The following is a 57,671-nucleotide window of genomic DNA, read 5'->3' as shown; positions in this document are numbered from 1 at the left end:
CGCCAGGGTGTTGCCAGTGCCTTGTTGCACGCCGTGCTTATTCAGGCGCGTGACACTGATCATGAAAAAATAGAGCTGGAAGTGCAGGCGAACAATCTGCCGGCCCGAGCGTTTTACGCCCACCACGGCTTTTCGCCAAGACGCACCTTCGCCCTGCGCTGGCTCAAACATCTGATGCCGATCCCCGCCATCATCAATCTGCGTCGTACGGTATCGCCAAGTCATGAGTAGCCCCGAAATGAATCGATCCGTTGCCTTGGAGTCCCTGGTGGAAGGTCCCGGCTGGGTAGGCATCATGTCGCAGTGGGTGATGTGGAAGGTCTTCCACCTGAGTGAGTTCCTCGATCCCGAAGGACCGCCGCACTGGTTGTGGCGGCGCGGCCGACAGAAGCCCGCGGGATTGAAGGCCATCTCCGGGATCGGCTACAAGCGCTCCTCCGACCATGCGCGAGTGCTGTGCAAGCGCTGGGGGATTCCCTATGTAGCACTGGAGGACGGATTTTTGCGCTCTTCGTCGCTGGGAGTTGAGGGTGATACACCGATGTCGATGGTGGTCGACCCCATCGGTATTCATTACCTCGCCGATCGGCCGTCGCTGCTGGAAAACATGCTGCAGACGCCGCATGACCTGACCGGTGCAGAACTGGCCACCGCAGCAGCGTTGATTGCCCTGATGCGCAGCAGCGGCATCGGCAAATACAACAACGCGCCGGACTTGAGCGATGACGACGCGCTGGGCCGCGAAAAGCCATTGGTCCTGGTGGTGGACCAGACCTATGGCGATTTTTCGATTCCCGGTGGCGGACTGTGCGAAGCCGATTTCATCCGCATGCTCGATGCTGCGCTGGCGGAAAATCCCGAGGCGGATGTGCGGGTGCGGATTCACCCGGACTGCGTCAACGGCCATAAAAAAAGCTGCCTGTTCGATGCCGCCGTTCAGCGCGGTATCCCGCTGGAAAGCCGCCATGTTTCGTGGGCGTCCCTCGCTCGCCGGGCGCAGCGTGTCTATGTCGGCACCAGTCAGGCCGGGCTTGAGGCACTGATTCAGGGCATCCCGGTGACCTGCTTCGGCTTGCCGTTCTATGCCGGCTGGGGTTTGACCGATGACCGTCTGCCCATCCCCCGCCGCCAGGCGCGCCCCACCCTGGAACAACTCGTGGCGGCCGCTTACATCCGTTATTGCCGTTACGTCGACCCGCTGACGGACCAGCGCTGCGACGTCATGACCGTGGCCCGCCAACTGGCGCGACAAAAGCACCAGGACAGTCTGTTCGCCGGTAACGTGACCGTCGTCGGAGTGCCTCGACGTCAACGGGCGACGATCCGCGCTTTGCTCAACAGTCGCTGGGGGCGATTGACGTTCGCTGGCGACAGCACCGACTTGATCCAGGCCGCGACCCGTGAAACGGACAGGCTAGTGGTTTGGCACACCAGCGAAATCCACGACCTGCAACGCCGTGCCGAAGCCCTGGGTATACCGCTATGGCGTATTCGTCCGGGCGTACTGCAAACCGCCGACGGCGAAGAACGGACCCTGTCCCAGATACGCGGCATGCCCTGCAGCCCGGAACAGGCACGACAACACATCGCCCGCCCGACCACCGCCCTGCTCGACCGATACACACGTGTTCGACAGGTAGGCCGCTACATCAAAGGGATGATCTAGAGGTCGATCTTTGGACCGCCTTCTCTGTAGGAGCCGGCTTGCCGGCGAAGGCGGTCTTGAATACTGCACAGCCTCAAGGCTCACTGCGCTCGCCGCGCTTACAACCGCTCGAGCTCTTGCGCGACGATGGCGACGGTGTCGGCGATTTGTTCCGAGGTGTGCAGGCACGACACAAAAAAGCGCACACGGGCGGCCTTTTCCGGTACTGCCGGATGCAGGATCGGCTGGGCGTTGATCCCCCGCTTCGCCAGGGCACCGGATAATCGCGTGGCCTTGAGCGAGCTGCCGGTGATCACCGGAATCACCGCAAGCCCCGTGCTGGTACCGGTATCCAGCCCGGCCTCGCGGGCCAGGGCGAGAAACTGTTTGCCCCGCGCCTGCAAGGTCGCCACACGTTCGGCGTCATGGGCCATGCAACGCACGGCGGCCAGCGCCGCCGCCGCCACCGAAGCCGGCATGCCTACGCTGTAGAGAAACCCCGGCGCCATGAACTTCAGGTGTTCGACCAGTGCCGACTCGCCGGCAATGTACCCACCGCAGCTGGCCAGGGTCTTGCTCAGGGTACCCATCCAGATGTCCACGTCGGAGCCTTTCAGACCGAAATGTTCGCGAATGCCTTTGCCGTTGACCCCCATGACGCCCAGCGAATGGGCTTCGTCGACCATCAGGAACACACGGTGCTTGTTCTTTAATTCGACGAAACGCGGCAGGTCCGGGTAATCGCCGTCCATGCTGTAGATGCCTTCGAGCACCACCAGAACCCGCTCGAAATGCTGACGCTGATCGCCGAGCAAGCGGTCGAGCGCTTCCCAGTCGTTGTGGGCAAAACTGAGGCGGCGCGCACCCGATAACTGGATGCCTTGCAGCACGCTGTTGTGGATCAATTCGTCGTGGATCACCAGATCCCGCGGGCCGAACAGGTAGCCAATGGTAGTGACGTTAGTGGCATGACCGCTGACAAAAGTAACCGCGTCATCCACCTCGTACAGCCTGGCCAGCTCAGCCTCCAGCTCACGATGGATCGGTCGATCGCCGGACACCAGGCGACTGGCCGACACCGAGGTGCCGTAGTGATCGATGGCTGCCTTGGCCGCCTCGGCGACTACCGGATGGCCGGAGTAGCCCAGATAGTTGTAGCTGGCGAAGTTGACGAAGCGCTGGCCCTGGATCGTCGTTTCGGCGCCAGCCAGACTTTCGTGCAGCTTGAAAAATGGATTGGCCAGGCCAAAGCGCGCCGCGCCGTCGTGCATGATTCGCAGTTGCTGGTAACCAGGATGCAGATCGAAGCGGTAAAACTGCTCCGGCACTGTGCGGGCGCTGCGGTTCACGTCCGCCAGCGAGACCGGCGGCGTGTCATCGCCGGTCTGCCGCTGGCGTCGCTCCAGGGCTTGCTGGATCAGCTTGTCTTTCATTGAAGCGCCAAGCCCTGGTGAACGATTAGAGGTCATAGTCAGTGGTCAATTGATCAAACGGGAAAATTGGGTATCGGGACTGCTCGCGCCAGAACCGACTTGCGTCAATTCTACTTCGGACAGCTCGACGCCATGGCGCGCCAGAGAGTCAGCGGTCCGCGCCTGCAAACTGTCCTCGGCATCCTGGCTGCCACGCAGCAACTCAAGAATACGTATGGTCAGCTTGGCAATGCTCGAGGTTTCGCTCAGCTCCATGACCGGCAGGCGAATACCGAAACGTTCCTCGACCGCGACCACCAGCTCCACGCTCATCAGCGAATCGAGCCCCAGCTCCTGAAGCGGGCGACTGCTGTCGAGCTTGCTGGCAGGGATGCGCAGGATCTCGCTGATTTCCTGCTTGAGCATTTCAGCAAACAGCTCGGTGAGCTCCTCGTCGTTCATTTCCAGAAGCAGGCGCTGGATATCATCGACATTGCTCTCCTCCTCCTGCTCACCACTGTGCAGGCGCGCCAGCTCAATGAACTTCGGCGATCCGGCTGCCGGCAGGAATCGCGACAGCGCTTTCCAGTCGAGCTCCAGCACACCGAGCCCGGAGCGTTTTTGCAGCAGCAGGTTTTCCAGGGTGTCGAGGGCCGCTTGCGACTGCAGGGCCGCACCGCCCATGCGACTTTGCAGGGCATCCTTGATGTCCTGGTTTCGAGCGAGGAAACCGGCATCGTCAATGGCGCCCCACAGCACCGCAGTGGCCGGCAAGCCTTGCAACAGGCGGTGACGGGCCAGCGCTTCGAGCCAGTGGTTGGCCGCTACATAGTTGGCCTGCCCCGGGTTGCCGAACAGAGTGGTCGCCGAAGAAAACAGCACGAACAAGTCCAGCGGCAGATGCGCGGTCAGTTCATGCAGCAATTGCGCGCCCTTGGCTTTGGGTTCGAGCACCCGTTGCAACTGGGCTTGCGTAAGGTTGCGAATCAAACCGTCATCGAACACCGTGGCCGCATGCACAACGCCCCGCAGCGGTGCCGTTGAAGCTTCAAGGCTCGACAGCACGCTGCGCAATTGCGCGATATCGGTAATGTCGCAAGCCAGCGCCTGAACCGCGATGCCCTGCTCACGCCAGGCCGCCAACGCCGGTTGCGCCTCCTCGGTCGCCGCGCCCCGACGACCCAGCAACGCCAGGTGACGAGCCCCCTTGTCCACCAGCCATTGCGCGGTACGCAGGCCAAAGCCACTGAGCCCGCCGGTGACCAGATAGGTGCCGTCGACCGACAGTTGCAAGGTTTGCGCCTGCGCCACCGGAGCGCTGAACACCTGCTGGATTGGCGTGCGGTAGGTCACGACGATCTTGCCGATCTGTCGCGCCTGCTGCATGTAGCGGAACGACTCGACGACATCGTTGGCGTCGAACTCACGATACGGCAGCGGGCTGAGGATGCCATCGCGGAACAACTGCATCATGTCGCCAAACAGGCGACGGGTCAGTGCCGGGCGCTCGCTCATCAACTGGTCGGCATCGATGCCGAAGTAGCTGATGTTGTTGCGGAACGGCCGCAGACCGATTTTGGTGTTCTGGTAGAAATCGCGCTTGCCCAGTTCAAGGAATCGCCCGAACGGCTTGAGCACTTGCAGGTTGCGGTTGATCGCCTCGCCTGCCAACGAATTGAGCACCACGTCGACGCCACGGCCAGCGGTAATGGCGAGGATCTCGTCGGCAAACGCCAGTGATCGCGAATCGAACACATGCTCGACGCCGAGCAAGCGCAGGAAATCGCGTTTTTCGTCGCTGCCGGCGGTGGCGTAGATCTCGGCCCCGCACCATTTGGCGATCTGGATCGCGGCGATCCCGACGCCACCGGCAGCGCCGTGAATCAGGATTTTCTCGCCCGGTTCCAGGCGCGCCAGGTAATGCAGCGCGTAGTACACGGTGAAGAAGGTGCTAGGGATGGTCGCGGCCGCTTCGAAGGACATGCCCTCAGGGATCCGCGCCACCGCGTTGGCATTGGTCACCAGGCGGTTGGCGAAGCTCGACGGGCCGAAGCCTACCACCCGGTCACCCGGCTGGAAGTCACCTTCTACCTGCAGGCCCTTGCCACGCACGACACCGGCAAACTCGAAGCCCAGGGTCGGGCCGGAAAAACCGTTTTCGATGGCTTCATCCGACAGCAAACCCAACGCATACATGACGTCGCGGAAGTTGAGGCCGGTGGCCTGGACTTCGATGTCCAGCTCATCGCCCGCCGGCACCAACGCGTCGTGGGCTTCCCAACGCAGGTTGCGCAACTGGCCCGGCAGTTCGAAGCCAAGGCTGACCTGGGTCGGAGCCTGTTGACCGGCTGTGCGGTCCAGTTGATCCGGGCGCACCCGCAAACGGGCAACGTATCGATCACCCTCCGCGCTGATCGCCAGTTCGGTTTCTTCATCGGCATTGAGCAGCGCCGGCAGCAACGCTTCGACACCCGCCCCTTCAGCCAGGTCCAACAGACGAACGCGGCAGCCCACGGCCTCGTTGGCCAGCGTGCGGCCAAAACCCCACAACGCCGCATCGGCCAGGGTCGACACATTACCGGGCACTTGCGACGACACAGGCAGCAGGTGCACCGCCGCCCCGCGCGTCAACAACCAGCAGTCAGGGCTCACGCCCGCCTGTTCGCAAGCCTGGGTCAATCCTGCGGCGAGCATGCAACGCTCAGCCTGGCCATCCAGCCCTTGGGTGCCGAATAAACCACTGAGCAGTAACAGGTGCCGCGGTGCTGGCCCGGCGCTCAATTGCAGGGCCATGTCCTGTGCCGAAGCCGGCGCCAGCCAGTCAACGCTTTGCCCCTGATCGCGCAGGGCCAGGGTCAGTTGTTGTGCGAAAGCGTTTTCCGCGCCTTGCTGATCAGCCACCAGCAACCAGTGTTGAACGGGCAATGGTTGCGGATCGAATGCCACCACGCCTTCGGTCGTGCCCATCAGCACATAACTGCCGCTGGACATGGCTGGCATAAACTCCAGTACATCGTCGACGCTCAAGCCGTGACGACGCAGTTCCTGCTGCCAGAATCCCGGACGCTGTTGCACCGACAGGCTCCGTTGCCCTTCGCCGGTCAGCCACCATGAAGGTTGCGCGCCGAACACGAAGTCCGCCCAGCGCGCCGGGTGCTGTGCCAGCAGCATCAACTGCCCACCGGCCGACATGCGCACAGCCGCGTGGCCCAGGCTCTTGCTGATCGATTCCAGCGGCGCCAGGTCCGCGGCGACCAAGACCAGGTCAAAGCCGCTGGCAGGCACGGTCGGCAGCTGTTCGGCATCCGCCAGGCTGAGCAATTGCAGGTCCGGGAACTCGCCTTGCAGCAGGCTTGCCGGGTCCAGGTCGTCAGCGCTGTATTGGTAATCGACACGGTCGAAGTCCAGCTGTGCGCACAGTTGCGCAGCGAAGGGTGCACCACCGAAACCGAGCTCGAGAATTCGCAAGCGTTGCCCCGCCGGCAGCACGGCCAGACGTTGCTCGATGTGCTGTCTGATGCCGTCCAGCAAGGCGTGATAACCGCTGGCACCCAGGACCTGACGGGACAATTGGGCTGGCGAGGTTTCGCGCGGCAGCAACGTTTCAATCTGCTGGGCACCGCTGAGCAGGTCCAACAGGTGGATACCGATTCGCCCCACCGAGTGAATAATCTGGAAATGCTCGGGATAGCTGCGGAACAGTTCCTGCCAGATGTCCTGGGCGCTCGGACGCTCACCCTGATCGGCCACCTGCCAGGTGCCACCGCTGGCCATCAGGCTACCGTCGTCCACTGCCTGTTCCAGCAGGTGATCCAGATACCCCGAGTACCCCTGCGCCTGGGTTTGCCATGTCGCCCGCTGGGCAAGGCTCAGCTGACCACCCAGGGACTCGATGGCTTCCAGCACAAAGCTGCCACACAGGCTGTCCAGCAGCGGTTCGACTTCCTGGCTGTAGCGCTGCTGTGTCGGCTCATCAGCCACCGATGCCAGGCTCTGAACCAAGGTGTGATGCAAGGCCGGGGGTTTGAACGGCAACCCACGGGCGGCATTGGGATAAGGTTTGGCGATGCCGGCGAAATCCGCCAGCTTCAGGTCGCCACTGCGATCCTTGTGCAATTTGACCGCACGGAAACGCGCGTCCTTGATGCACACCACGGCGCGCCCTTGGGCGTCGTACAGGGTGAAGTCGGCCAACAGGGAATGTTCCGACCGGCGCACCAGGCGCACTTTCGCCAGGCAGGGTGGCAGGCTTGCGGCGGCAAAATTGATCCGACCCAGTTTTACCGGGATAAACGCCAGGCCATTACGCGCCTTGGGGTCTGCGCTCAGCAACTGCGTGATCAGCTGGAACGCACTGTCCAGCAACGCCGGATGCAGGTGCAAGGTTGCCAGTTCGGACGCAATCACCTGGGGAGCGCTGAGCTGCGCCAGCACCTGGTCACCGTCGATCCAGCCGGCTTCGATGGCCTGATAGGCCGGGCCGTAGTTAAGGCCAACCGCACAGGTCAGTTGCAAATGTTGCGCGCGATTGAAATCCGGGGCGCGAGTGGGCAGTGCCGGTGCCTGTTCGTTCAGCAGGACACCACGCGCCTCGCCCGGCAAACGGGCAACCACGTGTCGCGCCCACGGTTCTTCCTGGGCCGTGCTGCGCGACACAATGGAGACGGTGCCATCGCTGCTGTCGATCTGCACACGCACGCGCTTGCTCGACTCGGCATGCAGCACCAACGGATTGTGGATTTCCAGTTCTTCGATGTCGACGTACTGACCCGGCTGGTAGCACTGCGCCGCCGCCAGGACCAGTTCAGTGAAACCGGCCCCCGGGAACAGCACCGCATCGCCGACCTTGTGGTCATCCAGCGACGCAAACAGTTGTGTATCGAGACGGTTTTCCCAGGTCAGCTCATGCCCCGGAACGGCATGACCGAGCAGCGGATGCTGCCGCTCAAGGTAAAGCGCCCGGCTCGACTCCGGCGTGTCGCCATGCCAGTGCCGCTCGCGCTGCCATGCGTAGTTGGGCAAGCGCACGAACTGCCCGGTGCTCGGGAACAGGCACGACAGATCAGTCTCGACGCCACTGATCAGCACCTTGGCCACCGCACGGGTGACCCGCTGTGGGGCGTCGTCATTGCGCATCAGTGTGGTAATCGCCACGCCCTCTTGACCCTGTGCGGCCAAGGCATCGCTGACATAGCTGCGCAGGACCGGATGCGGACCGACCTCGACAAAGACGTTGTAGCCCTGTTCGCACAGGGTTTCGCTGGCGGACTGGAACAACACCGGGAAACGGATGTTCTGCCACCAGTATTCGGCGTCCAGACGTTTTCCATCCAGCAAGCCACCGGTGACTGTGGAATACAAAGGGATCTGGCCGCTGCGTGGAACGATGTCGCGCAACGCCTCGACCACCTGTTCGCCGATCATGTTCATCGCCGGCGAGTGGAAGGCGTAGTCCAGGGCAAGGCGACGAACAAATACCTGACGTTCGCTCAGCACCTGCTCAAGACGCTCCAGGCCACTGACAGAACCGGCCACGGTCGCGCCCTTGAAGCTGTTTTCGCCAGCCAGGACCACATCGTCAAGGCCCAACTCCTGGAGCAGATTCGCGGTGTCGCTGCCCGACAAGCCAACGGCGGACATTTGTCCATAACCGGCCGTGAGCCCCTGCAAGCGACTGCGGTGGTAGATCACCCGGGTCGCGTCAACCAGGGTCAAGGCACCGCACGCCCAGGCGGCGGCGACTTCGCCAACGCTATGGCCCATCACGACCTGCGGCACCACTCCCTGGCTGGCCAGCATGCGGGTGACACCGACTTGCAGCGCGAACAGGGCCGGCTGGGCTATTTCGGTCAAATGATACCGGTCCTGCCCGTTTTCACCCGCCAGTTCGGCAATCAGCGAGTAGCCGGACAATGGCTGGAACACCGCATCGATTTCAGCGACGGCGGCATGGAACACCGGGTCCGCGAGCAACCCTTTGCCCATCCCTTGCCATTGCGACCCATTGCCGGAGAAAACAAACACCGGCCCCTTGGCCTGATCCAGCGCCCGACCGCTTTCCACCACGGAGCTCAGGGCCGAGACGGCCGGGTCCAGGGCGAAATCCAGCAGCGCCTGGGCGCTGTGCTGGAGGTCGCTGTCGACCACCACCACACGTTGCGGATGCAGGTCACGACGCATCATCACCTGATACGCAACGTCATACAGGCTGGAAGCCGGGTTGTCGTTGAGGTGATGCGCGATGCTTTGCGCCATCGCCGCCAGCCCACCGCCGTCTTTGGCCGTGACCATCAATGGCACCGCCGCAGGCGTGGTCACGACCGCGCACGGCGCAGCGTCCGGTGTGTGGCTTTGCAGGATGACGTGGGCGTTGGCGCCGCCAAACCCGAACGAATTGACCCCGACCACCAGCGTGCCATTGGGCTTGAGCGCATGGTTGCGGGTGGCCACATTGAGGTTCAGGTCGGCGAAAGGAATGCGCGGATTGAGGTTCTTGATACCGATAGTGGCCGGCACCTGGCGTTCGGTAACGCAGTACAGCGCTTTCATCAAGCCGGCCACCCCGGAGGCAGCCTCCAGGTGACCGATGTTGCTTTTGACCGAGCCGATCAGCAACGGCTTGTCAGCCCCGCGAACCTGGCCCAACGCCAGGCCGATGGCCCGGCTTTCAATGGGATCGCCCACCGGCGTGCCTGTGCCGTGGGCTTCCAGGTAATCGATGTCGGCCGGCGAAATGCCGGCGCTGGCGTAGGCCTGAGTCATCAACGCTGCCTGGGCATCGGCACTTGGCACGGTAAGCCCGGACTTGCGTCCATCGGTATTGACCGCGCTGCCCGCCACGACCGCCAGGATCTGGTTGCCGTCCGCTACCGCCTTGTCGTAATCCTTGAGATAGAACAGCCCGGCGCCTTCGGATCGCACATAACCGTCACCGGCTTCGTCGAAGACGTTACAGCGCCCTTTGCGCGACAGCATCGATGCCTTCGAGAAGATCAGAAAGCCGAACGGGTGCAGGTGCAGGCTGATACCGCCGGCCAGTGCCTGGTCGATATCTCCGCTTTGTATGGCCTGGCAAGCCTGGTGGAACGCGACCAATGACGATGAACAGGCGGTATCGACCGCCATGCTCGGACCGTGCAGGTCATAAAAGTACGACAGACGATTGGCCGCGATGCTGAACGTGTTACCCGTGGCTGTCGAGGCATCGACCAGTGACAGGTCATGGGCTAGGCGATAGGCATAGTCGGTGCTGGCAATGCCCAGGTACACGCCGCAATTGCTGCCGCGCACACTCGATGGCTTGACCCCGGCGTTCTCGAACACTTCCCAGCCCAGCTCCAGTAACAGACGCTGTTGGGGGTCCATGATCGCCGCTTCACGGGGGGAAATACTGAAGAAGCCTGCATCGAAGGTGGAAATATCACCCAACGTGCCAGCCGCCAGCGTGTAGGTCGTACCGGGGTTGGCCTTGTCGGGATGAAAAAACGCTTCATGGGACCAGCGGGACGGGTCGACCTGGGTGATGAAATCATGCCCTTCCAGCAGGTTCTGCCAGAAAGTTGCGGAAGTGGAGCCAGGAAAACGGAACGAAGCCCCAATAATTGCAACTTTCTTACGCATGACATCTCCACCTTTTTATATTCTCAGCGCAACCGCCATCACCTCGTGCGATAGCTGCGTCGAGCGCTTTCGTGCGCTCAACAAAACGTTGAGAGGCTTGCTGAATTCTGTTGGGTAGTAACTCTGTATTTATTGTTAGGAGCACTTTTTACCCGGCATCGGCCTAATCGTTTCAGGCCCGGCGCGGGGCGCAAAATCATACGCTGAGCGCCCCGTTAGGGAAACCCTTACAAAGCGTTACATTGCGACCCGTCGTCGTAATGTTGAACATTGTTTCCCGACTGCCGTCCGACGAAAAAAAATAAATTCAACAAACGGGCACCGCGGCCGACAACCCGTCAAAGCCTTGCGGATTGAACAAGTCATGCGTAACAACCAGCCCATTACACAACGTGAACGGACCTTCCCGGCTCAGCAACGGTTGATTTCCACCACCGATGCCAAGGGCGTGATTACTTACTGCAACGACGATTTCGTCGAAATCAGCGGGTTTTCCCGGGAAGAACTCATCCGTGCGCCGCATAACCTGGTGCGTCACCCCGACGTTCCGGCTGCGGTCTTCGCGCATATGTGGGCCACACTCAAGCAAGGCTTGCCATGGATGGGCATTGTCAAGAACCGCTGCAAGACCGGTGACCACTATTGGGTCAATGCCTATGTCACGCCGGTCTTCGATGGCAATCAGGTGATCGGTTACGAGTCGGTGCGGGTCAAGCCCACCGCCGAACAGATCCGCCGTGCCGAGGCGCTATACCAACGCATCAACCAGGGCAAGTCGGCCATTCCCTCCTCGGATAAATGGCTGCCGGTTCTCCAGGACTGGCTGCCGTTCATTCTGGTCAGCCAACTGAGCTTCATGATCGGCGCGACACTGAACTCCCAATGGGGCTTCGCTCTGGCTGCCGGCCTCTCGGTGCCGCTGGGCCTGATGGGGCTGAGCTGGCAACAGCGCGGCCTCAAGCGTTTGTTGCGCCTGGCCGAGCAGACCACCTCTGACCCGCTGATCGCGCAGATGTATACCGACAGTCGCGGCGCCCAGGCGCGCCTGGAGATGTCGATCCTCAGCCAGGAAGCACGCCTGAAAACCTGCCTGACCCGCCTGCAGGACACCGCTGAGCACCTGACCGATCAGGCCAAACAATCCGACGCCCTGGCCCACAAGAGCTCCAGCGGCCTGGAACGCCAACGCGTCGAAACCGAGCAGGTGGCGACCGCCGTCAACCAGATGGCCGCCACCACCCAGGAAGTCGCCAGCCATGTGCAGCGCACCGCCGATGCCACTCAGGAAGCCAATCGCCTGACCAGTCGTGGTCGTGACATCGCCGGGGAAACCCGCGAAGCCATCCAGCGCCTGTCGGTGGTGGTGGGTGAAACCGGTCAGACCGTGACTCAACTGGCCAAGGACAGCAACGAAATCGGTGGCGTGGTCGATGTGATCAAAGGCATCGCCGACCAGACCAACCTGCTGGCACTGAACGCGGCCATCGAAGCGGCCCGTGCCGGCGAGATGGGGCGCGGTTTTGCGGTAGTGGCCGACGAAGTCCGCCAACTGGCGCAACGCACCAGCGAATCCACCGGGCAGATTCATGCGCTGATCGCCAAGCTGCAACAAACCGCCGGCACCGCCGTGCAAACCATGGAAGCCGGGCATCGTCAGGCCGAAGAAGGTGTGGCACGGGTGCTGGAAGCGGATCAGGCGCTGGTGGGGATCAGCGAAGCGGTGGCCAACATCACCGACATGACCACCCAGATCGCGGCTGCGACCGAAGAGCAGAGCGCCGTGGCAGAGGAGATCAGCCGCAACATCAGCAATATTTCGGAACTGGCGGACCAGACCTCGGAACAGGCGCAGAATTCGGCGCTGTTGAGCGAGGAACTGACGAAGACGGCCAATACCCAATATTCGCTGGTGGAGCGGTTTAACCGCTAGGCCTTGATACCGCCATCGCTGGCAAGCCAGCTCCTACAGAGACCGCAATCCCTTGTAGGAGCTGGCTTGCCAGCGATGAGGCCCTGACTGCTGGCGAAAACTTTACTGAATAAACACCGCGACTTCCCCCGCCACTGACCAAAACACGATACTGCCTGGAAGGCCGCCTTCACTGGCAAGCCAGCTCCTACAGAAACGCTGCAACCTTCTGCGCCGCAGCCGCCAAATGCTGCACATGACTAAACCCGGAAACCTTCAACGGTTTCAAATCATGATCCCCCGCCACCAGCCAGAACACCTCAATACTCGGCGATAACGCATAACCCTCGACCGCCTCGCGATTACCCAGTGCATCCCTTTCACCCTGCACGATCAACGTGCGGGTTTTCAAAGAAGCCAAATGCTCCACCCGCGGCTTCTCCGGCTTGCCCACGGCATAAAACGGATAACCCAGGCACACCAGCGCATCCGCCCCCAATTCATCCGCCAGCAAACTGGCCATCCGCCCGCCCATGGACTTGCCACCAATGGCCAGCGGCCCAGTGACATGGCGTCGCACCACGGCATACACCTCACGCCAGCACTCCAGCAGTTTCGGAGCCGGGTTCGGCGGGCGTTTACTGCCGTCGATACGTCGCTGCACCATGTAGGGAAACTCGAAGCGCAATACGTTCACGCCTTGCGCGGCGAGGCGTGCAGCCATGTCGGTCATCCAGTCGCTGTCCATCGGTGCGCCGGCGCCATGGGCAAGAACCAGCGTTGCCGAAGCCTTGCCGGCAGCGGCATTCCACAGCCATCCATGATCCCGCACGCACTGCGCCCATTGATCCCCGTCAATACTGGCCTTGTGCTCTTTGTCCATGCTTGCCTCGCTTTTAGTCTGCCTATAACTCCAGGCGAAGGACGCGCCGCTTGCGCTCACTTCGGCTGAACCGTGGATGGGGAACCATGAACACTTCTATCAGTACCGCCTACAACTACAAGGTGGTCCGCCAATTCGCCATTATGACGGTGGTGTGGGGCATCGTCGGCATGGGGCTCGGGGTTTTTCTCGCGGCCCAGTTGGTCTGGCCCGAACTCAACTTCAATTTGCCATGGACCAGCTTTGGCCGCTTGCGCCCGCTGCACACCAACGCGGTGATCTTCGCCTTTGGCGGCTGCGCGTTGTTCGCCAGCTCGTTCTATTCGGTACAACGCACCTGCCAGACACAATTGTTCGCGCCGAAAATCGCCGCGTTCTGCTTCTGGGGCTGGCAACTGGTGATTCTGCTGGCGGCCATCAGCCTGCCGCTGGGTTACACCAGCTCCAAGGAATACGCCGAACTGGAATGGCCGATCGACATCCTGATCACCATCGTCTGGGTCGCCTACGCCATCGTGTTCTTCGGCACGATCATGCAGCGCAAGACCAAGCACATTTATGTGGGTAACTGGTTCTTCGGCGCGTTCATCGTCACCGTGGCGATCCTGCACATCGTCAACAACATGGAACTGCCCGTCAGCTTCACCAAGTCCTACTCGCTCTACTCCGGCGCCACCGACGCGATGGTGCAGTGGTGGTACGGGCACAACGCCGTGGGCTTTTTCCTCACCGCCGGTTTCCTCGGGATGATGTACTACTTCGTGCCGAAACAGGCCGAGCGTCCGGTGTATTCCTATCGCCTGTCGATTGTGCACTTCTGGGCCTTGATCACCCTGTACATCTGGGCAGGCCCCCATCACTTGCACTACACCGCACTGCCGGACTGGGCGCAGTCGCTGGGCATGGTGATGTCGCTGGTTCTGCTGGCACCGAGCTGGGGCGGAATGATCAACGGCATGATGACCCTGTCGGGCGCGTGGCATAAGTTGCGCAGCGACCCGATCCTGCGTTTCCTCGTGGTGTCGCTGGCGTTCTACGGCATGTCGACCTTCGAAGGGCCGATGATGGCGATCAAGACGGTCAACGCCCTCTCCCACTACACCGACTGGACCATCGGCCACGTACACGCCGGCGCGCTCGGCTGGGTGGCGATGATTTCCATCGGCGCGCTGTACCACATGATCCCGAAAGTCTTCGGCCGCGAGCAGATGCACAGCATCGGCCTGATCAACGCGCACTTCTGGCTCGCCACCATCGGCACCGTTCTGTACATCGCCTCGATGTGGGTCAACGGCATCGCCCAGGGCCTGATGTGGCGTGCAGTGAACGAGGACGGCACGCTGACCTACTCCTTCGTCGAGACATTGGTGGCCAGCCACCCTGGCTTCGTCGTGCGGTTGGTGGGCGGCGCGATCTTCCTCAGCGGCATGTTCCTGATGGCCTACAACACCTGGCGCACCGTGCGGGCCTCGCAGCCTGCCGACGTCGCCGCTGCCGCGCAGATGGCCTGAGGAGTCCGCCATGAAACACGAAACTATCGAAAAAAACGTCGGCCTGTTACTGCTGCTGATGATCCTGGCCGTGAGCATTGGCGGCCTGACACAGATCGTCCCGCTGTTCTTTCAGGACGTCACCAATAAGCCGGTGGAAGGCATGAAGCCCTACACCGCATTGCAACTGGAAGGCCGCGACATCTATATCCGCGAAGGCTGCGTTGGTTGTCACTCGCAGATGATCCGGCCGTTTCGCGCCGAGACCGAGCGCTACGGCCACTACTCGGTAGCCGGCGAAAGCGTCTGGGATCACCCGTTCCTGTGGGGCTCGAAACGTACCGGCCCGGACCTGGCCCGCGTTGGCGCGCGTTACTCCGACGACTGGCACCGCGCCCACTTGTACAACCCGCGCAACGTCGTGCCCGAGTCGAAGATGCCAGCCTACCCGTGGCTGGTGTCAAACCCGGTCGACAGCAGTCACACCGAAACCAAGATCAAGGCCATGCGTACTTTGGGCGTGCCGTACACCGACGAAGACATCGCCGGCGCCACCGCGTCGCTCAAGGGCAAGAGCGAAATGGACGCACTGGTCGCCTATCTGCAAGTGCTCGGCACTGCCATCAAGAGCAAGAGGTGAGCCATGGTCGTTGAATTGAGCACTGGAATGATTCGCGGCCTCGGCACTGTCGTGGTGTTCGTGGCCTTCATCGGCCTGACCCTGTGGGTGTTCAACGGCAAGCGCGCCCCGGATTTCGCCGAAGCGCGCCTGCTGCCCTTCGCCGATGAGCCGCAAGCCGACATCAATGAAGAATCTGCAACAAGGAGTACTCGGTCATGACCACCTTCTGGAGTACGTGGATCTGCGTACTGACCATCGGCAGCCTGATCGGCCTGACCTGGCTGCTGCTCAGCACCCGCAAGGGCGAAACCAAGGGCAGTGTCGACCAGACCATGGGCCATAGCTTCGACGGCATCGAGGAGTACGACAACCCGTTGCCGCAATGGTGGTTCATGTTGTTCGTGGGCACGCTGGTGTTTGCCGTCGGTTATCTGATCCTTTATCCGGGCCTGGGCAACTGGAAAGGCATCCTGCCCGGCTATGAAAATGGCTGGACCGGCGTGCACGAGTGGGAAAAGGAAATGGACAAGGCTGACGCCAAGTTCGGGCCGATCTTCGCCAAATTTTCTGCGATGCCCCTGGAAGAAGTCGCGAAAGACCCGCAAGCGTTGAAAATGGGTGGACGCCTGTTCGCCTCCAACTGTTCGGTGTGCCACGGCTCGGATGCCAAAGGTGCGTTCGGCTTCCCCAACCTGACTGACAACGACTGGCGCTGGGGCGGTCATCCGGAAACCATCAAGGCCACCATTCTGGGCGGGCGGATGGCCGCCATGCCGGCCTGGGGTGAGATCCTCGGTGAAGGTGGCGTGAAGAACGTTGCAGCCTACGTTCGCCATGACCTGGCCGGCCTGCCGCTGCCCGCCGGCAGTACGGCCGACCTGCAAGCAGGCCAGCAAGCGTTCAACACTACGTGCGTGGCGTGTCATGGAGCCAAGGGCCAGGGTACGGAAGCGATGGGCGCGCCGAACCTGACGCACCCGGCCGGTTTCATCTACGGCACCAGCCTGACGCAGCTTGAGCAAACGATTCGCCATGGCCGCCAAGGCCATATGCCGGCGCAGAATGAAATGCTCGGCAACGACAAAGTGCAGTTGCTGGCTGCGTATGTGTACAGCTTGTCTCACGCTCCGCGTTCCGAGCATTTGCTGGCCGAGGACACAGGCGAGTAAATCCGGACCGCTCTACTGCCGCATTCATCCGGATGCGGCAGCCTCCCCTCCCTTTGCGACGCATTGTCGCACCCTCATTGCTTCTTCCTTTCGGTTCACCGGATTCGGGTCTAAGCTTGCTCCGATGCGGACCGGCAAGCACCGGTTCCAGGTCGACCTTAACCGATGTGTTCGCCGTTTCTGCCCGATGACAGGCTGCAAAGGCCGGGAATACCGGCTGTCGCGCCAATTGCCTTCGGTCACCCGGTCGTTGCGTTTGAACACACCCCGTTACATGTGACCTGAACCCCTCGCCTTTTTCCTCCGCGAAGACATTTTGCCCGTGGGCAATTTTGTCCTTACGCGGTGCATGGAAAGGCCGCAGAATCAGCATTTGAAAGCATTGACCCACGTCATGGCGCGTTGCAATGACCCCCTGCTTTCTCCATACTTGCGGCCGATTTTTAATCCTAATAAAACACCCAAACCGTGGAACCTTAGAATGAGCACAGCAATCAGTCCGACTGCTTATAACTATAAGGTAGTCCGCCAGTTCGCCATCATGACGGTGGTCTGGGGGATCCTTGGCATGGGGCTCGGTGTCTTCATCGCCTCGCAACTGGTCTGGCCGGAGTTGAATTTCGGTCTGCCGTGGACGAGCTTTGGACGCCTGCGCCCGTTGCACACCAACCTGGTGATTTTCGCCTTCGGTGGATGTGCACTGTTTGCCACTTCTTATTACGTCGTGCAGCGAACCTGCCAAACGCGACTGATTTCCGACAGCCTCGCGGCCTTCACCTTCTGGGGATGGCAAGCGGTGATCGTCGGTGCTGGTATCTCCTTGCCGCTTGGTTACACCACCAGCAAGGAATACGCCGAACTGGAATGGCCCCTGGCTATCCTGCTGGCCATTGTCTGGGTTACCTACGCTTTGGTGTTCTTCGGCACCATCGTCAAGCGCAAGACCAAGCACATCTATGTCGGTAACTGGTTCTACGGTGCCTTCATCCTCGTGACTGCGATGCTGCACATCGTCAACCACATGTCGCTGCCGGTCAGCCTGTTCAAGTCCTACTCGGCCTACGCCGGTGCGACTGACGCGATGATCCAGTGGTGGTACGGCCACAACGCCGTAGGTTTCTTCCTGACCACGGGCTTCCTGGGGATGATGTACTACTTCGTGCCGAAACAGGCCGAGCGTCCAATCTATTCCTATCGCCTGTCGATCGTGCACTTCTGGGCGCTGATCACCCTGTACATCTGGGCCGGTCCGCACCACCTGCACTACACCGCCTTGCCGGACTGGGCACAATCGCTGGGCATGGCGATGTCGATCATCCTGCTGGCTCCGAGCTGGGGCGGCATGATCAACGGCATGATGACCCTGTCGGGCGCCTGGCATAAGCTGCGCACCGACCCGATCCTGCGCTTCCTGGTGGTATCCCTGGCGTTCTACGGCATGTCGACCTTCGAAGGTCCGATGATGGCGATCAAGACCGTGAACTCCCTGTCGCACTACACCGACTGGACCATCGGCCACGTACACGCCGGCGCCTTGGGCTGGGTGGCGATGATTTCCATCGGTGCGGTCTACCACATGATCCCGAAACTGTTCGGTCGCGCGCAAATGCACAGCACCGGCCTGATCAACACTCACTTCTGGCTCGCGACCATCGGTACCGTGCTCTACATCGCTTCGATGTGGGTCAACGGCATTACCCAGGGCCTGATGTGGCGTGCAATCAACGATGACGGCACCCTCACCTACTCGTTCGTAGAAGCGCTGCAAGCCAGCCACCCGGGCTTCATCGTCCGCGCCTTGGGCGGTGCATTCTTCGCCACCGGCATGCTGTTCATGGCCTACAACGTATTCCGTACCGTACGCGCCTCGAACCCGGCTGAAGCCAAAGCCGCCGAACAGATTGCCGTAGTTGGAGCTCACTGATGAAGCATGAAGCAGTCGAGAAGAATATTGGCCTGCTGGCCTTCTTCATGGTCATCGCCGTCAGCATCGGCGGCCTGACCCAGATCGTTCCGCTGTTTTTCCAGGATGTCACCAACAAGCCGGTCGAAGGCATGAAGCCTCGCACCGCCCTTGAACTGGAAGGCCGGGACGTTTACATCGCCAACGGTTGTGTCGGCTGCCACTCGCAGATGATCCGTCCGTTCCGTGCTGAAACCGAACGCTACGGTCACTACTCGGTCGCCGGTGAAAGCGTCTGGGACCACCCGTTCCTGTGGGGTTCCAAGCGTACCGGTCCGGACCTGGCCCGTGTCGGCGGTCGTTACTCCGATGACTGGCAGCGTGCGCACTTGTACAACCCGCGCAACGTAGTGCCTGAGTCGAAAATGCCGGCCTACCCGTTCCTCGTGGAAAACAAGCTCGACGGCAAAGACACCGCCAAGAAAATGGAAGTCTTGCGCACGCTCGGCGTTCCTTACACCGACGAAGACATCGCCGGTGCCAAGGATGCTGTGAAGGGCAAAACCGAAATGGACGCGCTGGTGGCCTATCTGCAAGGCCTGGGCACCATCATCAAAAGCAAACGGTGATCTAAATGGATATCGGGATGATTCGTGGCCTGGGCACCGTCGTTGTGATGGTCGCCTTCATCGGTCTGGCGTTGTGGGTATTCAGCCCCAAGCGCAAGTCGGAGTTCGAAGACGCGACCTTGCTGCCTTTCGCGGATGATCCCGAAGCCATCAAGCACGTCGAGCAAGCTTCTAGGAGTAACAAAGAATGACTAAATTCTGGAGTCTGTACGTCACAGTCCTCAGTCTCGGTACGATCTTTTCCCTGACCTGGCTGCTGCTGTCGACCCGCAAGGGCCAGCGCACCGAGCAGACGGATCAGACGGTTGGGCACTCCTTCGACGGGATCGAGGAGTACGACAACCCGCTGCCGAAATGGTGGTTCATGCTGTTCGTGGGCACCATCATCTTCGCTTTGGGCTACCTGGCGCTGTATCCGGGCTTGGGCAACTGGAAGGGCCTGCTTCCGGGTTACAACTACCTGGATAACGAAAAGCAGACTGCGTTCGCCAACGGCCAGACCGGCTGGACTGGCGTTCATGAGTGGGAAAAGGAAATGGCCAAATCGGACGCCAAGTTCGGTCCGATCTTCGCCAAATTCGCGGCCATGCCAATCGAAGAAGTGGCCAAGGACCCGCAAGCCTTGAAGATGGGTGGCCGTCTGTTCGCCTCCAACTGCTCGGTCTGCCACGGTTCCGACGCCAAGGGCGCCTATGGCTTCCCTAACCTGACCGACGCCGACTGGCGTTGGGGCGGCGAGCCGGAAACCATCAAGACCACCATCATGGGTGGCCGTCACGCGGTCATGCCGGCGTGGGCTGAAGTGATCGGCGAGCAAGGCGTTGCCGACGTGGCCGCGTTTGTCCTGACCAACCTCGACGGCCGCAAGCTGCCGGAAGGCGCCAAGGCCGATCCGGTTGCCGGCCAGAAGCTGTTCGCCGCCAACTGCGTGGCATGTCACGGCCCGCAAGGCAAAGGCACTCCGGCCATGGGCGCACCTGACCTGACTCACCCGGGCGCGTTCATCTACGGTTCGAGCTTCGCTCAACTGCAGCAGACCATCCGTTACGGCCGTCAGGGCCAGATGCCTGCGCAAGAAGCCATGCAGGGTAACGACAAGGTTCACCTGTTGGCCGCTTACGTCTACAGCCTGTCTCACGGCGAGAAGGCTCCGGCGGAAGATGCCCAGTAAGGCAAACGCTTGAGGCAACACAAGACGGCCCTGCCAATGTGAATTGGCGGGGCCGTTTTTGTTTCACACGAGTCGCCCCCTGTAGGAGCTGCCGAAGGCTGCGATCTTTTGATTTTTTAAACAAGAATTGCCGCGAGATTTTCAGCTAACAAGAACGAAAGATCGCAGCCTTCGGCAGCTCCTACAGGGAAACCAGAGTTACGCAATGAAACAGGATTGAACCTGACACATCGAAAACTCGTCCATAATTCCCAAGTCAATTGATTCAAGTCATTACACCATCAGTTGATTTTGCCAAACGTGACCAAAGGTCGCACCCGCGAGCTAGAGCGACAGGCGTATCATTGCGCCATTGCGACACCCCTTTTTGACCGCGGTTGGCACGTACTGGCCGGGGCAATTTTTCCACTGCCGTGGGATGCAACTGATGAGCAACCAGATTCCGGTACACGACGTCACTCCACCCGCCAAGAACGCGAACAACAGCGTCGACCTCTACGCCTCACGGGAAAAAATCTACACCCGCGCCTTCACCGGCCTGTTCCGCAACCTGCGGATGACCGGCGGTGCCGTGCTGTTCCTGCTGTATTTCGGTACCGTCTGGTTGAACTGGGGTGGTCATCAAGCCGTCTGGTGGAACCTGCCGGAGCGCAAGTTCTTCATCTTCGGAGCGACCTTCTGGCCCCAGGACTTCATCCTGCTGTCCGGGATGCTGATCATCGCCGCCTTCGGCCTGTTCTTCATCACCGTATACGCCGGGCGCGTCTGGTGCGGCTATACCTGCCCGCAAAGCGTGTGGACCTGGATTTTCATGTGGTGCGAAAAAGTCACCGAAGGCGACCGCAACCAGCGCATCAAGCTCGACAAGGCGCCCATGAGCGCCAACAAGTTGCTGCGCAAGTTCAGCAAACACACGATGTGGCTGTTGATTGGCTTCGTGACCGGCATGACCTTCGTCGGCTATTTCTCGCCGATACGCGAACTGGTCATCGATTTCTTCACCGGCCAGGCCGATGGCTGGTCCTATTTCTGGGTCGGTTTTTTCACCCTCGCCACCTACGGCAACGCCGGCTGGCTGCGCGAGCAGGTGTGCATTTACATGTGTCCGTACGCACGTTTCCAGAGCGTGATGTTCGACAAGGACACCCTGATCGTTTCCTACGACCCGCGCCGTGGCGAAAGCCGTGGCCCGCGCAAGAAAGGTATCGACTACAAGGCTCAGGGACTGGGTGATTGCATCGACTGCACCATGTGCGTACAGGTCTGCCCGACCGGTATCGATATCCGCGACGGGCTGCAAATCGAGTGCATCGGTTGCGCCGCCTGCATCGATGCCTGCGACGCGATCATGGACAAGATGGAGTACCCGCGCGGCCTCATCAGCTACACCACCGAACACAACCTGTCCGGGCAGAAAACCCATAAGCTGCGTCCACGCCTGATCGGCTACGCCGTGGTGTTGCTGGCGATGATCAGTTTGCTGGTGACCGCCTTCTTCATGCGTTCGCTGGTAGGTTTCGACGTCAGCAAGGACCGCGTGCTGTACCGCGAGAACGCCGAAGGCCGGATCGAAAACGTCTACAGCCTGAAGATCATGAACAAGGACCAGCGTGACCACACCTACATCCTCGAAGCCTCTGGCCTGCCGGATCTCAAGATGCAGGGTCGACGCGAGATCAAGGTCGCGGCCGGCGATATCGTCAGCCAGCCTGCCGAACTGTCCGTCGCACCGGAAAAACTGCCGTCGAGCACCAACGAGGTGAAATTCATCCTCAAGGATGCCGATGACGACAGCGTCCATATTGAAGCCAAGAGCCGATTCATCGGCCCACAAAATCGTTAAGAGAACTGATCATGCCCGCAGCAAACGCCGCAAGTCCCTGGTACAAGCACCTCTGGCCGTGGATCATCATCGGGATCCTGGCCTGCTCGGTGACCCTGACCTTGTCCATGGTGACCATTGCAGTGAAGAACCCGGACAACCTGGTCAACGACAACTATTACGAAGCCGGCAAAGGCATCAACCGCTCCCTGGACCGCGAACTGCTGGCCCAGACGCTGCTCATGCGTGCCAGCGTCCACCTGGATGACGTGACCGGCGAAGTCGACCTGCGCCTGAGCGGCAACAGCCAGCCCAAGACCCTGGAGCTCAACCTGATCTCGCCGACGCAACCGGAAAAGGATCGCAAGATCACCCTGACCCGCAGCGAAACCGAACAGGGTCGCTACATCGGTCAGTTGAGCGACAAGATCGAAGGCCGTCGCTTTGTCGAATTGCTCGGCACTCAGGACGACCATATCTGGCGCATGTTCGAAGAAGAACTCGTCAGCCATGACAAGGACTTGCTGCTCGGTGACGAGCCGCTGCAAGGTGCCGAAGACCTGAAGAAGTAAAGCCGCGCTTCGCGCATCGCCGGCAAGCCGGCTCCTACAGAATCACGCGAACTCTGTAGGAGCCGGCTTGCCGGCGATGAGGCCCTCCTGAACGATGTAGACTCCACTTCATGACCTCCCCACTCCACTGCTACCACTGCGCCCTGCCCGTCCCGGCCGGCAGCCGCTTCACCGCCGTCGTGTTCGGGCAGGCCCGCGAATTCTGCTGCCCGGGATGCCAGGCCGTGGCCGAAGCCATTGTCGCCGGCGGCCTGGAAAGCTATTACCAGCACCGCAGTGAAGCCTCGGCCAACCCCGAGGCCTTGCCGGTGCAACTGGTGGACGAACTGGCGCTGTACGACCGTGCCGACGTGCAACAGCCCTTTGTCCGCCATGAAGGCGAACTGGCTGAAACCACATTGCTGATGGAAGGCATCAGTTGCGCCGCCTGCGGCTGGCTGATCGAGAAGCACTTGCGCACCTTGCCGGCTGTCGCCGAAGCACGCTTGAACCTGTCCAACCATCGTCTGCATGTACGCTGGACCGACGCGCAACTGCCCCTGAGCCAGATCCTCAGCGAGCTGCGTCACATCGGTTACGCCGCCCACCCCTATCAAGCCGACCGCGCCAGTGAACAACTGGCCAGCGAAAACCGCCTGGCCCTGCGCCAACTCGGGGTGGCCGGGCTGTTGTGGTTCCAGGCGATGATGGCGACCATGGCCACCTGGCCGGAATTCAACATCGACCTCAGCCCCGAACTGCACACGATCCTGCGCTGGGTGGCGCTGTTCCTCACCACGCCGATCGTGTTCTACAGCTGCGCGCCGTTCTTCAAGGGCGCCATGCGGGACTTGCGCACCCGTCACCTGACCATGGACGTTTCGGTGTCGCTGGCCATCGGCAGCGCGTACATCGCCGGGATCTGGACCTCGATCACCGGTGTCGGTGAACTGTACTTCGACGCCGTGGGCATGTTTGCGCTGTTCCTGCTGGCCGGGCGTTATCTGGAACGACGCGCCCGCGAACGCACTGCCGCTGCTACGGCTCAGCTGGTGAATTTGCTGCCCGCCTCGTGCCTGAGGTTAAGCACCGACGGCCAGAGCGAGCGCATTCTGCTCAGCGAACTGCGCGTGGGTGATCAGGTGCTGGTGCATCCGGGCGCCATTCTCCCGGCCGACGGCAAAATCATCGACGGCCAATCCAGCGTCGACGAGTCACTGCTGACCGGCGAGTATCTCCCGCAACCTCGTACCCTGGGCGATACGGTCACCGCCGGCACCCTGAACGTCGAAGGCGCACTGACGGTCGAGGTCCAGGCGCTCGGCCAGGACACTCGGCTCTCGGCTATCGTCCGCTTGCTGGATCGCGCCCAGGCGGAAAAACCGCGACTGGCGGAAATCGCCGATCGCGCCGCGCAATGGTTCCTGTTGTTATCGCTGATTGCCGCCGCGGCCATTGGTCTGCTGTGGTGGGAGCTGGATGCTTCGCGGGCGTTCTGGATCGTGCTGGCCATGCTGGTGGCGACATGCCCCTGTGCGCTGTCGCTGGCCACGCCGACCGCCCTCACCGCAGCGACCGGAACCCTGCACAAACTCGGTTTGTTGCTGACTCGCGGCCATGTGCTCGAAGGCTTGAACCAGATCGACACGGTAATATTCGACAAGACCGGCACCCTCACCGAAGGACGCCTGGCATTGCGCGCCATCCGGCCGCTCGGCGCACTCGACAGCGATCAATGCCTGAGCCTCGCAGCCGCGCTGGAGAACCGCTCCGAACACCCGATTGCCCGAGCGTTTGGTCGCGCACCGCTGGCCGCCGAAGAAGTCCACAGCACGCCGGGGCTCGGCCTCGAAGGTCTGGTTGGCGGTCAACGCCTGCGCATTGGTCATCCGGGCTTCGTCTGCGCACTCAGCAGCGCTGAACAACCCTTGATGCCGGACGAAGCCGGTCAATGGCTGCTGCTCGGCGACAACCACGGACCGCTGGCCTGGTTCGTACTCGATGACCGCTTGCGCGCCGACGCCCCTGCCCTGCTGGCGGCCTGCAAAGCACGAGGCTGGCGCACACTGTTGCTGTCTGGCGACAGCTCGCCAATGGTCGCCAGTGTCGCGGCAGAGCTCGGCATCGACGAAGCCCGGGGCGGACTGCGCCCGGACGACAAGCTGCAAGTCCTGCAACAGCTGCACAAGGAAGGCCGCAAGGTGCTGATGCTCGGCGACGGGGTCAACGATGTACCGGTGTTGGCCGCCGCCGACATCAGCGTCGCCATGGGTTCGGCGACCGACCTTGCAAAAACCAGTGCCGACGCCGTGTTGCTGTCCAACCGCCTCGATGCATTGGTACAAGCCTTCAGCCTGGCGCGTCGCACCCATCGGGTCATCATCGAGAACCTTCTTTGGGCCGCGTTGTACAATGGCCTCATGTTGCCGTTCGCGGCCCTCGGCTGGATCACGCCAGTGTGGGCGGCGGTCGGCATGTCCATCAGTTCGTTGACCGTGGTATTGAACGCCCTGCGCCTGACTCGCCTGCCGAGTGTGCCGGTTATCCATGCCACGCCAGAAACCCGCCCGTTGCCGGCCTGAGCCGCACGGGCATGGAGTCCAGATGCTAGCTCTCTACGTGATGATCCCGGCCGCGCTGCTGATCGTGGCCATCGCCGTCTACATCTTCTTCTGGGCGGTCGACAGCGGCCAGTACGACGACCTCGACGGCCCGGCACACAGCATTCTGTTCGACGATCAGGACCCGAAGCACACCGCTGCCGTCGATGAAGCCAGCGGCCATACGACCAAACCGGACGACAAGGCACCGCCCCATGCTTGAACTGGCGCCACTGCTGGTGTCGGCGGTGATCCTCGGATTGCTCGGCGGCGGGCATTGCCTGGGGATGTGCGGCGGACTGATGGGCGCCCTGACCCTGGCGATTCCCAAAGAACAGCGCAGTCGGCGCTTTCGCCTGCTGCTGGCCTACAACCTGGGACGAATTCTGAGCTACGCCACTGCCGGACTGTTGATCGGCCTCGCAGGCTGGGCGGTGGCGAACAGTCCGGCGGCGATGTTCATGCGCGTTCTGGCCGGCCTGCTGTTGATCGCCATGGGCCTGTATCTGGCCGGATGGTGGAGCGGGCTGACCCGTATCGAAAGCCTTGGTCGCGGGCTTTGGCGGCACATTCAACCCGTGGCCAACAAGTTGCTGCCAGTCTCAAGCATTCCCCGCGCACTGTTGCTGGGTGCACTCTGGGGCTGGCTGCCGTGCGGCCTGGTTTACAGCACCCTGCTGTGGTCGGCCAGCCAGGGCAACGCACTGGACAGCGCATTGTTGATGCTCGCGTTCGGGCTCGGTACGTGGCCGGTGCTGTTGGCCACCGGGCTGGCTGCCGAGCGGGTGACGGCGCTGTTGCGCAAACGCAGCGTGCGCATGGCCGGTGGGTTGCTGGTGATGCTATTCGGCATCTGGACATTGCCGGGGCCGCATCAGCACTGGTTGATGGGGCATTAGATCGGTGGCGCGCCTTTCGCGAGCAGGCTCGCGCCCACAATTGAAATGCATTCCCCTGTGAGCGCGAGCCTGCTCGCGATGAGGCCGCATAGCTCCCGCCACTCTTGACCCTTGATGCAAATCAAGATACCCCCACCCGCCCTCGCATAAAGTGCCCGACACTGCCAGCCTATCCGGGGGAATGCCCGCATGATGCTCGACGCCATTCGTTGGGACACCGATCTGATCCGCCGTTATGACCTGGCGGGACCGCGCTATACCTCTTATCCGACAGCCGTTCAATTCCACAGCCAGGTCGGCACGTTCGACCTGTTCCATGCCTTGCGCGACAGCCGCAAGGCCCTGCGTCCATTGTCGTTGTATGTGCATGTGCCGTTTTGCGCGAACATTTGCTACTACTGCGGCTGCAACAAGGTCATCACCAAGGACCGCGGGCGAGCACTGCCTTATTTGCAACGGCTGGAACATGAAATCCAGCTGATCGCCTGCCACCTCGACCCCACGCAAAAAGTCGAGCAACTGCATTTCGGTGGCGGCACGCCGACCTTTCTCAGCCACGACGAACTGCGCCAGTTGATGGCGCACCTGCGCAAACACTTCAACCTGCTGGACGATGACTCCGGCGACTATGGCATCGAAATCGACCCACGCGAGGCCGACTGGTCGACCATGGGCCTGTTGCGCGAACTGGGTTTCAATCGAGTCAGCATCGGCGTGCAAGACCTTGATCCGGCCGTGCAACGTGCGGTCAATCGCCTGCAAAGCCTGGAAGAAACCCGTGCGGTGATCGACGCTGCCCGCACTTTGCAGTTTCGTTCGATCAACATTGACTTGATCTACGGCCTGCCGAGACAGACGCCGGACAACTTTGCCCGCACCGTCGAGGAAGTCATCAGCCTGCAACCGGACCGCTTGTCGGTGTTCAACTATGCGCACCTGCCGGAACGCTTCATGCCGCAACGGCGGATCAACAGCAACGAGCTGCCGACACCGAGTCAGAAACTGGAAATGCTGCAACGCACCATCGATCAACTGACCGCCGCCGGATACCGCTACATCGGCATGGACCACTTTGCCCTGCCCGACGATGAACTGGCGATTGCTCAGGAAGACTCGACCCTGCAACGCAATTTCCAGGGCTATACCACCCACGGGCATTGCGACCTGATCGGCCTCGGGGTATCGGCGATCAGCCAGATCGGCGACCTGTACTGCCAGAACAGCAGTGACTTGAACCAATATCAGAACGCCCTTGCATCTTCGCAACTGGCCACCACTCGCGGCCTGCTGTGCAATGCCGACGACCGCTTGCGGCGCGCAGTGATTCAGCAACTGATCTGCCACTTCAGCCTGGAATTTTCCGACATCGAGCAGGCATTCAACATCGATTTCCAGGGTTACTTCGGCGAACTCTGGCCCCAGCTACAGGACATGGCCAAGGACGGGCTGATCGAGCTGGATCGCGACAGGATCACCATCCTGCCCGCCGGCCGGCTGCTGGCGCGATCGGTGTGCATGGTGTTCGACGCGTACCTGGAACAACACAGCCGCCAGCGCTTTTCTCGCGTGATCTAATTGTGCGAGCAAGCGCCACAGGCTGGCCTGAATATCCTATGGTGGGTTACCCTTACGTCTTATGTGTGATTTCCCACAAGGATTGAAGAAATGTCCGAGCCAGTAAAACTGCGCGCTCACAATCAGGCTCACTGCAAGGATTGCAGCCTGGCCCCTCTTTGCCTGCCACTTTCGTTGAATCTGGAAGACATGGATGCGCTGGACGAAATCGTCAAACGTGGCCGACCACTGAAGAAAGGCGAGTTTCTGTTTCGCCAGGGCGATGCCTTCGATTCTGTCTACGCCGTCCGTTCCGGTGCGCTCAAGACCTTCAGCCTGAGCGACACCGGCGAAGAACAAATGACGGGGTTTCACCTGCCCAGCGAACTGGTCGGACTGTCGGGCATGGACACCGAAAAACATCCGGTATCGGCGCAGGCGCTGGAAACCACCTCGGTGTGTGAAATCCCGTTCGAGCGCCTCGACGAACTGGCCCTGCAACTGCCGCAGTTACGTCGCCAGTTGATGCGCGTGATGAGCCGCGAAATCCGCGATGATCAGCAGATGATGTTGCTGCTGTCGAAAAAAACCGCCGACGAGCGCATTGCCACGTTCCTGGTCAATCTTTCGGCCCGCTTCCGCGCCCGGGGTTTTTCCGCCAATCAGTTCCGCCTGAGCATGTCGCGCAACGAAATCGGCAACTACCTGGGCCTGGCCGTGGAGACAGTGTCCCGCGTCTTCACCCGCTTCCAGCAGAACGAACTGATCGCGGCCGAAGGCAAGGAAATCCGTATCCTTGACCCGATCCAGCTGTGCGCGCTGGCCGGTGGTTCGCTGGAAAGCTGATACAAACCATCGCGGCTGAGCGAAACGGTTCAGCCGCCGTTATACTGCGTCGTTTGCAGCCTGCCAGGACACCCCGACGATGGTCTTCGACTTCTTCGACATCAAATCCCTCATCCGCCCTGTCATCGACTTCCCGAAACCGGGCGTGATCTTTCGCGACATCACGCCGCTTTTCCAGTCGCCGACGGCCCTGCGCCTGGTGATGGACAGCTTCGCCCATCGCTACGTCGAGGCCGACTTCACCCACATCGGCGCCATGGATGCCCGTGGCTTCCTGATCGGTTCGGTATTGGCCTATCAGTTGAACAAGCCGCTGGTGCTGTTCCGCAAACAAGGCAAGCTACCTGCCGACGTGTTGGCTGAGGGCTACGCGACCGAGTACGGCGAAGCCTTCCTTGAAGTGCACGCCGACAGCCTGTGCGAGGGCGATTCGGTGGTGATGTTCGATGACCTGATCGCCACCGGCGGCACGCTGATTGCCGCGGCGAACCTGATCCGCCGCATGGGCGCGCGGGTGCATGAAGCGGCGGCGATCATCGATCTGCCGGAACTGGGTGGTTCGCAGCGTCTGGAAGACATGGGCATTCCGACGTTCTGCCTGACGCAGTTTGCCCTTACCGACAAGTAAGCGGCGCCTGTACTGACGCCTCGCCGGCAAGCCGGCTCCTACAGTCGAGCGCGTCCTGTAGGAGCTGGCTTGCCAGCGATGGCGTCGGTCGCCGCACTGCAAAAACTCAAAGCCCCATCTGCTTGCTGATGATCTCGTTCATCACTTCCCGCGTCCCGCCCCCGATGGACAGAATCCGGTTATCGCGATACAGCCGCTCCACCAGGCTTTCACGCATGTAACCCAAACCGCCCAGAATCTGCACCGCATCGTTGACGATCCGGTCCGCCGTGTCCGTCGCGAAATTCTTGGCCATGGAAATTTCCTTGATCACACTCTGGCCTGCCGCCATTTTCGCCGCCTGCCGGTAGGTGAACTCCCGGGACACCTCCAGCGCCGTGGCCATTTCAGCAAGGCGATGTTTGATCACTTGAAACTTGCCGATTGGCTTGCCGAAGGCTTCCCGCTCTCTGGCCCATGTCAGGCTCTGTTCCAGGGCGAGTTGCGCGGTCATGTTGGCCATCAGCGCCAAGGCCAGCCTTTCACTCTGGAAGTTGCCCATAATGCAGGCAAATCCCATGTTCTCGGCACCGATCAGGTTTGCTGCGGGGACTCGGCAATCGTCGAAAAACAGTTCGGCCGTGTCCGACGCCCACCAGCCCATTTTCTTCAACGACCGCCCCACGGCGAAACCGGGCGTGCCCTTCTCGATCATTAACAGGCTGATGCCGGAAAAGCCCGTCTCACCGGTTCGCACCGCGACGGTATAGAAATCCGCACGGACGCCGCTGGTAATAAAGGTTTTACTGCCACTGACCCGATAGAAATCGCCGTCACGCACGGCACGGGTTTGCAAGTTGGCGACATCGGAACCGCCACCGGGCTCGGTGATGGCCAGGGCGCTGATTTTCTCGCCAGCCAGCACCTGTGGTACCACACGCTCACGAACGTCAGGCCTGGCCCATTTGAGAATCGGCGGCAAACCGATATCGAGCGAACCGAGCCCGGCCACCAGGCCTCCAGAGCCACATCGCATCAACTCTTCGCTGGCGGCGATTTTGGCGAACAGGTCCCCTTCGTGACTGCCACCCAACGTTTCCGGGTAGCCCATGCCGAGAATCCCTGCTGCGCCAGCCTTGAGGTAAAGTTCCCGGGGAAAGCCTTCAGCCTCTTCCCACTGATCAATATCCGGAAGAATCTCGCGTTCGACGAAACGCCTGACGCTGTCGCGGACCCGTTGGTGGCTGGGATCGAAGTATTCCTGAAAGGCAGGCATCGGCGAACTCCACTGAAGGCTTCAGCAAAGTTAACCGAGCGCTTGCTTGGTTTTCAAGCAATGAATCCGAGAATCAAAAGATCGCAGGCTGCGATCTTTTGCTTTAGTCAGAGAGTAATCGGCTTACGCCCTGCAAACGAATGCGCCAACGTCCCACCATCTACCAGCTCCAGCTCGCCACCCAGCGGCACGCCATGGGCGATGCGCGAAGCGATCAGACCTTTGCTGCTGAGCAATTGGGCGATGTAGTGCGCTGTGGCTTCACCTTCTACGGTCGGGTTGGTGGCGAGAATGACTTCAGCAAAGGTGCCAGCCTCTTCAATCCGCGTCATCAACTGCGGAATACCGATAGCCTCCGGCCCCAGCCCATCGAGCGGCGACAAATGCCCCTTGAGCACGAAATAACGACCACGGAAACCGGTCTGCTCGACCGCATAGACATCCATCGGCCCTTCCACCACGCAGAGCAAGGTATCGTCTCGCCGGGTGTCGGCGCATTGCGGGCATAGGTCATCTTCGGTCAACGTGCGGCACAAACGGCAATGACCCACCCCTTCCATGGCCTGCTTCAAAGCCAGTGCCAGTCGCGAGCCACCGCTGCGATCACGTTCAAGCAACTGCAACGCCATGCGCTGGGCAGTTTTCTGACCCACACCTGGCAGGATTCGCAGGGCGTCGATCAGTTGGCGAATCAAAGGGCTGAAGCTCATGGTGGAAAAGTCCGACATAACAACGAGACGCGGTTTATACCCGCGCCTCGAATACGCGTCAAATCAGTCTTGAGCGACGCGCACCACCAGCTTGCCAAAGTTGCGCCCCTCCAGCAGGCCGATAAATGCACCGGGAGCGTTCTCCAGGCCATCGACCACATCTTCGCGGAACTTCACCTTGCCTTCACGCACCCAAGGCGCCATCGCGCTGATGAACTCGGGCTGACGGTCACCGTAATCGTCAAACACGATAAAGCCCTGGATTCGCACTCGTTTGGTCAACAGCGTGCGCTGCAACAGTGGCAGGCGATCCGGTCCGCTCGGCGCCTCATGAGCATTGTAGGAAGCGATCAATCCACACAGCGGAATTCGCGCCTTGGGGTTGAGCAACGGAACGACGGCATCGAATACCTTACCGCCGACGTTTTCGTAGTAGACATCGATGCCCTCGGGGCACGCCCGGGCCAGTTCATCGGCGAAGTCCGGACTCTTGTGGTCGATGCAGGCATCGAAGCCCAACTCCTCAACCACATAGCGGCACTTGTCCACACCACCCGCCACGCCGACTACCCGCAAGCCTTTGATCTTCGCCACCTGGCCGACCACCGAACCCACGGCACCGGACGCTGCCGCAACCACCAGCGTCTCACCGGACTTGGGCTGCCCGATGTCCATCAGGCCCATGTAGGCGGTCATGCCCGGCATGCCCAGCACACCCAGGGCCAATGACGGGCTCGGCAATCCGTTCGGAACGGGAATGATGCTGCGACCGTCATTGATGCTATGGCTCTGCCAACCTGTGGCGCCCACCACCCAATCGCCTTCCTGAAACTTGGGATTGAGTGAGCGCTCGACCCGGCTCACAGCACCACCGGTCATCACCCCGCCGATTTCCACCGGTGCGGCGTAAGACGGGGCATCACTCATGCGACCACGCATGTAAGGATCCAGCGACAGATAAACCGTCTTGAGCAATACCTCGCCATCGGCCAGATCCGGCAGAGCCACCCGCTCCAGACGAAAATTCTCCGGCGTCGGCGCGCCTACCGGACGCGAGGCGAGGACAATGCGTTGGTTGAGGGTCATGGGGTCGGACATAGTGGCGTCTCCTTTGATCGATGAGTGACTACAGGGGAGCAGACCTTTGTGGCGGTATGGCGTTCGATGTTTCTTCTGGGACCGAGTCGACTCCATCGCGAGCAGGCTCGCTCCTACAAGGGACCAGCACCAAATTCTCTGTGAGAGCGAGCCTGCTCGCGATAGTTATCTCACAGACACCGCAAACCAAACGCCAGAAACAAAAATGCCAGGCGCAATGCCTGGCATTTTTTTGTAGCCCATCCGACGCGCTTTAGCGAATCAGAACGGCAGTTTCATGCCCGGTGGCAGTTGCATGCCGGCGGTCATGCTGCCCATTTTGTCCTGGCTGTTGGCTTCGATCTTGCGCACGGCGTCGTTGACGGCGGAGGCGATGACCGCTTCCAGCATTTCCTTGTCGTCTTCGCTCATGCCTTCAACCAGGCTCGGGTCGATGGTCACGCTCTTGACGTCGTGACGACCGGTCATGACCACCGTGACCATATCGCCACCGGCCTTACCGATGACTTCGGCGTTGGCCAGTTCTTCCTGCATCTTGGCCATTTTTTCCTGCATCTGCTGCGCCTGCTTCATCAGGCCGGCCATGCCACCTTTCATCATGGGAATCACCTCAAAAGTACTTGGATCAAAACAGCGCTCGGCCTGTGCGGCCGAACGCCTTCAGTTATTAGCCCTGAGTGACCAGGACGTCGACAGGTTCAATAGTATCGTTTCGGACCACTGCACCGAACTGCTGCATCATCTGCTGGATGAACGGATCACCGTGGATCGATTCCTCCGCCTCGCGCTGACGATCGGCGCGACGGCGCGATGCCGCTTGTGCCGGGGTTTCCTGCTCAGGCTTGATCAGCTCGATGCTCAGGGTCAGCGTGCGCTGATGATACTGGTTCAATGCATCGTTAAGGCGACGCTGCTGAGTGGCGTTGAACAAAGCACTGTGGGCCGGATCCAGGTGCATCAGCCAGTTGTCGCCATCGACCGCGATCAACGTGCAGTTGGCGGCGATACTGCCGGTCATGCCGGAGATCGGCAGTTTCGGGAACAGTTCGAGCCATTGCAGGGCCAGGCCCGTGGCCGGCATTGCCGCGGGCTCCGGCTCGGGCTCCGGCGCTGGATCGGCCGCATGCTCACTGGCCAGATCGTCGAGGTAACTGTAGGCCGAATCCATGTCCGGCTCGATGTAATCTTCGTCCAGCGGCGGCTCGTCGTCCGCGTCCATACCCGGTGTCGCGGCATCGACCTCGGCCACCGACGGTTCGGGAATCGGCGCGGCCGCCCATTCCGGGGCATCCGGCACCACGCTGTCTGGGGTTGGCAGTGGCATCGGCGGCAGTTCGGGTTGCTCGCTGGCGGTTTCCAGCACCGGCTCGATGGCGGGTTGCTGAACGGGCGCGGTTTCTACCGGGTCATTCCACGGCAGGTCAATGACTTCTTCGACCGCGACGGGCTCGGGCTCAGCGACAATCACCGGCGCAACGGGCTCAGGGACCGGTGCAGGCGCAACCACAGGAGCTGGAGACGGAGCAACCGCCACCGCCGCCACAACCGGCGAGGCAGCCACTGGTTTGGCAGAATCAACCGTGGCCTGGCTGATCCCCACTGGCTTTAGCGGCTGTCTCGGGGCGTCGACTGTCTCAGCTGGCCGGAATGCAAGCATCCGCAGCAGCACCATCTCGAAACCACCGCGCGGGTCCGGCGCCAGCGGCAAATCACGGCGTCCGATCAGACCCATCTGGTAGTAGAACTGCACGTCTTCGGCCGGCAAGGCCTGGGCCAGTGCCAGCACCCGGTCGCGGTCGCCGTGGCCGTTGTCGACGCCTTCCGGCAAGGCCTGGGCGATAGCGACGCGGTGCAGCACGTTGAGAATTTCCGAGAGCACGCCGTTCCAGTCCGGGCCTTGTTCGGCCAAATGACGGACGGCCTCGAGCAATGCCTTGGCGTCACCTTCGATCAACGCATGCAAAACGTCGTAAACCTGACCGTGATCGAGGGTACCGAGCATCGCCCGCACATCGGCGGCCATGACTTTGCCTTCACCGAAGGCGATGGCCTGGTCGGTCAGGCTCATGGCATCGCGCATCGAACCGTCGGCGGCACGACCCAGCAGCCACAGTGCGTCGTCCTCGAACGGTACGTTCTCGACCCCCAACACATGGGTCAAATGCTCGACCACCCGCTCCGGCGTCATGTTCTTCAAGGAGAACTGCAGGCATCGCGAGAGAATCGTTGCAGGAAGTTTCTGCGGATCAGTGGTAGCCAGGATGAACTTGACGTAGGGTGGCGGCTCTTCAAGGGTTTTGAGCAGCGCATTGAAAGAATGGCTCGAGAGCATGTGCACTTCGTCGATCAGATAGACCTTGAAGCGCCCACGGCTAGGCGCGTACTGCACGTTGTCGAGCAACTCGCGGGTGTCTTCGACCTTGGTGCGGCTCGCGGCGTCGATCTCGATCAGGTCGACGAAGCGGCCCTCGTCGATCTCGCGGCAAACCGAACATTCGCCACACGGCGTGGAAGTGATGCCTGTTTCACAGTTCAGGCATTTGGCGATGATCCGCGCGATGGTGGTCTTGCCGACCCCACGGGTACCGGTAAACAGGTAGGCGTGGTGCAGCCGCTGGCTGTCCAAGGCATTGATCAGAGCCTTGAGCACATGGGTCTGGCCGACCATTTCGCGGAACGAGCGCGGACGCCATTTACGTGCAAGAACCTGATAACTCATCGAAAACCGTCGCAGCGAAGGAAGCAGAAGCGGCTAATGCTAGCGGAGCAAGGCGCAAATTGCATCCGGCGCGCTCGTGTATTCTGGCGAGGCTGCGTTTTGCAGGCCTTTAATGGAGTGTTTATGCGGCTGGCCTTGGGGGCAGTGCTATTGACCAGCCTGGATAGCACAGCCGCCGAGCCCCCGCTGCGCTTCGTCGTGCCCGACAGCTGGGCAATGCCGATGGTCCAACTTGAACATGGCCGGCCGACCCAGGGCATCCTGTATGACGTGATGCTCAGCCTTGCCACACAGGTCGGCGTTGCGGCGGAGTTTCACGTGCTACCCCGAGCCCGTGTCCAGAGTGCCATGGAACACGGTGAGGTCGACGTGCGCTGCTACGCCGCCCAGTCGTGGCTGCCCAATCAATCTGGCGATTACATCTGGAGCATTCTGCTCTGGAGCCAACCCGACCTGCTGATCCGCCGTCCTGCCGCTGCACCTGCGATTATCCCGGCGAACTTGCCGCACCAATCCATCGGCACCGTCCTCGGCTATAGCTATCCGACCCTGCAACCGCTGTTCGATGCCCGGCAACTGCGTCGCGACGATGCGCGCAACCAGGAACAGGTGCTGGAAAAACTCCACGCCGGGCGCAATCAGTATGCGGTCAGCAATCAATGGACGCTGGACTGGTTCAACCAGCGCCTGCTGCCAAAGCAGCAGCTGCAAAGCGTGGCGATACTGCAGGAGCAAAAGGTCGGTTGCTACGTGCGCAACGACCCGCAAGTGCCTGTGCAACGCATTCTGCGCACCCTGCTACAGATGAAAATGTCCGGCGAGATCGATGACATCATTCGGCTGTACATCGGCCAGCCCTAGCGTCGCACACAAAAAACGCGCACAGCAAAATGCCGCCCCGGACAAGATCCATGGCAGAAAAAGAGAAAGTATGAGTTGGAAAAAAACGCTCACAGAGCGTTAAGGTGGTAACCCCACCAGCCACACCCCGGCACACAATGTTCCCGCTGTGGCTGCTGCCTTCCGGCTCTGACCAGGTTCACGGGTAATCGTTGCGGGGGGACCGATGGGGTCACCATAACGACGCTCACCTGTCGGCGAGCCGCGCCATTGTACCTATCTGAAGCAAAGTTACAACCGTTCGGACAGATAAAAAATATGAGCATGGTCAAGGACATGCGATGGCCTTGAAAAGGGTGGCGCCTGCGGCAGGCTATACCACCACGATTCTCCTTTTCCTTCCATGGCCGGCGCTAACTCAAAGGGATGCTTAATTGACGTCAGGATTTCAGCTGCAACCCTGAGCATCACGCTAACCATTAAAACAATGCCACCGGCGTCGCAGTCTTGCGAGACAACACCCGCAACTCATGAGCCGCTTTTCGGAGTTGCTGGGACATGACCGCGTACCTGATGTATTTTCCAGGTTTCCTCGAACAACCAGCGGCGCAAATTTTGTCAATCTCGCCCGGTGAATACTAAAACTTAATAGGCATAAACATTAATTTCCCATTCAACGTCGCTGATATATCAATATTCATCAACGCCTCAATTATATTACTCACACTCTCATCAGGCATCACATCTTCCGAGAGGGCATCACCTATTTCATCCTCACTCAGTGAGCCATGCAACTTCAACTGTACAATATTTTTTATTCGAACCATTTCTCCCGGCTCACTAGCACCCGTCAAATAACCCTCCTCATAGTCAGACGACAACTCTTTCAGCACTTCCTCCAGAACGCTATCAAATGCCTTCTCAAATCCTAATGCATCATAAAAATCAACGTTAGCTACTGAATCACCGATAGACAAATGAGTTCGAAAATCCGAACCCCCGAACAGTTCGCTCTTGCTGAACCCCTCGTTAACGACCACGTCGGCGTCTAGATACAATCCGCCATACTGATAAAGAGACAACAGTTCAGCCAAATCCGAAAGGGATTTTTCTTTACCTGCGTTATCAGCCCCCTCAATTTCCGAGTAAATAGCTTCGATGTTTTTAAATGATATTTCATCATTTTTTGGCTTTATATATTTCAGCTCACCTGCATCCTTGATTTCAAAGTTTGAAAAATCACCTGAGACATCTGGGAATGCCTCTCTCGCTCGACCATCAAACCAAAGATACACCTTACTCTGTGAGCTTTTTTGAATTGTATTGACTATATTTGACGATACGTCGGCAGGTACTGCCCCATGGTAAAAAATATGAATTGTTAGCTTATCTTCATCAGGTGCCAACCCATCGAGATCTCTCAGTGTCACTGGATTATTCACAACCATGCAGTACAAGTTCAACCCAGCCACATCCCCCGCCGGATCAGCATTGATCCAACGCTGCAACCACGGCGCATAATACCTATAGCCATAGTAGTACAGCCCCGTCGCATCGCGCTCCTTCCCCGAATATCGCACGATCTTGTACTTCGCTTCGACTGAACTCTTCGCCGCCCACCACGCCGTGCCGCCATAGGGGTAGTAATATTCTTGACTGAGCAACTCGGCGTAATGATCTAATTCAAGCGTACTGCTGCTCAGGTGATCATTCAGGCAATAACGTATCTGATCGTTACTAATGCCTTTGCGCAACCCGCTTTCCCAATGCAATAAACGCACGCCATTACGACCGGCTTGCGCAACGACCACTTGCAAGTGTTCGCCTGATGTCCGCGTCCGAATTTCCAGTCCTGGCAAATAACGCACTTCACTTATGTGTTCGCCACCACGGGATTTGACTCGGCGCACTTTACGCACCCGCAAGCCACCACCGTCATAAACATAGATTTCGACATCGTCGTCCTGGCCATCCTCCTCGTCGCGCAACACTTGCGTCACTTGTTGCAATTGGTTGCGGGCATTCCACTGCATGACCTGACCCGCACTCAATTCCAGTTGATTACCGTTGGCATCAAATCCCTTGGTCCAATCAATGGGTGAGTCGCCTTTGAACAAGCTGCGGTTGCTGCGCTCGTCTACCACCATTTCACGGACATAAGTGTTGCCGGCCCCGGCATCGTGCTTGAGCCTGGTTAGATTTGCGCCAGGATCGTAGGTGTAGGTTTGGGTATAATTGCGCCACCGACTGTCGTCTTTCGTGCCAAAAATCTCCAACTCCGGCAACTCCGGGCGAATAGTCTGGCTGGCGTTTTCACGACCGCTAGCGCTCGTTAGTTGGTACAGGGTGTCATATGTATAAGTACTCACGGCCTGAATACGCTGCTGTGCGAACCATTGCACCGGCTGAGAGCGGTCTTCAATGCACTCGATATTGCCTACAGGGTCGTATTGGTAATACAAATCCTGCAAAACTTTGCCACTCAACCTGCTGGCTTTCAGGTGGCATAACCTGCCGTCCTCCGCAGAGTAATGAGCAGTAGTAACTACGTCATTGCCGGCCTGCTCAACCTCGACCTGGCCAAACGCGGTGTAGGTCGAACTTTTGAGTAATGCGACATCGTCCAGATATAGAGCAAATGGCTGGCCCGCGACATTCGCTTCGAACCTTTGCCGGTGACCTAAAGCGTCGACTTGTTCCACCACGCCGCCCAACGCATCGTGACGCCAATGGGTGGTAAAGGCGCGCGTCTCCAGATCGGCTTCGGACGCCGGCCAGCTGGGAACACTCAGTGAGGCGCAAAACTGACGCGCTTCAACCAAAGGCTGGCCAGACAACCCATACGACTCATGCCACAAACTACCCGCCGAATCATCATGGCGAATCAGTCGGCCGCAGCGGTTGACGAGAGCTTCCTCCTCATTCGCGACTGCATAGGCAAAACGCTCCACACAGTGGGTGGTTTGCTCAAGCACCTCCGAAAGTCGCATCAGCTCGTCGTAGTGATAGCTTCGATGCGTTTTCCGACCGTCCCAGGTATCGCTCAACTGTCCCGTGGCGTCATTGCAGGCAAGCCACCAGCCGGCATCGACGCTATCTGCTTGCAGCTCCTTTCCACTAAGGCTATAGAGCGTGGTTCGATTGGGTCGAACGCCGCCCTCTACCTCGCTTAGCGCAAGCAGACGCGGATCCCATTGCTGGTGAACACGCCCACTGGCATCCAGAACATGTCGATGAGTCCTGACAACCTGATCCTCCTCAACATCCTGGCGATGGTATGTAATCATGCGGACAGACAAGCCACGTGAATCCGATACCACTAATGACGGGGTGTGCTGATGCAGGCAAGCTGGCATGAATAGACCTCCATTTCAGGATACGCGTCCTAAATTGCAGCATTGGCAATTGGAGACTAGCAGAGGCAGCAAAAAACGCTGTATGAAGCGATTCCCCTGTACGGACACTCGCTTCATTGCGTCGTTTTATCTACAGGTCCTGCAACACCACATCAGCCCTCCCACCCTCTTGCTGGATCACCAGGTGGATAAAGTGCAGCCTGGCGATCACCGCCGGTGGCAGAACGAACGGATAGAAATCCGGCTGGCCCATGCTGCGTGACAACTCGTTGAGCATCCCGGCCAGTTCGATCCATGCATTGACGAACGACAGGAATGCCGCGCCGCCGGGATGCTGCGGATCGTAGAGGGTGTCGAGCGCAAACGGCTGGTAGTCGAAGTCCATTTCCCGGGCACTCATGCCGAACCCCAGCGCAGTGTCGACTGCATCCATCATGTGCAGGTAATGCGCCCAGGTTTCCGCCCAGTCTTCCCATGGATGCATGGTGGCGTAGGCGCTGACGAAGCGCGCTTGCCAGTCCAGCGATGCGCCTTGCTGGTAATGCCGTTCGAGCGCGTCAGCGTAGCTGGCACGCTCATCACCGAACAGGCTCCGAAACGGCTCCAGCCAATGGCTGTTGGCGATCAGCCGATCCCAGTAGTAGTGACCGACCTCATGACGAAAATGCCCCAGCAACGTGCGATAGGGCTCGTGCATCTGCACCCGCACCTGTTCGCGGTGAGCATCGTCGGCCTCTTTGATATCGAGGGTGATCAAGCCATTGGCATGACCTGTGGTTGGCGGTGTTCCGTCAAGGTCCACGCCGATGAAATCAAATGCCAGGCCGGTTTCTTCGTGGGCGGTTTTAGCAATGACCGGCAGACCCAGCGTGATCAATTGCGCGACCATCCGGCGTTTGGCGGTTTCGACCTTGCACCAGCGTTCGTGATTCTCAGGCATCGACAGGTCGGGAATGGTGCGATTCAGACGACAGGCGATGCACAGCGTTTCGTACTCGTCGACGGGAAGCAGCCAGTTGCATGCGGCGGGTGAATCGAGGTTGGCACAACGACGATACGCACCCGCTGCCGGGTCGGCGTCGAGCACCCAGGTTTGCGCTAGCTCACCCGGTTGCAGCGAGGACAAACGGCTCTGCTCAGGCTGATAACCCAATGCCGCTGAACAGGCCAGGCACTGGCTGTTGCGAAAGAACAGCGATTGCCCGCAACGACAGGGCCAGACCTTGCTGTTACGGGAGTTTTCGCCCATGAAGGGTGCGGCGATGCGCGAGCTGAGCTGCTCGAAGAAACGGAACATGGCGATCTCTCCCTGGGGCTTGCAGAGACTAGATCATTCCCGCTTCAAGAACGTTCCCCTTTTTTGTAGGAGCCGGCTTGCCGGCGAAGGCGGTCTTGAGCCTTGCACCAATCTTTCGGGCCTCTTCGCTGGCAAGCCAGCGCCTACAAGGGTTGCGTAGACCTGTAGGGCATCACACGGTAATACCGTGCGTGCTCAAAAACGCCACAAACGCCTCTTCATCCAGCACCTTCAAGCCCAGCTCATTGGCCTTGGTCAACTTCGACCCCGCTCCCGGCCCCGCAACGACACAATGGGTCTTGGCCGACACAGAGCCGGCGACTTTCGCCCCCAGACTTTCTAGCTTGTCCTTGGCCACATCGCGGCTCATCAGCTCCAGCGAGCCGGTCAGCACCCAGGTCTGACCCGCCAGTGGCAGGCCTTCGACAATTTTCTTTTCACTCTTCCAGTGCATGCCGAAATCGGCCAGTTGCTTCTCGGCGGCTTCGGCCAATAGTCGATTTTCCTCGACCGCAAAAAACTCGCGCACCGAATTGGCCTGCTTCTCCGGCAGTGCCTGGCGCATATCCAGCCAATCCGCGCCGATCACTGCTTGCAGCGAGCCGAACCGGTCAGCCAATTTCTGCGCCCCGCCCGGCCCTACCGATGGAATGTGCAGCTTGTCGAGGAAACCACCCAGAGTGGTGCTGGCCGCAAATTCGGCACCCAGCTCACCCTGATCCTGAATCTGCAACCCATGCTTTAGCAGTTCATCGATCACCTGCTGGTTGTGCGCGTCTTCGAAGAAACTGTGGATTTCATGCGCGACTTCCAGACCGACATCCGGCAAGTACGTCAGCACCTGCGGCAAAGCCTGCTGTACCCGCTCCAGCGAACCCAGCGAGCGGGCCAGAACCTTGGCCGTCTCCTCACCGACATCGGGAATCCCGAGGGCATAGATGAAACGCGCCAGGCCCGGTTTCTTGCTGTCTTTGATGGCGCTGAGCAATTTCTTGCTCGACAGTTCGGCAAAGCCTTCCAGATCGACAATGTCCTCGAACTTCAAGGCATACAGATCGGCCGGCGAACTGACCAGGCCTTCATCCACCAATTGCTCGACGCTCTTGTCGCCCAGGCCTTCAATGTCCATGGCGCGACGGGAGACGAAATGGATGATCGCCTGCTTAAGCTGTGCACCACACGCCAGCCGGCCAACACAGCGATACACCGCGCCTTCGCTGACGGTCTCACGACCCTTGCTGCGCTTGATCAACTGCGTGCGCTCGACATGGGAACCGCACACCGGGCACTGCTCCGGAATCTGCACCGGCCGGGCGTCTTCCGGGCGACGCTCCATGACCACTTGCACCACTTGTGGAATCACGTCACCGGCGCGACGGATGATCACCGTGTCGCCGATCATCAGGCCCAGGCGCGCCACCTCGTCCATGTTGTGCAGCGTGGCATTGGCCACGGTGACACCGGCAACCTTGACCGGTTTAAGCCGCGCCACTGGCGTCACAGCACCAGTACGTCCAACCTGGAACTCTACATCGAGCAACTCGGTAAGCTCTTCCATGGCCGGGAATTTGTGGGCGATGGCCCAACGTGGTTCGCGGGCGCGAAAGCCCAGTTCGCGCTGGGAGGCAATGCTGTTGACCTTGAACACCACACCATCGATTTCATAGGGCAGCGCGTTGCGACGCTCACCGATATCGCGGTAGTAATCGAGGCATTCGGCGATGCCATTGGCCAGTTTCAGCTCATGACTGATCGGCATGCCCCAGGCCTGGAGTTGCTGCAGATTGCCGATGTGCGTATCGGCAATATCCGCCGACACCTGGCCGATGCCGTAGCAACAGAATTCCAGTGGGCGATTGGCAGTGATCTTCGAGTCCAGCTGACGCAAACTGCCTGCCGCCGCGTTGCGTGGGTTGGCGAACGTCTTGCCGCCGACTTCCAGCTGCGTGGCGTTGAGCCGTTCGAAACCGGCCTTGGACATGAAGACTTCACCGCGCACTTCCAGGGTCGCCGGCCAGCCTGTGCCATGCAACTTGAGTGGAATATTGCGCACGGTGCGCACGTTGACGCTGATATCTTCACCGGTCGTGCCATCACCGCGTGTTGCGCCGCGGACCAATACTCCATCCTGATACAGCAGACTGACCGCCAGGCCATCGAGCTTGGGTTCACAGCTGTATTCAACCGTGGCGCCGCCACCGAACAGGTCGCCGGCGGGCAGGTCGAGGCCCTCGGTCACCCGGCGATCGAACTCACGCATGTCGGTTTCTTCGAAGGCGTTGCCAAGGCTGAGCATTGGCACTTCGTGACGCACCTGGGTAAACGCCGAAAGCGCCGCACTGCCTACTCGCTGAGTCGGCGAATCGCTGGTGATCAGATCGGGGTTGGCGGCTTCGAGAGCCTTGAGTTCATTGAACAAGCGGTCGTACTCGACGTCCGGAATGCTCGGCTCGTCGAGGACGTGATAACGATAATTGTGCTGATCCAGCTCGGCGCGCAGTTCTAGAATGCGGTTTTTGGCGGCAGTCATGGGTGTTCTCTCATAAAGCAAAAGAGCAGCCGAGGCTGCTCCTGATAAATCTCATCGCGCTTAACAGATCGCAGCCTCGTTTCACTCGACAGCTCCTACACAGCTCCTACGGCAATCCGCAATCCTGTAGGAGCTGTCGAGTGAAACGAGGCTGCGATCGTTTGATCTTAGCGCTTCTGGGTCAAGGCACGGCGCTCAAACTCGACGATGCGCTGACGATAATGCTCGATCGTCTGGGCAGTCAGTACGCTGCGCTGGTCGTCCTTCAGTTCGCCGTTCAGCTCCTGGGACAATTTGCGCGCCGCCGCGACCATCACGTCGAAGGCCTGTTTCGGATGACGCGGGCCTGGCAGACCGAGGAAAAAGCTCACGGCCGGGGTGCTGAAATGATCGATGTCGTCCAGGTCGAACACCCCTGGCTTGACTGCGTTGGCCATGGAAAACAGCACTTCGCCGTTGCCCGCCATGCTTTCGTGCCGATGGAAAATGTCCATCTCGCCGAAACGCAAACCGCTCTCCAGAATGTTCTGCAGCAATGCCGGGCCCTTGAAGCCGGCCGCATCACGGCAGATCACGCTGATCACCAGCACCTCTTCAGCCTGCGGCTGTTCTCTTTCGCTGACCGATGGCGCGGGTTTGCTGTCATCGGGAAAATCGTCGTCGCGACTGCTGAAGCTCGGACCGCCGTCCAGATCCAGGCTGAGGTTCATGTCGCCCTGTGACGGTTCGCCATGGCTACGCTTGCCACGCTTGGAGCCTGATTCGCGAGACTCACGGGCCGGCATGCTCACCGACGGCAGATCGTGCTCGTCCAGTTGCGGTTCTTTATGCGTATCCAGCACGCGCGGCGGGCCCAGCACCTCGGCGCTGACGGTATCGTCGTCCGACTGACTGGACAGGTTTCGATCAAGGCGGAATTTCAGTTTTCCCTTGCCGCCGCGCATACGGCGCCAGCCATCAAAAAGAATACCGGCAATGACAATAATGCCGATGACGATCAGCCACTCGCGCAGACCGATTTCCATGTAATCCCGTGCCTCTATAAAAAATGCTGAAAAATAAGGGGTTTACAACCTGCAAACCGCTTTAAAACGTGGCGCCAACTCTATGTTCTGACAGGTGTTTTGCCCACGTATACGAAAAATTGACATTAAACTAGCACGACCAAAGGCAACTTTACACCGTCTACATCCCCGGCTTTAACGAATATGTCGATTAGCCAGCAAGTTGATACTCGCAATCAAGTCCTACAGAGCACAACCAATCATCCTGCAGCCTCGACTCAGGCATCCACCATCGCCATTGCCTCCTCCACATCTACAGCTACCAGACGCGAACAGCCGGGCTCATGCATCGTCACACCCATCAGTTGATCAGCCATTTCCATGGCTATCTTGTTGTGGGTGATGTAGATGAATTGCACCGTTTGCGACATCTCCTTCACCAGCCGTGCGTAGCGTCCAACGTTAGCGTCATCCAGTGGCGCGTCAACTTCATCGAGCATGCAGAACGGCGCCGGATTCAACTTGAAGATTGCAAAAACCAGCGCCAATGCGGTGAGGGCTTTTTCGCCACCAGAGAGCAAATGGATGGTGCTGTTCTTCTTTCCGGGCGGCTGCGCCATGATTGTTACCCCTGTATCGAGTAGATCTTCGCCCGTCAGTTCCAAATACGCGCGTCCACCACCGAAAACTTTTGGGAAAAGCGCCTGTAAACCGCCATTGATCTGATCAAAGGTATCTTTGAAACGGTTGCGGGTTTCCTTGTCGATCTTGCGAATCACGTTCTCAAGCGTTTCAAGAGCCTCCACCAGATCGTCGTTCTGTGCATCCAGATAACGTTTACGCTCCGATTGTTGCTGGTACTCGTCGATGGCCGCGAGGTTGATCGCACCAAGGCGCGCAATGCGCGCGGCAATGCGCTCGAGCTCTTCTTCAGCGTCTTTCTCGTTGGCCTCGGCGGGCAGCGTAGTGAGCACGCCGTGCAGGTCGTAGCCGTCCTCCTGCAACTGGTCCTGCAGGGTCTTGCGGCGCACCGTCAGGGCCTGCCATTCCATGCGCTGGGTTTCGAGCTGGCCGCGTATCAGTTGGGACTGTTGCTCAGCCTGGTTGCGGCGCTTCTCGGCATCACGCAGTTCGCGGTCGGCGTCTTCCAGGGCGATCTGCGCGGTCTTGAGCTCTTCGTCGACGGTCATGCGCTTGTCGAGCAGCTCCTCGAGTTTCAGGCGCAATTCTTCCAGCGGTGCTTCGCCTTCTTCCAGATTGAGGCTTAATTGCTCACGTTTTTCGGTCAGGCGTTCGGACTGCATTTCCAGACGCTCCAGCGCCTGACGCGTCGAATCGTGCTGGGCCTTGAGCGAGCCCAGGCGCACCGCCAATTGATGTGCGTGATCCTTGTGTTGACGCGCTTCCTGACGCACCCGGTCCAGACGTTCGCGCAAGCTGTCGCGCTGGGCCAGCAGCAATTCGCGCTGCTCGGTGTCCAGCGCCATGCTGTCGAGGGCCTCCTGCAATTGCAGGCGCGCTTCGCCGATGTTTTCGTGTTCCAGCGCGCGCTGTTCGTCCAGCTCGACGAGCTCGTCATCGAGACGTGTGCGACGCAAGGTCAACTGTTCCGCCTTGGCTTTACCGGCAGACAATTGCGCTTTGAGTTCACCTTGCTGACGCGCTTCGTCTTGCAGCAGACGACGCAGATGTTCGCGACCGTTTTCCTGCTGACGCTGCTGCGCCCTGAGATTCTGAAGCTGGGTTTCCAGGGTTTCGACGGTGGCTTCGCGCTCGTCGCGCTCAAGCCCCAACTGCTGGATTTCCTGACCCCGGGCAAGCACGCCGCTTTCGGCTTCACTGGCTCGACGCACCCGCAGGAAATGTCGAGCGACCCAATAACCATCGCGACTGATCAGGCTCTGGCCGGCGGTCAATTGAGCGCGCAAGGCCAGGGCCTGCTCGAGGCTGTCGACCGGTTTGACCTGCCCCAGCCACGGCGACAGATCGATCTGAGCCTCGACCTTGTCGAGCAAGCTGCCCGCCACCCGCACGCCATCGCCAGCCGGGCTGAGCAAACGCAGGTCGCCCTGGGCAAACCCGGCCAGATCAAAACCATTGAAATCATCCACCAGCACCGCTTGCAGATCGGCGCCAAGCACGGTTTCCACCGCCAGCTCCCAGCCTGCTTCAACCTTCAGGCCTTCAGCCAGGCGTGGGCGATTCGCAAGATTCTGTTCACGCAGCCATTCGGCGGTGCCCGTACCCGGATCGAGCGCGGCTTGCTGCAAGGCCTCCAGCGAGGCCAGTCGACCATTGAGCCGCTGCAAATCACCCTGGGCCTGCTGCTGCGCCGACAGCGCTTGCTGCAGTTCCTGACGCAATTGCTCAAGCTTCTCGACCTGCGCTTCTTCGCTGGTCTGCAAATCCTCGAGCGTCGCTTCGGATTCAGCGAGCTGCTCGCTGAGTTCCATGATCGCCGCGTCTTCCGGATCCGCCGAAAGCAAGGCACGCTCTTCAGTCAGACGCTTCTGACGATCAGCCAGGCGCTCCATGCTGGTTTCCAGCTGCTGAATCCGCGACTGCTGAACTTCTGCCTGACGTCGAGGCTCGGCGGCGGTGAGGTTGAACGTATCCCACTGCTCCTGCCAGCCGTGCATGGTGGTTTCGGAGTCTTCCAGCGCGGCGGCAGCTTCTTCAGCCGCGGCGCTGGTGACTTCCTGCTCCGGCGTGAGCATGTCCAGTTCTTCACCGAGGGTCAGCAACAGCGTACGGTCGTGCCCCAGGTGAGATTCGGTTTCCAGGCGCGCGCGCTCGGCTTCTTTCAGATCGTCCTGCAGCTGACGCAAACGTTGCTGACCGTGCTGGATGCTCTGTTCGACCCGGGCGATATCGCCGCCGACCGAATAAAAACGCCCCTGCACCAGATTGAAGCGTTCAGAGAGATCATGATGACCATCGCGCAAGCGCTCGATGCTCGCATCGGCATTGCGTTGCTCGGCCACCAACGCTTCGAAAGAGACTTCCTGCGTACCGATGATCGCTTCGCGCTGGCCGACCTGATCGTTCAGGTCCTGCCAGCGCAATGCCGACAACTGCGCCTTGAGCTGACGCTCCTCACCCTTGTATTCCTGATATTTCTTGGCAGCCTCGGCCTGGCGATGCAAACGCTCGAGCTGACGCGTCAGCTCTTCGCGAAGGTCGGTCAGGCGCTCAAGGTTTTCGTGGGTGCGGCGAATGCGGTTTTCCGTCTCGCGCCGGCGCTCCTTGTACTTTGAGATGCCCGCGGCTTCTTCAATAAAGTTACGCAGGTCTTCGGGCTTGGATTCGATCAGCTTGGAGATCATCCCCTGCTCGATGATCGAATAACTGCGCGGGCCCAGACCGGTACCCAGAAAGATATCGGTGATGTCGCGACGGCGGCATTTGGTGCCGTTGAGATAGTAAGTGGTCTGGCTGTCGCGGGTCACTTTGCGGCGAATGGAAATTTCCGCGTAGGCCGCGTATTCCCCAAGCAGCGTGCCATCGGAGTTATCGAAGACCAGCTCGATGCTCGCCTGGCTTACCGGTTTGCGGCTGGTCGAGCCGTTGAAGATGACGTCGGTCATCGACTCGCCACGCAAATTCTTGGCTGAACTTTCGCCCATCACCCAGCGAACGGCGTCGATGATGTTCGACTTGCCGCACCCATTGGGTCCGACCACCGCCGCCATGTTGCTGGGGAAGTTCACCGTGGTCGGATCGACGAAGGACTTGAACCCCGCCAGCTTGATGCACTTTAGCCGCACGCTTCAAGCATCCGTCAGGGCAGAGATCACCAGATCGCAGCTGCGCTGGGCGTAAGCCGTCAGCACTTCGCGGATCTGTGCAGAGTCTCGGGCGATCACCGCCGCGAGCAGGCGTTCGAACAGTTCCAGGTACTCGCTCATCGAAGCCTTGCGCTGATCCAGGGCAAGAAAATACGCACGGCTCATGGCCGGCTGCAGATTCTCGACGGTTTCCTGCAAGTACGGGTTGTTGGCGAACGGATACGTTGCACGCATCACACTGAAACTGTCGTCGACAAACGCATGGATGTCCTGACGCTCATAGCTGGCCGTCAAGCGTTGCTGAATCTGCACGAACGGCGCGAGGTCGGCCTGGACTTTCCAGCCACTGGCCACGGCATTGGCGAGCAGGATGTACATCTCGCTCATCAGCGTGCACAGGCTCTGTACTTTATGTGCAGTGAGCTCGGTGACGTGGGCGCCACGTCGCGGCAGTATCGCGATCAGGTGCCGACGCTCAAGGATCAGCAAGGCTTCGCGGACCGATCCGCGACTGACATTGAGGGCCAGCGTAACCTTCTGTTCCTGGATGCGCTCCCCGGGCTTCATTTCGCCGCGAATGATGCGTTCGGCGAGGTGGTGAGCGATTTGCTCGGCGAGGCTGTCCGGCGCCTTGAACGTCATGGTTGTCCTTCAAACTCTTCGATCTGCACAAGCGGCGCAGTGTAGCGCAATTGATACGTCATGGCGCAGAGCCTGCCCGGTGGTTTTTGGCACGATTCAAGCAAAAAGCAGGCTGACCATCGAGGGTCAATAATGAACAAAGGAGCCGTTAACCGACAAAATGCACTTTCCTGACCTTTAAGTCAGAAAATCATTGACCGGAAAGTCAGACCTGCTAAATTCGGTCCTATCGGTTAACAACAATAATGAGTCTGCGAGGCCTTCCGTGATCCAGTTTTTACTCAACCAGGAACTCCGTAGCGAGCACGCCCTGGACCCGAATCTGACGGTGCTCAATTATCTGCGCGACCATGTGGGCAAACCCGGCACCAAAGAAGGCTGCGCCAGCGGTGACTGCGGCGCCTGCACTGTGGTGGTCGGCGAACTGCAAACGGATGACGATGGCCGCGAACACATTCGCTATCGCAGCCTCAACTCGTGCCTGACCTTCGTCTCGTCGCTGCACGGCAAACAGTTGATCAGCGTTGAAGACCTCAAGCACAAGGGTGAACTGCACAGCGTGCAGAAAGCCATGGTCGAATGCCACGGCTCGCAGTGCGGCTTCTGCACCCCTGGCTTTGTGATGTCGCTGTTTGCCCTGCAAAAGAACAGCGATGCACCGGATCAGGCCAAGGCCCACGAAGCGCTCGCCGGCAACCTGTGCCGCTGCACCGGTTATCGTCCGATTCTGGAAGCCGCCGAGCAATCCTGCTGCGGCAAGCAACCGGACCAGTTCGATGCCCGCGAAGCCGACACCATCGCCCGCTTGAAAGCCATCGCGCCCACCGACATCGGTGAACTCAACAGTGGCGACAAGCGCTGCCTGGTGCCGCTGACGGTGGCCGACCTGGCCGACCTCTACGACGCCTATCCCCAAGCCCGCCTGCTGGCTGGCGGAACCGACCTGGCGCTGGAAGTCACGCAGTTCCACCGCACCCTGCCGGTGATGATCTATGTCGGCAACGTCGCCGAGATGAAGCGCATCGAACGCTTTGACGATCGCCTGGAAATCGGCGCCGCCACGTCGCTTTCCGATTGCTACGAAGCCTTGAACGCCGAGTACCCGGACTTCGGCGAACTGTTGCACCGTTTCGCGTCCTTGCAGATCCGCAACCAGGGCACCCTCGGTGGCAACATCGGCAACGCCTCGCCGATTGGTGACTCGCCGCCCCTGCTGATCGCCCTCGGCGCGCAGATCGTACTGTGCAAAGGCGAAACCCGCCGCACCCTGGCGCTGGAAGATTACTTCATCGATTACCGAGTCACTGCGCGCCAGGAAAGCGAGTTCATCGAGAAGATCATTGTGCCTCGCGCCAGCGTCGAAAAACTGTTCCGCGCCTACAAGGTCTCCAAGCGCCTGGACGACGACATCTCGGCCGTTTGCGCCGCCTTCAACATTCGCCTGGAAAACGGCGTGGTGGCTGAAGCCCGCGTCGCCTTCGGTGGCATGGCGGCCATCCCGAAACGTGCCGCTGCGTGTGAAGCCGCGTTGCTCGGTTCGCCGTTCAACAACGCTACCGTTGAACGCGCCTGCGCTGCCCTGGCCGAAGACTTCACGCCGCTCTCGGATTTCCGCGCCAGCAAGGAGTATCGCCTGCTCAGTGCGCAGAACCTGCTGCGCAAATACTTCATCGAACTGCAAACACCGCACATCGAGACTCGGGTGACCGCTTATGTCTAATCATCACGCCGTAGAGAAGACCCAGGCCGAACTGGCTGAACTGTTCGCCAAGGACCTGACCACCGGTGTCGGCCGCAGCGTCAAGCACGACAGCGCCGCCAAGCATGTGTCCGGAGAAGCGCAGTACATCGACGACCGCCTCGAGTTTCCAAACCAGCTGCACGTTTATGCGCGCCTGTCGGACCGCGCCCACGCGAAAATCATCAGCATCGACACCAAGCCCTGCTACGCCTTCGAAGGCGTGCGCATCGCCATCACCCACGAAGACGTGCCGGGCCTGAAAGACATCGGCCCATTGCTGCCGGGCGATCCGCTGCTGGCCATCGATACCGTGGAGTTCGTCGGTCAACCGGTGATCGCCGTGGCGGCCAAAGACCTGGAAACAGCACGCAAGGCTGCGATGGCCGCGATCATCGAATATGAAGACCTGGAACCTGTGCTGGACGTGGTCGAAGCCCTGCGCAAGCGCCACTTCGTACTCGACAGCCACACCCACCAACGCGGCGACTCGGCCACGGCGCTGGCCACTGCTGAACATCGCATCCAGGGCACCCTGCACATCGGCGGCCAGGAACACTTCTACCTGGAAACCCAGATCTCCTCGGTGATGCCGACCGAAGACGGCGGCATGATCGTCTACTGCTCCACGCAAAACCCCACCGAAGTGCAGAAACTGGTGGCCGAAGTGCTGGACGTATCGATGAACAAGATCGTCGTCGACATGCGTCGCATGGGCGGTGGCTTCGGCGGCAAGGAAACTCAGGCGGCGAGTCCGGCGTGCCTGTGCGCGGTGATCGCTGCCCTCACCGGTCAGCCGACCAAAATGCGTCTGCCGCGTGTCGAAGACATGCTGATGACCGGCAAGCGGCACCCGTTTTACGTCGAGTATGACGTCGGCTTCGACAGCACCGGCCGCCTGCACGGTATCGCTCTGGAACTGGCTGGCAACTGCGGTTGCTCGCCGGACTTGTCGGCGTCGATTGTCGACCGGGCGATGTTCCACTCCGACAACTCGTATTACCTGGGCGATGCGACCATCAACGGTCACCGCTGCAAGACCAACACGGCGTCGAACACCGCCTACCGTGGTTTCGGCGGCCCGCAAGGCATGGTCGCCATCGAAGAAGTGATGGACGCCATCTCTCGCCATCTGGCCCTCGATCCGCTGGCGGTTCGCAAGGCCAACTACTACGGCAAGACCGAGCGCAACGTCACCCATTACTACCAGACGGTCGAGCACAACATGCTCGAAGAGATGACCGCTGAACTGGAAGAAAGCAGCCAGTACGCCGAGCGCCGCGAATCGATCCGTCGCTACAACGCGAACAGCCCGATCCTGAAAAAAGGCCTGGCGCTGACCCCAGTGAAATTCGGGATTTCCTTCACCGCCAGCTTCCTCAACCAGGCCGGTGCCCTGGTGCACGTCTACACCGACGGCAGCATCCACCTGAACCATGGCGGCACCGAAATGGGCCAGGGCCTGAACACCAAGGTCGCGCAGGTCGTGGCCGAAGTGTTCCAGGTGGAAATGGACCGCGTGCAGATCACCGCGACCAACACTGACAAAGTGCCGAACACCTCGCCGACCGCTGCCTCCAGCGGTGCCGACCTGAACGGTAAAGCGGCGCAGAACGCGGCAGAAACCATCAAGCAACGCCTCGTCGAATTTGCCGCTCGCCATTACAAGGTCAGCGAAGAAGACGTCGAATTCCATAATGGCCACGTGCGGGTCCGCGATCACATCCTGACCTTCGAAGCGCTGATCCAGCAGGCGTACTTCGCCCAGGTGTCGCTGTCGAGCACCGGGTTCTACAAGACCCCGAAAATCTATTACGACCGCAGCCAGGCTCGCGGCCGTCCGTTCTATTACTTCGCCTTTGGCGCGGCGTGCTGCGAAGTGCTGGTCGATACGCTGACCGGCGAATACAAGATGCTGCGCACCGACATCCTCCACGACGTCGGCGCCTCGCTGAACCCGGCCATCGACATCGGCCAGGTCGAGGGCGGTTTCATCCAGGGCATGGGCTGGCTGACCATGGAAGAGCTGGTGTGGAACAACAAAGGCAAGCTGATGACCAACGGTCCGGCCAGCTACAAGATCCCGGCCGTGGCGGACATGCCGCTGGACCTGCGGGTCAAGCTGGTGGAAAACCGCAAGAACCCGGAAGACACGGTGTTCCATTCCAAGGCCGTGGGAGAGCCTCCGTTCATGCTCGGCATCGCGGCGTGGTGTGCGATCAAGGATGCCGTGGCCAGCCTGGGTGACTACAGGCATCAACCGAAGATCGACGCACCGGCGACACCGGAGCGGGTGTTGTGGGGCTGCGAGCAGATGCGCCAGCTGAAGGTGGCGAAGGCTGTCGAGGCCGAGACAGAGTTGGCTTCGCTCTAAGACCGAGGCGCCTGTATCGCCAGCAAGCCGGCTCCTACAGATAGGCGGTGCATCGCGATTCTGCAACCGACACGAAACCTGTAGGAGCCGGCTTGCTGGCGAAGACGGCCGAACAGACAACAGAGATGTTGAGGTGTTTATGTACAACTGGATCGACGCCCTCGCCGACCTGCAAAACCGGAGCGAGCCCTGCGTGTTGGTGACCATCATCGAAGAGCTCGGCTCGACGCCGCGCAACGCCGGTTCGAAAATGGTCATCAGCGCCAGCCAATCCTTCGACACCATCGGCGGCGGGCATCTGGAATACAAGGCAATGAAGATCGCCCGCGAGATGCTTGCCAGCGGCAAACAGGACACGCATCTGGAGCGCTTCAGCCTCGGTGCCAGCCTCGGCCAATGCTGCGGTGGCGCCACGGTATTGCTGTTCGAACCGATGGGCCAGGTACAGGCGCAGATCGCCGTGTTCGGTGCGGGCCACGTCGGGCGCGCCTTGGTGCCGTTGCTGGCCAGTCTGCCGTGCCGGGTGCGCTGGATCGATTCAAGGGAGGCAGAATTCCCCGAGCAGATCCCCCACGGCGTGCGCAAGATCGTCAGCGAAGAACCGGTGGATGAAATCGATGACCTGCCCGCCGGCAGCTACTGCATCGTCATGACCCACAACCACCAGCTCGATCTCGAACTCACCGCTGCGATTCTCAAGCGCAACGATTTTGCCTACTTTGGCCTCATTGGCTCGAAGACCAAACGGGTGAAGTTCGAACACCGCCTGCGTGATCGCGGTTTCGACGCGAGTGTCGTGCAACGCATGCGCTGCCCGATGGGCATCGGCGAAGTCAAAGGCAAGTTGCCTGTGGAAATCGCCATCTCCATCGCCGGCGAAATCATCGCCACCTATAACGCGAACTTCGGCCAGCAGACGTCCAGCGCCGAACCGATTGCCAAACTGCTGCCCGCTTCACGCCGCAGCCAAGTTGCCAAACAAGCAGCCTCGAACTGATAAGCCTGACATTGAGAATTCACATGCCTTTGACTCGCAAAGCTTACCGCGCCGCCATTCTGCACAGCATCGCCGACCCCGCCGAAGTGGGCATCGAAGCCTCGTACGAGTATTTCGAAGACGGCTTGCTGGTGGTCGATAACGGAAAAATCAGTGCCCTTGGCCACGCCAGCGAATTGCTGCCGACCCTGCCAGCCGATATCGAGATCACCCATTATCAGGATGCGCTGATTACCCCAGGTTTCATCGACACCCACATCCACCTGCCGCAAACCGGCATGGTCGGCGCCTATGGCGAGCAATTGCTGGACTGGCTCAACACCTACACCTTCCCGTGCGAAAGCCAGTTTGCCGACAAGGCCCACGCCGACCAGGTCGCGGATATTTTCATCAAGGAACTGCTGCGCAACGGCACCACCACTGCGCTGGTATTCGGCAGCGTGCACCCGCAATCGGTGAACTCGTTCTTCGAAGCCGCCGAGCAGCTCGACCTGCGGATGATCGCCGGCAAGGTGATGATGGACCGCAACGCCCCGGTCTACCTGACCGACACCGCTGAATCCAGCTATGTCGAAAGCAAGGCATTGATCGAGCGTTGGCACGGCAAGGGTCGCCTGCACTACGCGGTCACCCCACGCTTCGCACCGACCAGCACCCCGGAGCAACTGACCCTGGCCGGCCAGCTGCTGACCGAATACCCGGATCTGTACATGCAGACCCACATCAGCGAAAACCTCAAGGAAATCGAGTGGGTCAAGGAACTGTTCCCGGAGCGCAAAGGCTACCTGGACGTCTACGATCACTATCAGTTGCTCGGCGAGCGCTCGGTGTTTGCCCACGGCGTGCACCTGTGTGATGACGAGTGCGCGCGCCTGGCAGAAACCGGTTCGGCGATCTCGTTCTGCCCGACCTCGAACTTCTTCCTCGGTAGCGGCCTGTTCAACCTGCCGATGGCCGAAAAGCACAAGCTCAATGTCGGCATCGGCACCGATGTCGGCGGCGGCACCAGTTTCTCGCTGCTGCAAACCCTCAACGAAGCGTACAAGGTCATGCAGTTGCAAGGTGCGCGCTTGAGTCCGTTCAAGTCGTTGTACCTGGCGACCCTCGGCGGCGCCCGTGCACTGCGCCTGGAAGACAAGATCGGTAACCTGCAACCGGGCACCGACGCCGACTTCCTGGTGCTGGACTACAACGCCACGCCACTGCTGGGCTATCGCCTGAAGCAGGCCAATAATATTGCCGAGACGTTGTTTGTACTGATGACGCTGGGGGATGACCGGACGGTACAGCAGACGTATGCGGCGGGGAATCTGGTGCATCAGCGCTAGGTTTTTCCGGGCATAAAAAATCCCCCGGCGCTTTGCAGCCCGGGGGATTTTTATTGCCTGCCCTAACGTCATCGCCAGCAAGCCGGCTCCTACAATGATTCACGCCCCTCTTGTAGGAGCTGGCTTGCCAGCGATGGGGCGCGACGTGATCTTTCAGAGCTTGGCAGTCGAACGCCCAGGCTTCTTGGTCTGCAAAAGATGCGAGAACACCGCATGCAAATCATCCGAAGCACTTTCCTCGTCGAGGTTGAGTTTGCTGTCGATGTGATCCATGTGATGCATCATCAGGCTCACCGCCAGCTCACCGTTGCGCGCCTCGATGGCATCGATCAACTGGGTGTGTTCGTCGTAGGAGCAGTGAGAACGGTTGCCGCTTTCGTACTGGGCGATGATCAGCGAGGTCTGGGATACCAGACTGCGCTGGAAGCTGATCAACGGCGCATTCTTCGCTGCCTCGGCCAGTTTCAGGTGAAATTCGCCCGATAGACGGATACCGGCACCACGATCACCACGGGAAAAACTGTCGCGCTCGTCGTTGACCATCTGGCGCAACTCGGCAATCTGCTCGGCCGTGGCGTGCTGAACGGCCAGCTCAGTGATCGCTCGCTCCACCAGACGCCGGGCCATGAACACCTGACGGGCTTCTTCGACGCTCGGGCTGGCGACCACTGCGCCGCGATTCGGACGCAACAACACCACACCCTCATGGGCCAGACGTGACAAGGCGCGGCGAATGATGGTGCGGCTAACCCCGAAAATCTCCCCCAGCGCTTCTTCGCTCAACTTGGTGCCGGGCGCCAGGCGCTGTTCAAGGATGGCCTCGAAAATGTGCGCGTAGACAATATCGTCCTGGGTACCGCTGCGGCCGGCTTTGCCTGCTCGCGGTTGTTTCTTGAGGGGCTGCAACTGTTCGTTCATGGGCACTCGAGTCGGGAGAACTGCGGCGAATTGACGGTGACTGTAATACGGCACAGTGGGTCGCTGGCAAGTATCGCGTAAAAAACACCGCGATTGTACACAATGGATGGTGGCAACACGACTGTACGGCTGAATGTTGCCTCGGCTGTATCGCAACGGCTGGTTACTTTTGAGTTTAGGCTTGTTCGCAGAATCCGCCTTTTTAACGCTATCCCTGTAGGAGCTGGCCTGCCAGCGAGCGGTCTGTCAGCAACATCAACGGCGACTGACACACCTTCGCTGGCAAGCCAGCTCCTACAGGGGCCTGCGTTACGACGGGCATCTTCACCTGCACAAGGAACACCGCCGTCATGAACGACGCCACGCACACGCAGCTTCGCCCTCTGGCCGACACTTCGCCCTCGGCCATCGTCGCCGGCTTCATCGCCATGATGACCGGCTACACCAGTTCTCTGGTGCTGATGTTCCAGGCCGGCCAAGCGGCTGGCCTGACCAGCGGGCAGATTTCTTCGTGGATCTGGGCGATTTCAATCGGCATGGCGGTATGTTCCATCGGCCTGTCCCTGCGTTACCGCACCCCCATCACCATTGCCTGGTCGACCCCGGGAGCCGCCCTGCTGATCACCAGCCTCGGTGGCGTGACTTACGGTGAAGCCATCGGCGCCTACATCACCTGCGCGGTGCTGGTGACGATTTGCGGGCTGACCGGCAGCTTCGAACGGCTGGTGAAAAAGATACCGGCATCCCTGGCCGCGGCACTGCTGGCGGGGATCCTGTTCAAGATCGGCAGTGAGATTTTCGTCGCGGCGCAACACCGCACCGCCCTGGTACTGGGGATGTTTGTCAGTTATCTGGTGGTCAAGCGCCTGTCGCCGCGTTACGCGGTGTTGGCGGCATTGTTGATCGGCACGGCTTTGTCAGGCTTGATGGGGCTGCTCGACTTCAGCGGTTTCCACCTGGAAGTGGCCACGCCGGTCTGGACGACGCCGCGCTTCTCCCTGGCGGCGACCATCAGCATCGGCATCCCGCTGTTCGTGGTGGCCATGACCTCGCAAAACATGCCCGGTATTGCTGTGCTGCGTGCCGACGGCTACACCGTGCCGGCCTCACCGCTGATCACTACCACCGGCATAGCCTCGTTGCTGCTGGCGCCGTTCGGCTCCCACGGGATCAATCTGGCAGCCATCAGTGCAGCGATCTGCACTGGCCCCCACGCCCATGAGGATCGCAACAAGCGCTACACGGCCGCCGTCTGGTGCGGAATTTTCTACGGGATCGCCGGGGTGTTCGGCGCGACGCTCGCGGCGTTGTTTGCCGCGCTGCCCAAAGAACTGGTGCTGTCGATTGCGGCACTGGCGTTGTTCGGATCGATCATCAACGGCTTGAGCATCGCCATGAGCGAGGCGAAGGAACGTGAAGCAGCGCTGATCACCTTCATGGTCACGGCATCGGGGCTGACGCTGTTTTCCATCGGTTCGGCGTTCTGGGGGATTGTCGCGGGGGTTATTACATTATTGATTTTGAATTGGCGTAAAGCCTGAAAACAAAGATCGCAGCCTGCGGCAGCTCCTACACGAACGGTGTACACCGGTAGGAGCTGTTGAGTGAAACGAGGCTGCGATCTTTTAATCCACGAAAAAAAACGGCGACCCGAAGGTCGCCGTTTTTTTCAGTATCACTTAGCCGCGTTGATCGGCTTTTCCGGATACCAAACGTCCAGCAGC

Annotated in this window: 41 protein-coding genes and 1 other RNA gene (2 of these 42 running past the window's edge); 25 read left to right on the top strand and 17 right to left on the bottom strand. The window is 60.1% G+C overall.

From position 1 onward, the window contains the following. A protein-coding gene (locus AD668_RS09590; protein WP_053157561.1) for a GNAT family N-acetyltransferase crosses the window boundary here: on the top strand, window positions 1-231 show its 3' end. The gene continues 384 nt to the left of window position 1, outside the view; only the last 231 of its 615 coding nucleotides appear in the window; its start codon lies off the left edge, out of view; it ends in the stop codon at window positions 229-231. Window positions 232-238: 7 nt separating this feature from the next. Next, window positions 239-1,666: a capsule biosynthesis protein gene (locus tag AD668_RS09585; RefSeq protein ID WP_053157557.1), complete on the top strand. Its 1,428-nt coding sequence runs from the start codon at window positions 239-241 to the stop codon at window positions 1,664-1,666. Window positions 1,667-1,764: 98 nt separating this feature from the next. Here AD668_RS09585 and AD668_RS09580 read toward each other — a convergent pair whose 3' ends face one another. Beyond that, window positions 1,765-3,114 (bottom strand): aminotransferase class I/II-fold pyridoxal phosphate-dependent enzyme, encoded by a 1,350-nt coding sequence (locus tag AD668_RS09580; protein WP_053157554.1) that lies wholly within the window; start codon window positions 3,112-3,114, stop codon window positions 1,765-1,767. Window positions 3,115-3,123: 9 nt separating this feature from the next. Continuing rightward, window positions 3,124-10,677, bottom strand: a complete 7,554-nt coding sequence (locus tag AD668_RS09575; RefSeq protein WP_053157550.1) for a type I polyketide synthase — start codon at window positions 10,675-10,677, stop codon at window positions 3,124-3,126. 364 nt (window positions 10,678-11,041) lie between these two features. On the opposite strand from AD668_RS09575, the gene AD668_RS09570 reads away from it, so the two are divergent. After that, window positions 11,042-12,607: a PAS domain-containing methyl-accepting chemotaxis protein gene (locus tag AD668_RS09570; RefSeq protein ID WP_053157548.1), complete on the top strand. Its 1,566-nt coding sequence runs from the start codon at window positions 11,042-11,044 to the stop codon at window positions 12,605-12,607. 187 nt (window positions 12,608-12,794) lie between these two features. Here the strand turns inward: AD668_RS09570 and AD668_RS09565 are convergent, their stop codons facing one another. Beyond that, entirely contained in the window at window positions 12,795-13,469 is a 675-nt protein-coding gene (locus AD668_RS09565) for an alpha/beta fold hydrolase (protein WP_053157545.1), read from the bottom strand. An 86-nt stretch (window positions 13,470-13,555) separates the two neighbouring features. Here AD668_RS09565 and ccoN (AD668_RS09560) point away from each other — a divergent pair, with 86 nt between their 5' ends. The 16 genes from ccoN (AD668_RS09560) to AD668_RS09480 all read left to right on the top strand — a co-directional run bounded on the left by ccoN (AD668_RS09560) (window position 13,556) and on the right by AD668_RS09480 (window position 29,353). Further along, on the top strand, window positions 13,556-14,980 hold the full coding sequence (gene ccoN, locus AD668_RS09560) for a cytochrome-c oxidase, cbb3-type subunit I (RefSeq protein ID WP_053157542.1): 1,425 nt from the start codon (window positions 13,556-13,558) through the stop codon (window positions 14,978-14,980). 10 nt (window positions 14,981-14,990) lie between these two features. Continuing rightward, window positions 14,991-15,599, top strand: coding sequence for a cytochrome-c oxidase, cbb3-type subunit II (gene ccoO / locus AD668_RS09555; protein ID WP_053157539.1), 609 nt, complete (start codon window positions 14,991-14,993; stop codon window positions 15,597-15,599). A 3-nt stretch (window positions 15,600-15,602) separates the two neighbouring features. Further along, window positions 15,603-15,800 carry a cbb3-type cytochrome c oxidase subunit 3 gene (locus AD668_RS09550; RefSeq protein ID WP_053157536.1) on the top strand — a complete coding sequence of 66 codons (198 nt, stop codon included), beginning with the start codon at window positions 15,603-15,605 and terminating at the stop codon, window positions 15,798-15,800. Next, on the top strand, window positions 15,797-16,750 hold the full coding sequence (ccoP, locus tag AD668_RS09545; RefSeq protein ID WP_053157533.1) for a cytochrome-c oxidase, cbb3-type subunit III: 954 nt from the start codon (window positions 15,797-15,799) through the stop codon (window positions 16,748-16,750). Before AD668_RS09550 ends, ccoP (AD668_RS09545) begins: the two co-directional genes overlap by 4 nt. Window positions 16,751-17,231: 481 nt before the next feature. Next, entirely contained in the window at window positions 17,232-18,674 is a 1,443-nt protein-coding gene (ccoN, locus tag AD668_RS09540; protein ID WP_053157530.1) for a cytochrome-c oxidase, cbb3-type subunit I, read from the top strand. Continuing rightward, window positions 18,674-19,282: a cytochrome-c oxidase, cbb3-type subunit II gene (ccoO, locus tag AD668_RS09535; RefSeq protein WP_009042961.1), complete on the top strand. Its 609-nt coding sequence runs from the start codon at window positions 18,674-18,676 to the stop codon at window positions 19,280-19,282. Before ccoN (AD668_RS09540) ends, ccoO (AD668_RS09535) begins: the two co-directional genes overlap by 1 nt. A 5-nt stretch (window positions 19,283-19,287) precedes the next feature. Next, on the top strand, window positions 19,288-19,473 hold the full coding sequence (locus AD668_RS09530) for a CcoQ/FixQ family Cbb3-type cytochrome c oxidase assembly chaperone (protein WP_003175465.1): 186 nt from the start codon (window positions 19,288-19,290) through the stop codon (window positions 19,471-19,473). Next, window positions 19,470-20,453: a cytochrome-c oxidase, cbb3-type subunit III gene (gene ccoP / locus AD668_RS09525; protein WP_053157527.1), complete on the top strand. Its 984-nt coding sequence runs from the start codon at window positions 19,470-19,472 to the stop codon at window positions 20,451-20,453. Before AD668_RS09530 ends, ccoP (AD668_RS09525) begins: the two co-directional genes overlap by 4 nt. A gap of 427 nt (window positions 20,454-20,880) precedes the next feature. Further along, entirely contained in the window at window positions 20,881-22,296 is a 1,416-nt protein-coding gene (ccoG, locus tag AD668_RS09520) for a cytochrome c oxidase accessory protein CcoG (protein ID WP_053157524.1), read from the top strand. An 11-nt stretch (window positions 22,297-22,307) separates the two neighbouring features. Beyond that, the gene (locus tag AD668_RS09515; protein WP_053157521.1) at window positions 22,308-22,847 is read left to right on the top strand and encodes a FixH family protein; all 540 of its coding nucleotides are present in this window, start codon (window positions 22,308-22,310) and stop codon (window positions 22,845-22,847) included. Between the two features lie 110 nt (window positions 22,848-22,957). Next, on the top strand, window positions 22,958-25,408 hold the full coding sequence (locus tag AD668_RS09510; RefSeq protein ID WP_053157518.1) for a heavy metal translocating P-type ATPase: 2,451 nt from the start codon (window positions 22,958-22,960) through the stop codon (window positions 25,406-25,408). Window positions 25,409-25,430: 22 nt separating this feature from the next. Next, window positions 25,431-25,649, top strand: coding sequence for a cbb3-type cytochrome oxidase assembly protein CcoS (gene ccoS / locus AD668_RS09505; protein ID WP_053157515.1), 219 nt, complete (start codon window positions 25,431-25,433; stop codon window positions 25,647-25,649). After that, entirely contained in the window at window positions 25,642-26,325 is a 684-nt protein-coding gene (locus AD668_RS09500; protein ID WP_053157512.1) for a sulfite exporter TauE/SafE family protein, read from the top strand. The genes ccoS and AD668_RS09500 overlap by 8 nt, the downstream gene beginning before the upstream one ends. A gap of 192 nt (window positions 26,326-26,517) precedes the next feature. Further along, window positions 26,518-27,900, top strand: coding sequence for an oxygen-independent coproporphyrinogen III oxidase (hemN, locus tag AD668_RS09490; RefSeq protein WP_053157980.1), 1,383 nt, complete (start codon window positions 26,518-26,520; stop codon window positions 27,898-27,900). A 90-nt stretch (window positions 27,901-27,990) separates the two neighbouring features. Continuing rightward, window positions 27,991-28,725, top strand: a complete 735-nt coding sequence (fnr, locus tag AD668_RS09485) for a fumarate/nitrate reduction transcriptional regulator Fnr (protein WP_053157506.1) — start codon at window positions 27,991-27,993, stop codon at window positions 28,723-28,725. Between the two features lie 79 nt (window positions 28,726-28,804). Then, on the top strand, window positions 28,805-29,353 hold the full coding sequence (locus AD668_RS09480; protein ID WP_053157502.1) for an adenine phosphoribosyltransferase: 549 nt from the start codon (window positions 28,805-28,807) through the stop codon (window positions 29,351-29,353). Between the two features lie 106 nt (window positions 29,354-29,459). Here the strand turns inward: AD668_RS09480 and AD668_RS09475 are convergent, their stop codons facing one another. The 5 genes from AD668_RS09475 to dnaX all read right to left on the bottom strand — a co-directional run bounded on the left by AD668_RS09475 (window position 29,460) and on the right by dnaX (window position 35,135). Next, window positions 29,460-30,608 (bottom strand): acyl-CoA dehydrogenase family protein, encoded by a 1,149-nt coding sequence (locus AD668_RS09475; RefSeq protein ID WP_053157499.1) that lies wholly within the window; start codon window positions 30,606-30,608, stop codon window positions 29,460-29,462. Between the two features lie 107 nt (window positions 30,609-30,715). Next, window positions 30,716-31,318 carry a recombination mediator RecR gene (gene recR / locus AD668_RS09470; RefSeq protein ID WP_053157977.1) on the bottom strand — a complete coding sequence of 201 codons (603 nt, stop codon included), beginning with the start codon at window positions 31,316-31,318 and terminating at the stop codon, window positions 30,716-30,718. 63 nt (window positions 31,319-31,381) lie between these two features. Beyond that, window positions 31,382-32,416, bottom strand: a complete 1,035-nt coding sequence (locus AD668_RS09465; protein WP_053157496.1) for an NADP-dependent oxidoreductase — start codon at window positions 32,414-32,416, stop codon at window positions 31,382-31,384. Window positions 32,417-32,677: 261 nt separating this feature from the next. Next, window positions 32,678-33,016, bottom strand: a complete 339-nt coding sequence (locus tag AD668_RS09460) for a YbaB/EbfC family nucleoid-associated protein (RefSeq protein ID WP_053157493.1) — start codon at window positions 33,014-33,016, stop codon at window positions 32,678-32,680. Window positions 33,017-33,083: 67 nt separating this feature from the next. Further along, window positions 33,084-35,135, bottom strand: coding sequence for a DNA polymerase III subunit gamma/tau (dnaX, locus tag AD668_RS09455; protein WP_053157490.1), 2,052 nt, complete (start codon window positions 35,133-35,135; stop codon window positions 33,084-33,086). Between the two features lie 123 nt (window positions 35,136-35,258). On the opposite strand from dnaX, the gene AD668_RS09450 reads away from it, so the two are divergent. Beyond that, the gene (locus AD668_RS09450; RefSeq protein WP_053157488.1) at window positions 35,259-35,996 is read left to right on the top strand and encodes an ABC transporter substrate-binding protein; all 738 of its coding nucleotides are present in this window, start codon (window positions 35,259-35,261) and stop codon (window positions 35,994-35,996) included. Between the two features lie 111 nt (window positions 35,997-36,107). Here the strand turns inward: AD668_RS09450 and ffs are convergent. The 7 genes from ffs to AD668_RS09420 form a co-directional block, all read right to left on the bottom strand. Next, window positions 36,108-36,204: signal recognition particle sRNA small type (ffs, locus tag AD668_RS28675), an RNA gene on the bottom strand. A gap of 409 nt (window positions 36,205-36,613) precedes the next feature. Continuing rightward, window positions 36,614-39,331, bottom strand: a complete 2,718-nt coding sequence (locus AD668_RS09445; RefSeq protein ID WP_053157485.1) for an RHS repeat-associated core domain-containing protein — start codon at window positions 39,329-39,331, stop codon at window positions 36,614-36,616. Between the two features lie 130 nt (window positions 39,332-39,461). Further along, the gene (locus tag AD668_RS09440) at window positions 39,462-40,628 is read right to left on the bottom strand and encodes a putative zinc-binding metallopeptidase (RefSeq protein ID WP_053157483.1); all 1,167 of its coding nucleotides are present in this window, start codon (window positions 40,626-40,628) and stop codon (window positions 39,462-39,464) included. A 172-nt stretch (window positions 40,629-40,800) separates the two neighbouring features. After that, entirely contained in the window at window positions 40,801-43,158 is a 2,358-nt protein-coding gene (ligA, locus tag AD668_RS09435) for an NAD-dependent DNA ligase LigA (protein WP_053157480.1), read from the bottom strand. A gap of 167 nt (window positions 43,159-43,325) precedes the next feature. Continuing rightward, complete coding sequence (zipA, locus tag AD668_RS09430; RefSeq protein ID WP_053157476.1) at window positions 43,326-44,183, bottom strand: cell division protein ZipA; 858 nt, start codon at window positions 44,181-44,183, stop codon at window positions 43,326-43,328. A 257-nt stretch (window positions 44,184-44,440) separates the two neighbouring features. After that, window positions 44,441-47,929 (bottom strand): chromosome segregation protein SMC, encoded by a 3,489-nt coding sequence (gene smc, locus AD668_RS09425; protein ID WP_053157473.1) that lies wholly within the window; start codon window positions 47,927-47,929, stop codon window positions 44,441-44,443. 3 nt (window positions 47,930-47,932) lie between these two features. Then, a complete protein-coding gene (locus AD668_RS09420; protein ID WP_053157469.1) occupies window positions 47,933-48,592 on the bottom strand; it encodes a GntR family transcriptional regulator in 660 nt (219 codons plus the stop codon). Between the two features lie 265 nt (window positions 48,593-48,857). Between AD668_RS09420 and xdhA the strand changes: the two genes are divergently transcribed. The 4 genes from xdhA to guaD all read left to right on the top strand — a co-directional run bounded on the left by xdhA (window position 48,858) and on the right by guaD (window position 55,029). Then, window positions 48,858-50,312 carry a xanthine dehydrogenase small subunit gene (xdhA, locus tag AD668_RS09415; RefSeq protein ID WP_053157467.1) on the top strand — a complete coding sequence of 485 codons (1,455 nt, stop codon included), beginning with the start codon at window positions 48,858-48,860 and terminating at the stop codon, window positions 50,310-50,312. Then, window positions 50,305-52,704: a xanthine dehydrogenase molybdopterin binding subunit gene (gene xdhB / locus AD668_RS09410; protein WP_053157464.1), complete on the top strand. Its 2,400-nt coding sequence runs from the start codon at window positions 50,305-50,307 to the stop codon at window positions 52,702-52,704. Before xdhA ends, xdhB begins: the two co-directional genes overlap by 8 nt. A gap of 139 nt (window positions 52,705-52,843) precedes the next feature. After that, window positions 52,844-53,701, top strand: a complete 858-nt coding sequence (gene xdhC, locus AD668_RS09405; protein ID WP_053157463.1) for a xanthine dehydrogenase accessory protein XdhC — start codon at window positions 52,844-52,846, stop codon at window positions 53,699-53,701. Between the two features lie 23 nt (window positions 53,702-53,724). Beyond that, entirely contained in the window at window positions 53,725-55,029 is a 1,305-nt protein-coding gene (gene guaD / locus AD668_RS09400) for a guanine deaminase (RefSeq protein ID WP_053157460.1), read from the top strand. Between the two features lie 153 nt (window positions 55,030-55,182). On the opposite strand, the gene AD668_RS09395 is transcribed toward guaD, so the two are convergent. Next, complete coding sequence (locus AD668_RS09395; RefSeq protein ID WP_053157457.1) at window positions 55,183-55,947, bottom strand: GntR family transcriptional regulator; 765 nt, start codon at window positions 55,945-55,947, stop codon at window positions 55,183-55,185. A gap of 350 nt (window positions 55,948-56,297) precedes the next feature. On the opposite strand from AD668_RS09395, the gene AD668_RS09390 reads away from it, so the two are divergent. Beyond that, complete coding sequence (locus tag AD668_RS09390; protein ID WP_053157454.1) at window positions 56,298-57,488, top strand: benzoate/H(+) symporter BenE family transporter; 1,191 nt, start codon at window positions 56,298-56,300, stop codon at window positions 57,486-57,488. 134 nt (window positions 57,489-57,622) lie between these two features. Here AD668_RS09390 and AD668_RS09385 read toward each other — a convergent pair whose 3' ends face one another. Then, window positions 57,623-57,671: the 3' end of a YggL family protein gene (locus tag AD668_RS09385; RefSeq protein ID WP_053157451.1), read on the bottom strand. 296 nt of this gene lie beyond the right edge of the window; 49 of the gene's 345 nt are visible here — the last part of the coding sequence; the start codon falls outside the window, past its right edge; it ends in the stop codon at window positions 57,623-57,625.

Source organism: Pseudomonas sp. P1.8, assembly GCF_001269805.1.
GTDB lineage: Bacteria > Pseudomonadota > Gammaproteobacteria > Pseudomonadales > Pseudomonadaceae > Aquipseudomonas.
This window is presented reverse-complemented; position numbering and strand designations above follow the sequence as displayed.

Excerpts from the sequence above, each read along its gene's own strand:
- ccoO (WP_009042961.1), top strand. The coding sequence starts at position 18,674 with ATGAAGCATGAAGCAGTCGAGAAGAATATTGGCCTGCTGGCCTTCTTC.
- ccoN (WP_053157530.1), top strand. The coding sequence starts at position 17,232 with ATGAGCACAGCAATCAGTCCGACTGCTTATAACTATAAGGTAGTCCGC.
- AD668_RS09500 (WP_053157512.1), top strand. The coding sequence starts at position 25,642 with ATGCTTGAACTGGCGCCACTGCTGGTGTCGGCGGTGATCCTCGGATTG.
- ccoS (WP_053157515.1), top strand. The coding sequence starts at position 25,431 with ATGCTAGCTCTCTACGTGATGATCCCGGCCGCGCTGCTGATCGTGGCC.
- AD668_RS09420 (WP_053157469.1), bottom strand. The coding sequence starts at position 48,592 with ATGACGTTCAAGGCGCCGGACAGCCTCGCCGAGCAAATCGCTCACCAC.
- AD668_RS09510 (WP_053157518.1), top strand. The coding sequence starts at position 22,958 with ATGACCTCCCCACTCCACTGCTACCACTGCGCCCTGCCCGTCCCGGCC.
- AD668_RS09450 (WP_053157488.1), top strand. The coding sequence starts at position 35,259 with ATGCGGCTGGCCTTGGGGGCAGTGCTATTGACCAGCCTGGATAGCACA.
- ccoO (WP_053157539.1), top strand. The coding sequence starts at position 14,991 with ATGAAACACGAAACTATCGAAAAAAACGTCGGCCTGTTACTGCTGCTG.
- AD668_RS09565 (WP_053157545.1), bottom strand. The coding sequence starts at position 13,469 with ATGGACAAAGAGCACAAGGCCAGTATTGACGGGGATCAATGGGCGCAG.
- AD668_RS09570 (WP_053157548.1), top strand. The coding sequence starts at position 11,042 with ATGCGTAACAACCAGCCCATTACACAACGTGAACGGACCTTCCCGGCT.
- AD668_RS09395 (WP_053157457.1), bottom strand. The coding sequence starts at position 55,947 with ATGAACGAACAGTTGCAGCCCCTCAAGAAACAACCGCGAGCAGGCAAA.
- AD668_RS09390 (WP_053157454.1), top strand. The coding sequence starts at position 56,298 with ATGAACGACGCCACGCACACGCAGCTTCGCCCTCTGGCCGACACTTCG.
- xdhB (WP_053157464.1), top strand. The coding sequence starts at position 50,305 with ATGTCTAATCATCACGCCGTAGAGAAGACCCAGGCCGAACTGGCTGAA.
- ccoP (WP_053157527.1), top strand. The coding sequence starts at position 19,470 with ATGACTAAATTCTGGAGTCTGTACGTCACAGTCCTCAGTCTCGGTACG.
- AD668_RS09445 (WP_053157485.1), bottom strand. The coding sequence starts at position 39,331 with ATGCCAGCTTGCCTGCATCAGCACACCCCGTCATTAGTGGTATCGGAT.
- ccoN (WP_053157542.1), top strand. The coding sequence starts at position 13,556 with ATGAACACTTCTATCAGTACCGCCTACAACTACAAGGTGGTCCGCCAA.
- AD668_RS09575 (WP_053157550.1), bottom strand. The coding sequence starts at position 10,677 with ATGCGTAAGAAAGTTGCAATTATTGGGGCTTCGTTCCGTTTTCCTGGC.
- AD668_RS09530 (WP_003175465.1), top strand. The coding sequence starts at position 19,288 with ATGGATATCGGGATGATTCGTGGCCTGGGCACCGTCGTTGTGATGGTC.
- AD668_RS09440 (WP_053157483.1), bottom strand. The coding sequence starts at position 40,628 with ATGTTCCGTTTCTTCGAGCAGCTCAGCTCGCGCATCGCCGCACCCTTC.
- dnaX (WP_053157490.1), bottom strand. The coding sequence starts at position 35,135 with ATGAGTTATCAGGTTCTTGCACGTAAATGGCGTCCGCGCTCGTTCCGC.
- AD668_RS09585 (WP_053157557.1), top strand. The coding sequence starts at position 239 with ATGAATCGATCCGTTGCCTTGGAGTCCCTGGTGGAAGGTCCCGGCTGG.
- ccoP (WP_053157533.1), top strand. The coding sequence starts at position 15,797 with ATGACCACCTTCTGGAGTACGTGGATCTGCGTACTGACCATCGGCAGC.
- AD668_RS09465 (WP_053157496.1), bottom strand. The coding sequence starts at position 32,416 with ATGTCCGACCCCATGACCCTCAACCAACGCATTGTCCTCGCCTCGCGT.
- AD668_RS09515 (WP_053157521.1), top strand. The coding sequence starts at position 22,308 with ATGCCCGCAGCAAACGCCGCAAGTCCCTGGTACAAGCACCTCTGGCCG.
- ligA (WP_053157480.1), bottom strand. The coding sequence starts at position 43,158 with ATGACTGCCGCCAAAAACCGCATTCTAGAACTGCGCGCCGAGCTGGAT.
- xdhC (WP_053157463.1), top strand. The coding sequence starts at position 52,844 with ATGTACAACTGGATCGACGCCCTCGCCGACCTGCAAAACCGGAGCGAG.
- fnr (WP_053157506.1), top strand. The coding sequence starts at position 27,991 with ATGTCCGAGCCAGTAAAACTGCGCGCTCACAATCAGGCTCACTGCAAG.
- hemN (WP_053157980.1), top strand. The coding sequence starts at position 26,518 with ATGCTCGACGCCATTCGTTGGGACACCGATCTGATCCGCCGTTATGAC.
- AD668_RS09460 (WP_053157493.1), bottom strand. The coding sequence starts at position 33,016 with ATGATGAAAGGTGGCATGGCCGGCCTGATGAAGCAGGCGCAGCAGATG.
- AD668_RS09480 (WP_053157502.1), top strand. The coding sequence starts at position 28,805 with ATGGTCTTCGACTTCTTCGACATCAAATCCCTCATCCGCCCTGTCATC.
- AD668_RS09475 (WP_053157499.1), bottom strand. The coding sequence starts at position 30,608 with ATGCCTGCCTTTCAGGAATACTTCGATCCCAGCCACCAACGGGTCCGC.
- AD668_RS09580 (WP_053157554.1), bottom strand. The coding sequence starts at position 3,114 with ATGACCTCTAATCGTTCACCAGGGCTTGGCGCTTCAATGAAAGACAAG.
- zipA (WP_053157476.1), bottom strand. The coding sequence starts at position 44,183 with ATGGAAATCGGTCTGCGCGAGTGGCTGATCGTCATCGGCATTATTGTC.
- AD668_RS09550 (WP_053157536.1), top strand. The coding sequence starts at position 15,603 with ATGGTCGTTGAATTGAGCACTGGAATGATTCGCGGCCTCGGCACTGTC.
- recR (WP_053157977.1), bottom strand. The coding sequence starts at position 31,318 with ATGAGCTTCAGCCCTTTGATTCGCCAACTGATCGACGCCCTGCGAATC.
- ccoG (WP_053157524.1), top strand. The coding sequence starts at position 20,881 with ATGAGCAACCAGATTCCGGTACACGACGTCACTCCACCCGCCAAGAAC.
- guaD (WP_053157460.1), top strand. The coding sequence starts at position 53,725 with ATGCCTTTGACTCGCAAAGCTTACCGCGCCGCCATTCTGCACAGCATC.